The organism is Janthinobacterium sp. LPB2021202312-11-4 (assembly GCF_037049705.1).
Lineage (GTDB): Bacteria > Pseudomonadota > Gammaproteobacteria > Pseudomonadales > Pseudomonadaceae > Aquipseudomonas.
In genome coordinates, this window is the sequence record NZ_JBAGKV010000002.1 from 230,687 (window position 1) to 288,357 (window position 57,671).

Consider the following 57,671-nt stretch of genomic DNA (forward strand, 5'->3'; position numbering starts at 1 on the left):
GATCACCAGATGGCCGGTATCGGCAAACGCCAGTGCGTGTTCCATGGTCTCGCGGTCGCGAATCTCGCCGATCAGCACCACATCCGGCGCCTGGCGCAGGGTGTTTTTCAGGGCGGCATGAAAACTGCGGGTATCGACGCCAACCTCTCGCTGGTTGATGATCGACTTTTTGTGGCGGTGGATGTATTCCACCGGGTCTTCGATAGTGATGATGTGACCGCTGCTATGGCGGTTGCGGTAATCGATCAGCGCCGCCAGGGACGTGGACTTGCCCGAATCGGTCGCGCCGACGAACAGCATCAGGCCTTGCTTGAGCATCACGGTGTCGAGCAGCACCGCCGGCAGGTTGAGGTCTTCGAAGCGCGGGATGTCGAGCTTGATGTTGCGCGCTACGATCGACACGTCGTTGCGCTGTTTGAAGACGTTGATCCGAAAGCGTCCGACTCCGGCCAGGGAGATGGCCAGGTTCATTTCCAGGTCTCGATCGAACTCCAGCCGCTGTTCGGCGTCCATGATGGAGTTGGCGATGGCCGCCACTTCCCCCGGTTTAAACCGCTGATCGGACAGCGGTTTGAGCACGCCGTCGAAGCGGGCGCTCGGCGGTGCACCGGTAGCGAGGTAAAGATCGGAGCCATCCTGACTCGCCAGTTGCCGCAACAACACATCAATTTCCATGGCAAAAAGCACCCGCGAAGCATTCAATGAACAGATATGGCCCCAAGCAGTGACGTATCGGGCCATCCAGCGTCTACGCCTGGCAAGGATAGTAGACGCAGCCACACCGACTGACATGCAGGACATCTTGATGAACGCATCACCGACCGGCAGCGATGCCCAGGCCCTGATCGCTCGACTGGACTGGAGCCGTAGCCCTTTGGGCGCCGCCAGCACCTGGCCGCAGAGCCTGCGCACGGCGGTGGACATCGTGATTCATTCGCCCATGCCCATGCTCTTGCTCTGGGGCCCACAGCTCACGCAGATCTACAACGACGGCTTTGCCCTGCTGGCGGGCAACAAGCATCCGCAGGCTTTCGGACAGCCCACGCACCAGATCTGGCCAGAATTAAAAGACTTTACCGACCCGATCTACAGCGCCGTCCTACAAGGCCAGGTACGGACCTACACCGAACAGCGTTTTACCTTACAGCGAGACGGGCGGGATTCTGACTTCTGGCTGGATTTGACCTACAGCCCGATCCGCGATGAGAACACAGAGGTCGCCGGGATTCTGGTCACGGCCATCGAAACCAACGAACGCCGCCGCATCGCCCTCGAACTCGAACAGCGCTCGGCCGCCAGCCTCAAGGCCCAGCACGAAACCGAACAACGCCTGCAACTGGCGCTGGCCGCCACCGACGCGGTCGGCACCTGGGACTGGGACATTGGCGAAGACCGTTTCATCGCCGACGCCCATTTCGCGCAGCTGCACGGCGTCGACCCGGCCATGGCCAGCCAGTTGCCCATCAGCCAATACCTGCAAGGCGTACACCCCGAAGACCGGGGCATGGTGGCCCGCAGCATCAAGCATTGCATCACCCACGGCACCGAGTACGCCGAGGAATACCGTTTGCTGCAACCCGACGGCGAGCTGCGCTGGGTGTTTGCCCGGGGGCGCTGCTACAAGGATCACCATGGCCGGCCAATGCGCTTCCTCGGCGCCGCCCTGGACCTGACCGAACGCAAACACACCGAACAGGCGCTGCGACAAAGTCAGACCGAGCTGCAACTGATCATCAACGCGATGCCGATCCTGATCAGCTACGTGGACCGTGAAGAACGCTTTCGCCTGAACAATGCCGCTTACCTCGACTGGTATGGCCTGACACCCCAAGAGCTGTTCGGCAAAACCATCCATGAAGTGCTCGGCGACGAGGCCTATGCACTGCGTGCCGAATACATCGCCGATGCGCTGGCGGGCAAGCCCTGCTGTTTCAGCATCAACACCCCGCACCGCGACGGCAGCACCCGGCATGCGCTGATGAACTACCTGCCGCGCCACGGTCCGGACGGCTCGGTCAACGGTTTCTACATCTTCGTGATCGATGAAACCGAGCGTAAACAGACCGAAGAAGCCCTGCGCAACCTCAATGAAACCCTTGAAGAGCGCGTGATCGCCCGCACCCAGCAACTGGCCGAGGCCAATCAGCGCCTGCAAAACGAGATGTTCGAGCGCGAGCGCGCCGAAGATGCGTTGCGCCACGCGCAGAAGATGGAAGCGGTCGGCCAGCTCACCGGCGGCATCGCCCACGACTTCAACAACATGTTGACGGGGATCATCGGCAGTCTCGACCTGATGCAACGCTACATTGCCGATGGACGCACCACCGAAATCGGCCGGTTCACCGAAGCGGCGGTGTCCTCGGCCAACCGCGCAGCGGCCCTGACCCACCGTTTGCTGGCGTTCTCCAGGCGTCAGTCGCTGGACCGCAAACCGCTGAATGCCAATGAACTGATCCAGTCCCTGGAAGACTTGCTCAGCCGGACCAAGGGCGATCACATCGAACTCAAGTTGCAATTGGCCGACGAGGTGTGGCCGGTCAGCACCGACGTCAGCCAATTGGAAAACGCCCTGCTCAACCTGGTGATCAACGCCCGGGACGCGATGCCCGATGGCGGCCGGTTGCTGATCGAAACCGCCAACGTCTACCTCGACGGCAGCGACATCACCACCCTGGAATCGGTCAAGGCCGGGGACTACCTGATGATTGCCGTCAGCGACAACGGCGCCGGCATGACGCCGTCGGTGCTGGCCAAGGCGTTCGATCCGTTTTTCACCACCAAACCCATTGGCCAGGGCACGGGGCTGGGTTTGTCGATGATCTACGGTTTTGCCCAGCAGTCGGGCGGTCACGTCAGCCTCGACAGCGTTCCGGATCAGGGCACTTGCGTGCGCCTGTACTTGCCGCGCCTGCACCTCGGCGCGCCGCAAGACACGCTGCCCCAGGGCAACGGCGAAGCGCCGTCGGCAATTGCCGGCGAAACCGTAGTGCTGGTCGAGGACGATCCGGCGGTGCGCATGCTGGTGCTCGATTTGCTCAATGAGCTGGGCTATCACGCCCATGAAGCCGAAGACGCGAGGTCGGCCCTGCCCTTGCTCGAATCCGATCTACGCGTGGATTTGCTGGTGACCGATGTCGGGCTGCCGGGGATGAATGGACGGCAACTGGCGGAAATCGCCCGGCAGCACCGCCCGAACCTCAAAGTGCTGTTCATGACCGGTTACGCCGAGAAAGCCGCCGAACGCCAAGGCTTTCTTGAGGAAGGCATGGACATGGTGGCCAAACCGTTTTCCATCGACCTGCTGGCCAACAAGATTCGCACGATGATCGGCCAACCCGAGTGAGTTAAGGCATAATCCCGCGCCCCGCTGTCACCACCGTTGCAAGGTACCTGCCCCATGAAAGCTCAAGCCCGCCATATTCTGGTGAAAACCTCGGAAGAAGCCGAGCAGCTCAAACAACGCATCGCCAAGGGCGAAGCCTTCGATGTGCTGGCCAAAAAGTACTCCACCTGCCCGTCCGGCAAGCGCGGCGGCGATTTGGGTGAAGTACGGCCGGGGCAAATGGTTGGAGTAATTGATGCAGTGATCTTCAAGAAGCCCCTGCGGGTGGTGCATGGGCCGATCAAGAGCAAATTTGGCTATCACCTGGTGCAGGTGTTTTATCGGGATTGAACAACCCGTAGGAGCTGCCAAAGGCTGCGATCTTTTGATCTTGATCTTAAAAAATCAACAACAAGATCAAAAGATCGCAGCCTTCGGCAGCTCCTACGGGGGGATTGTGTTTCAGGTTTTAGGGATCAGGGCTCCAGGGACCTGGATGACTTGGCTTGCCAATCGATGGCCCGCCTCTGCCGCCTCTACCGGGCTCCCGCCCTTGAGCCGACTGGCCAGGTACGCCGCACTGAACGAATCCCCCGCTGCCGTGGTGTCCACCACCCGCTCGACCTTCTGCGCCGGCACTTCGAACGATTCTGCGTCACAGCGAATCAAGCACGCCTCGGCCCCGCGCTTGAGCACCACTTCCGGCGTGCCGATTTGCGCGTAGGCGTCAAACACCGCGTCGCACCCGGAAAAATGAAACAACGCCTGCTCGTCATCGACGGTCAGCAGCGCCAGGTCAACGTAGGGCAAGACGCTGCGATACGCCGCCCGGGCCTCTTCCACAGAGGCCCACAGACGTGGCCGGTAGTTGTTGTCGAAGACGATTCGCGCATCCCGCTGCCGGGCTTCGATCAACGTTTCGAGCAACTTTTCCCGACCTTGCTCGCCGAGCACGGCCAGGGTGATGCCGCTGAAATACAGCACGTCGTAATCCGGCAGCGCCGCCAGGATCGGCGCGGCGGCCGGGGTGGTGAAGCAACTGCGCACGGCGGCTTCGTTACGCCAATAGAGGAAACGGCGCTCGCCCGCCGCGTCGGTCTGGATGCAATACAAACCCGGCAAGCGCCCGGGCAAACGCTGGACCATGCCCAGGCCGATGTGCTCCGACGCCCAGCTCTGGCACATGGCATCGCTGAAACTGTCGTCGCCCAACGCGGTGACGTAATCCACCGTGCCGCCCTCGCCCAGTTCCCGGGACAGGTAGACCGCCGTGTTCAGGGTGTCGCCGCCGAAACTTTGTTGCAGGCTGCCATCGGCACGCTGCTGCAACTCGATCATGCATTCGCCGATCAGGGCGATGCGCGGGGTGTGGGGGCCCAGGGTGTTGATGGTGTTCATTATTGTGGGGTCTCTGGGGGTGCGATGTTGTTGGGGAGGATGCCTTCGCGGGCAAGCCTTGCGCCTACAAGAGCGACGCGGCCCCTGTAGGAGCAAGGCTTGCCCGCGAAGGCCACACCTCGGTCTAGAGGCTTAGAAACAGGTGTCCATGGTTTCAATCACCTGCAACCGCTCATCCACCAGACATCCCGTGCGCCATTTATCAAAGGTCAGGCACGGGTGCGAAGTGCCGAACGAAATAATGTCCCCCACCCGCAATTCAACCCCCGGTGCCACGGTCATGAACGCATGTTGGTCCATCACCGCCGTCACCTTGCAGGCACTCACATCGTCGCCCACCGCTGGCAGTACGCCGGCCTTGTAACGCAGCAACGGCACCGGCAAACCGGCGTCGTAGGCCACGTCGCGTTTACCCAGGGCGATCACCGCAAAACCCGGTTCCGGCAACGACTGCACGTGGGCCCAGACTTCCAGCGCCGGGCGCAGGCCTTCATGCAAATCACTGCGACGGTCGAGCACGCAGCATTGCGCCTCTTTATAGATGCCATGGTCGTGGGCCACATAACTGCCGGGGCGCAGCACACTGAGGAAACGTCCGCCGGCGTTCTGCGCTTCGAAGGATTCGGCGATCAAGTCGTACCAGGCCGAACCCGAGGCCGTGATGATCGGCTTGGCAATCGCGAACGCCCCGCTGTCCTGCAACTGCACTGCCAGGCTCACCAGCGACGCCGCAAAGGCCCGAATGCCACTGACGGCATGATCGCCGTGGATCACCCCTTCGTAGCCTTCGATGCCGGTCAGGGCCAATGCCGGTTGCGCGGCGATGGCCTTGGCCAGTTCGATCACTTCCAGCTCGGAACGGCAACCGCAACGCCCGCCGACCACGCCGTACTCGATCATCACGTTCAAGCGCACGCCGCGAGAGGCAAAGTATTCGCCCAGGTCCGTGACGTTGTCCGGGTGATCGACCATGCAATGGAAGTCGAAGGTCGGGTCCGCCAGCAAATCCGCGATCAGCGCCATGTTCGGCGTGCCGACCAGTTGGTTGGCCATCAACACTCGACGCACGCCATGGGCATAGGCCGCACGGGTCTGGGTGGCGCTGGCCAGGGTGATGCCCCAGGCACCGGCGTCCAGTTGGCGGCGAAACAGCGCCGGGGTCATGCTGGTTTTGCCGTGGGGCGCCAGTTCCGCGCCGCTGTTGCTGACAAACGCCTGCATCCAGCGGATGTTGTGTTCCAGCGCTTCACGGTGCAACACCAGCGCCGGCAGGCTGACGTCACGCACCAGATGCGCGCAGATGGGTGCAAAGCCTTTCTCGACGGCGGCAGTGGATTCGGCAGAAGACATGGTCGAACTCCTTACATTCGCGGCCGCAGGCAGCCGCTGTTATTCGTTGATACGCCGGGCCAGGTTGTTGGCGCTGTCGATCAGCACCCGGCGATAGTCGTTGTAATTGTTCTTGGCATCGGCCCGTGGGGCGACGATGCACAGGGTCGCAATGGCCACGCCGTTGGGGTCTTTGACCGGGGCGGCGAAGCAATGGGTAAACGTGTCGGCGACGCTATCGAACGAGAAAAAACCGTCGATACCGGCCTGGCGGATTTCCTGGAGAAACTGTTCCAGTGGCAAGCGTTCGCCGTTGGGCAGGATGAAGTCGTCGTGGTCGATCAGGGCGACGATTTCGTCATCGCTCAGGTGGGCCAACAGCAGTCGCCCGGATGCGGTCCAGGGAATCGGGGCGTTCTCTCCGATGTCCGAGGAAATGCGGAAATGCCGCTCGCCCTCCTTCATCAGCGCCACGGTGTATTTGCGCCCGTTGAGCAGGCACATCTGCGCGGTTTCCCGGGTCTGGCTGACGATTTCCTGCAAGGCGTGATCGGCCTCGCGGGTCAGGTCGAAATGGCGCAAATGCGCCTGCCCGAGGAAGTACAACTGACGGCCCAGGTAGACGTGACCGTCCTTGCCCACGGGCTCGAGGATGCGCCGCTCCAGCAGCGAGGCCACCAGTTCATAGACCGTGGATTTCGGGCTGCCGATGCCACTGGCGATTTCGTTCGGGCGCAGGGGCTGGCCGATTTCCTTGAGGAAATCGAGGATATCGAACGCCCGGTCCAGACCGCGAGCCCGGCGCTTGATGGTGTCTTCGGTCATGTCAGTGGTTCCCATACAATTTGCCCCGTAGGAGCTGCCGCAGGCTGCGATCTTTTGATCTTGCCCTTGGCGGCATCTCAAAAACGCCAAAAGATCGCAGCCTTCGGCAGCTCCTACAAGGGCCAACAGGGTTCAGGCCTTTTTCTTGTACGCGATGCAGTCAATCTCTACCTTGCAATCGACCATCATGTGCGCCTGCACGCAGGCCCGGGCCGGGGCGTGTTCGGGTTTGAAGTACTCGGAGAAAACCTTGTTGAAACTCGTGAAATCCCGTGGGTCCTCCAGCCACACGCCCGCACGCACCACATCCTCCAGGCCATAACCGGCCTCTTCGAGAATCGCGATCAGGTTCTTCATGGTCTGGTGGGTCTGCTCGACGATGCCGCCAGTAATGATCTCGCCGTCCAGCGCCGGCACTTGCCCGGAAACGTGCAGCCAGCCATCGGCTTCAACGGCGCGGGCGAAAGGACGAGGCTGACCGCCAGCGGCGGTGCTGCCGGTGCCGTAACGAGTAATGCTCATGAGTGTTTCTCCTGACTTGAAAATTAAAAACGCGTGTTCTTGAGAAATTCCGCAAGACGCGGTGATTTCGGGTGTTCGAACAATTCTTTCGGCGGCCCCTGCTCTTCGATCCGGCCCTGGTTCATGAACACGATTTTGTCCGAGACTTCGAAGGCAAAGCGCATTTCGTGGGTCACCAGCAACATGGTCATGCCTTCATCGGCCAGGCCCTTGATCACGTTCAGCACTTCGCCGACCAGTTCCGGGTCGAGGGCCGAGGTGACTTCGTCGAACAGCATCAGGCTCGGGTTCATCGCAATCGCCCGGGCAATCGCCACCCGCTGTTGCTGACCGCCGGACAATTGGCCGGGGTAGTGATCGCGACGCTCGTACAGGCCGACCCGCTCCAGCCATTTCTCGGCCAGGGCCACGGCTTCGTCCTTGTGCAGCTTCTTGACCTTGAGCAAACCGAGGGTGACGTTCTGCAACGCCGTGAGGTGCGGGAACAGGTTGAACTGCTGGAACGCCATGCCGGTCATGGCGCGATGGCGGGCGATGACTTTTTCCGCGTGGCGCACACGCTTGCCGTTGACCTCGTCATAGCCGATGGATTCGCCGTCGAGCAAGATCTGCCCGCCCTGGAATTCTTCGAGCATGTTCACGCAGCGCAGCAGCGTGGTTTTGCCCGAGCCGCTGGAACCGATCAGCGTGACCACGTTGCCGCGCTGCATGGTCAGGTCGACGCCCTTGAGCACTTCGAGCTTGCCGTATTGTTTGTGCAGGCCGCGAATATCCAGCAGGGCCTGGCCGTTGGGTGCAGTAGAAGTCTGAGTCATGGCAAAGCCACCCGCTTTTCAATGTGCCGGCCGAGTAATTCGATGGCGTAGTTGATGACGAAAAAGAGGAAACCGGCGAACAGGTAGAACTCCAGGGTCATGAAGGTCCGGGCGATGATTTGTTGCGTGCTGAGCAGCAACTCGGCCACGCCGATCACCGACAACAGGGTCGAGGCCTTGACGATTTCGGTGGACGAGTTGACCCAGGTCGGCAGGATCTGCCGCAACGCCTGGGGCAACAACACGTAGCCCAGGGATTGATAAAACGTCAGGCCAATCGCCTTGCTCGCTTCCATCTGCCCGCGTGGCAATGCCTGCAACGCACCGCGCACGATCTCGGCGACGTGGGAGCCGCAAAACAGCGTAAGCCCCAGGGCTCCGGCCTGAAACGCGCTGATCTGCCAACCCAGCGCCGGCGCCATATAGAAGCAGGCCAGCACCAGCACAAACACCGGCGTGCCACGGATCAGGTCAACGTAGAACCGGAACGGCGCGCGCATCCAGACGTTGCCATAGGTCAGCACCAGCCCGGCGACGATGCCGATCAAGGTACCGAGCAAAATCGCCAGGGCCGAGCACTGGACCGTGGTCAGAAAGCCTTGCCACAAGACTTCCCGCGCCACCCATAACTCATGCAACCAACTCGGGGATTCGTACATGGGAGGCTCCTATCGGCGGATCGCCAGACGCTCTTCGAGGTAACGCAGCATCATGGCAATGAGGTAACAAGCCGCAACATAGAGCGCTGTGGTGACCATCCAGGTTTCAATCACCCGGTAGCTCTCGACATTGATCTTGCGCGCGTAATAGGTCAGCTCCGGCACCGCGATGGCGGCCGCCAGTGAGGTGTCCTTGAACAGCGAAATGAAGTTGTTCGACAGCGCCGGCAGCACGTTGCGCAGCATCACCGGCACCGTGACGTAGGCCTTCACCTGCCACTCGCCGAGTCCAATCGCCAAACCGGCTTCGCGCTGCCCCTTGGGAATGCTCAACAGCCCGCCGCGGAACACTTCAGTCAGGTACGCCCCGGCATACAGCGACAGGGTGACGATGAACGAAGGGATCTTGTCCAGGCGAATGCCCAGGCTCGGCAGCGCAAAGTAGATCAACAGAATCAACACCAGAATCGGCGTGTTACGGATCACCGTCACGTACACCGATGCCAGCACCCGCAATGCGCGGTGCTTTGAAAGCAAAGCAAACGCCATCATCAGGCCAATCACGCACCCGATGGCGATCGACACCAGCGCCAGCTCCAGGCCCAGTCCGAGCCCCGCCAGCAAACTGGGAAAATCGCGCCACACGGCGGCAAAGTTCAACTGATAGTTCATGGTCAGCGGTACCTTGAACGGGGCGCTGTCACAGCCGCCCCGCTCATCATTCAAGAAAATGGAAACGTCGCGAGCGAAGAAAAGACAAGGCGAAAACAGGCGAGAAAGCGGAGTTGGCTTTAGCCAATGAGCATTTCGAGTCTGTTTTCAACGCAGTATTTTCGAGCGCAGCAGTTTTCATTTGAATTCGACGGGGAAGCCGATGGCCGGGGTAGGCAGATCAACACCGAACCATTGCTTGAAGGATGCCGCGTAGGTTGGGAACTCGACGCCGGTCATGGCTTCATGCAACACGGTGTTGACGAAGTTCAGCCAGTCCTGGTCGCCGCGTTTGACCGCACAGGCGTAGGTTTGCGGGCTCCAGGCATAGGTCGGGGTGCGATAGCGGCCAGGGTTTTGCACCATCAGGTATTTGACCGAGGACTGGTCAGTGGCAGCGGTGTCGGCACGCCCGGAGTTCACGGCCTGGTACATCAAATCGACGCTGTCGTATTGATCGACCTTGGCTTTAGGCAGCGCCTGATGCACCAGTTCTTCGGCGTACACGTTTTGCAGCACGGCCACGGTCACGCTGTCGCCAGCGGCTTTGAGGTCTTCGATTTCCTTGTACTTGCTGTTGGCCGGCAACAACAGGCCGACACCTTCGCGGTAATACGGCAGGGTGAACGCCACTTGCTGGGCACGGCTGGCGGTGACAGTGATGAACTGACAACTGATATCGACCTTGTCCGTCAGCAGGTTCGGAATCCGCGCATCGGACGACTGCACCACGTACTCAACCTTGCTCGGGTCGTTGAACAAACCCTTGGCGATCATGTGCCCGATATCAATATCAAAACCCTGCAACTTGCCATCCGCTCCCTGGAAATGCCACGGCGCGTTGGTACTGCCTGTACCCACGATCAATTTCCCACGGGCCAGCACGCTATCGAGCTTGCTGTCCGCCGCCTGGGCAACACCCACGGCAGCGGCCGAAGCCGCGAGAATCAAAACACACGCTTTGAACAAGGAAGGTCGGCGATGCATGGCAAGCACTCCAGATGATGTGTATTCCGCTATACCGGAAATAGGTATGTAACAACGGAATAGACAGCAGAAAGTGTGCCACAGGATGGGGAGGTGATGTTGGAGAGATTGAAAAGTGTTTTGAATCAGAGGGATGCGTGATGGCAGGGAAAAACGTTACCAAACGCACAGTCAAAGGAGCGCTACCGGAGGCCACAGTGCGCGGGTACTTGCACCACATTCGAAGCATGCCGATTCAAAATGTGGCACGACGTTTTTTGTAGGAGCTGCCGAAGGCTGCGATCTTTTCTGCTCAGATCGCTTGAATCTCAAGTTCAAGATCAAAAGATCGCAGCCTGCGGCAGCTCCTACAGTCGACTTGCGTCCTACCTGTAATTTCTGACAGTAGACCTCGCCCTTGGCGCTCCTTTAACGTCAGCAAGCCTTCGAAGCTCGTTGTGAAAAGGAGATTGCCATGACCTCGACGAACACCTGCGTAGCACTGGCGCCGACCTACCGCAAAGCCCTGAAAACCTGGCGCCCGGTGATCTTGTACTTCGGCAATCAGCATTGTCCGGCCTGTGAAGAGGCCGGGCCGATTTTTCGGGCGATTGCCGAGGCATATCGGCATCGGGCGGACATTTATATGTTGAACACCACAGAGTCGCCCCGGCATCCGGACGTTACCGGGACGCCGACGGTGTTGTTTTACAAGGACGGGAAGTTGCTGAAAAAGCTCAAGGGGATCGCCTCTCAGCAAACACTGGAAACGGACTTCGCGGAGCACATCGGCAAGGTAAAGCCTCGGTATGAGGCTCGAAAACCGAGGCATGATCTGGCGTGGTTGCGACGGACGTTGCGTGGTTTGTGTACGGTGACGCGGGCGAGGTCCTTGGTCGGGGCTTGAGATGTGTGTTGTCGGGTAGATTGCTATCGCGAGCAAGCCCGCTCCCACAGGGGTTTTGCGGTGTTCACGAAATTTGTGTTCAGCAACGCCCCTTTGTGGGAGCGGGCGTGCTCGCGAAGGGGCCCTGAAATCCACCACAAATCACTAGCCAATACGCTTAAGCAACACCCGCATGACCCGCCGCTCCTCAACCGCCATCACCGTCATTGTCCAGCCGTCCTGTTCATGACGGTCGCCAATGATCGGCAACCGATCCAGCACACTCATCACCAGCCCCGCCAGGGTCTGGTAATCCTCGGTGGGGTCGGCGCTGAAACCGGTCAACTGGCGCACCCGCGTCAGGTTCAACGCGCCGCTGACCATAAACCCGCCCTGCTCTTCAACCATATCCGGACCTTCGATTTCGCTGGCATCCGGTAGTTCGCCAGCAATCGATTCGAGAATGTCGGTCATGGTCAGCACGCCGACGAAGTCGCCGAATTCATTGACCACAAACGCAATGTGGGTCGAGGCTTTGCGCATCTGCTCCAGGGCATTGAGGATCGAGTAGCTGTCGAGCAAGTTGATGGTCGTGCGCGCCAGTTCTTCGAGGTCGGGTTCGTTGCCGGCCAAGTAATCCTTCAACAGCTCTTTTTTGTGCACGAAACCCAACGGCTCATCCACCGCGCCGTCACGGATCAACGGCAGCCGTGAGTAGGACGAATGCATCAGGCGTGTGCGAATCGTCTCGGCGTCGTCTGCCAAATCGATGTGATCGACGTCAGCCCTTACCGTCATCAGTGTACGAATCGGCCGTTCGGCCAGTTGCAGCACGCCACTGATCATCACCCGTTCACGGCGGTCGAACAGCACTTCACTGGGTGCTTCGCCGTTGTCCAGCAGGTCGGCAATCTCCTCACCCACCTCTTCCACCGCCAACCGACGACCACCGAGCAAACGCATCACCGCATGGGCCGTACGCTCGCGCATCGGTCGCAGGCCTTGCAGGGAGCGCTTGCGTCGGGCACGGGCGATCTGGTTGAACACTTCGATCAGGATCGAGAAACCGATGGCCGCGTACAGATAACCCTTGGGAATGTGGAAGCCCAGGCCCTCGGCGGTCAGGGCGAAACCGATCATCATCAAAAAGCCCAGGCACAGCATGATCACCGTCGGGTGTTCGTTGACGAAGCGGGTCAGCGGCTTGCTGGCGACGATCATCAGGCCGATGGAAATGATCACCGCGATCATCATCACCGCCAGCTCATCGACCATGCCCACGGCGGTAATCACCGCATCCAGGGAAAACACCGCGTCGAGCACCACGATCTGCGCCACGATCGGCCAGAACATCGCATAAACAGCATTGCTCGCGCGCTGACCGACGTGGCCTTCAAGGCGTTCGTGCAATTCCATGGTGGCCTTGAATAACAGGAACACACCGCCGAACAGCATGATCAGGTCGCGTCCCGAGAAGCTCTTGTCGAACACCTCGAACAGCGGCTGGGTCAGGGTCACCAGCCAGGAAATACTCGCCAGCAAGCCCAGACGCATGATCAACGCCAGGGACAAACCGATGATCCGGGCGCGGTCACGCTGATGGGGCGGCAATTTGTCCGCGAGGATCGCGATAAACACCAGGTTGTCGATGCCCAGCACCAGCTCCAGCACGATCAACGTCAACAAGCCCAGCCACGCGGTGGGGTCAGCTATCCATTCCATAAAAATGTCTCGATCTCTTCAGCGAATTCAGAATGCCGGGCACGGCAAAGTGCGGCGCGAGGGCCGTGGGGCTGCGATAAAAGGGAGAGACTGAAATCGGAAAACCGGGTGTATGGCGTGCGTCAGGGTTGCACGAATGCGCGAAATGAAGGGCTGACTGGGAGGCTCCGAGAGGGTGTTCATGCAGGTCCTGAATGGAAAAAAGGACTTGGAGCGTACAGGCGGACTCGACATTTCCCACAGCGGGAAATCGTTACAAAATCTGTAAAGATCAAAAGATCGCAGCCTTCGGCAGCTCCTACAGGGGATCGCGTTTTTCTGTAGGAGCTGCCGAAGGCTGCGATCTTTCGCTTTTAACGAGCCACCTTCACTTGCTCGATATACCGCGCAACCGCCGCCGACTTCTCAAACCGCCGATAAATCATCGACAACCACGAACTCGCCTCGCAGCCCTCGATCACCCGGTACACCACCCCCGGCAGCCCGACATGCCCGACCACCGATTCGGGTACCACCGCCACGCCCTGCCCCAGCGACACCAAGGCAATCACCGCCACTAGCCCGCCCGGCTGAGCGCCCAAGGTCGGCGAGAACCCACCCTGGGCCGCCACCTGCAAGGTGCCACTGATTTGCTCCGGCAGGATGAAGGTTTCGTTTTGCAAATGCGCCGGGCTGATCTGCGGCAACCGGCTCAGCCAGGACTCAGCGGACACCGCCAGTACAAAACCTTCCCCATCGAGGCGAATCGCTTCCAGACCTTCGGGCAGGGTCATCGGTGATCGGATGTAGCCGATGTCGAAACGACCGTCGAGCACCATCGCCGGCAAACCGGCCATGGGGCTTTCCCGCACATTCAGGCTCACCTCCGGGCACGCGTGGCTGAAGCCCTGGACCTGCTTTTGCAACAGCCCCGAATACACCGCCGACGCCACGTAACCCAATTCGATATGACCGATATCACCGCGCCCGGCCCGCTGGGCGTTGCGCTGGGCGAATTCGAATTGGCGCACCGTGGCTTCGGCCTCGATCACCAGCGCGGCGCCGGCTTCGGTCAGGCTGACTTCACGTTGCTGGCGCAGGAACAACCGGGTACCCAGTTCGGCTTCCATGTCCTGGATCTGCCGGCTCAAGGTTGGTGGCGCAATGCCCAGTTGTTCAGCGGCACGGGTGAAATTGCGCTGCCGGGCAACGGCCAGAAAGTAGCGGAAATGGCGTATATCCATCGTGTGTTAGCTCAAAGGTAATGAAGTGACGATGGGCGCCTAACAGTAGCAACGGCAACCACGGATAAGCTGGGACGATTCACAGTAAAGAGGCCCGATCATGTCCGTCAAACCCAACGTTAGCAAACGCCTTACGCTACTCACCGCCTCCGGGGTCTGTTCGCTGATTGTCCTCGACACCAACATCGTCGCCGTCACCCTGCCAACCATCGCCCGGGACTTGGGGGCCAATTTTGCCGATATCGAATGGGTGGTCAGCGCCTACATGCTGGCCTTCGCCGCGCTGTTGCTGCCGGCGGGCAGCATCGCCGACCGCTTTGGCCGACAGAAAACCCTGCTCTGGGGCCTGGGGATTTTCATCCTCGCCTCCCTCGGTTGCGGGGCGGCGCCGAACGCGTTGTTTCTCGACATCGCGCGGGCGATTAAAGGCGTCGGCGCGGCGTTGCTGCTGACCTCGGCGCTGGCGTCCATCGGCCACACTTTTCACGACGAAGCGGAACGGGCCAAGGCCTGGGCGTTCTGGGGCGGGTGCATGGGGGGGGCGATGACGGCTGCACCCACCCTGGGCGGATTGATCACCGAGTACATCGGCTGGCGCTGGATTTTTTACCTCAACCTGCCGGTGGGGGCGCTGTTGATGGCGATGGTCTGGCGCAACGTGCCGGAATCCCGCGACACCCAGTCCGCCCGGCTCGATCCCTGGGGCAGCCTGGCATTCAGCGCCAGTTTGCTGTGCCTGATCTGGGGCCTGATTGAAGCCAACCGCATCGGCTGGAGCAACCCGTTGACCTACGCCCGACTGGTCGGCGGCGCTGTGCTGCTGGGACTGTTCGTCGTGATCGAACGGATGCAGCAACGGCCGATGGTCGACCTGCAACTGTTCAGGCATCCGCGCTTTATCGGCGCGCTGCTGGGGATGTTCGCCTACGCCGGTTGCGCTCAGGTGATGATGACGTTGCTGCCGTTCTATCTGCAAAACGGCCTGGGCTTTTCGGCCATCGCCTCCGGGCTGGGGATGTTGCCGTTTGCCCTGACGATGCTGATCTGCCCGCGCATTGGTGCGCGGCTGGCGAATCGTTTTGCACCGGCAACCTTGATGGCGGCCGGGCTGACCCTGGTGGGCAGCGGCAATCTGCTCAGCGCCTGGGCGGTCAATTGCGGCGGCTACCTGCCCTTCGCCTTGGCGATTGCCGTGACCGGTGCAGGGGCCGGACTGCTGAATGGCGACACCCAGAAAAACATCATGGCCTGCGTGCCCAGAGACCGCGCCGGCATGGCCTCGGGCATGAGCACCACCATGCGCTTCAGCGCGATCATGCTGGCCATTGGCGTGTACGGCGCGTTGCTGGCCAGTCATACCGAGGTGTTGTTGCGTAACAGCCTGTCGGGGCAATGGCTGGATCAGACCCGGGGCATCGCCTCGCGGGTGGTGGCCGGGGACATGACGGTGGCATTGAGTTTGCTGCCGGAAACGGCGCGCAGCGTGGTCGAACCGTTGGCGCGGCAGGCGTTCGTCGGTGGCTTCAGTTTGTTGCTGCTGGTCGCGGGGTTATTGGCGCTGCTGGGGGCCTTAGTGGTGGGCACGTTAATGCGTAATCCGATCCCAAGCCCGACAAATCAGTTATCGGGAACCGTTACCCAGTAGCCAGTCGTCCAAAAAAAGATAACGGATTGCACACAAGCACCGTAGGAGCTGCCGAAGGCTGCGATCTCTTGACCTTGCCTTTAAAAATCAAAATCAAAAGATCGCAGCCTTCGGCAGCTCCTACGGGAGTGAGGTCGGCTTGAAAAACGCGGCAGATTCGGGGACATCGCTATCGCGAGCAGGCTCGCGCCCACTAAGGATCTGCGGCGATCAGCGCGACTGCTTGAACGACGCCAGCACCCGCTCGGCATTCGCATCACAGCCCATGCCTTCGGGCTTTGCCTGGATGTCGTCGATCACCGCCAGCAATTTCGCCTTGCTTTGCGCCAGGTGCCGTTGCATTTCCTCGATCTGTTCGACTTTACGGGTCAGGCCCGCCAGCAATTCATCGTGCTTGAACTCACCCGTCGCCGCGTCCGGCATCAATTGTTTCAACTCTTCCAGGCTGAACCCGGCCTGTTGGGCGCACTGGATCAGGTACAGCGTCTGCAACACCTGCTCGGGGTAATGCCGGTAGCCATTGGCCCGGCGTTCGACTTTCTGGATCAGCCCCTGAGCCTCGTAAAACCGAATACGCGACGGGTTGAACCCACTTAACTCCGCCAACTCACCAATCTTCATCTACGCCTCATTTGCCTGCTTGACATTAAAGTTAACTTTAAGCTTAGCCTCCGCTCTTCACTGATGAGGAGTCAAGCATGTCGCCCTTCCAAGCGTTGAATTTGCCCAACGGCCAGACCATCGGCAATCGCATCGCCAAAGCCGCGATGGAGGAAAACCTCGCCGACCGGCAGCAAGCCCCGTCGGATGCCCTGCTGCGTTTGTACCAGGCCTGGGCCGAGGGCGAAGCCGGGTTGTTACTGACGGGCAATGTGATGATCGACCGCCGCGCCATGACCGGCCCCGGCGGCGTAGTGCTGGAAGACGAGCGACACCTCGAACGTTTCCGCCAGTGGGCAACCATCGGCAGGGCTGGCGGCGCGCAGTTCTGGATGCAGCTTAACCATCCGGGCCGGCAGACCATGGCCAATCTCGGCCAGCAAGCCTGGGCGCCGTCGGCGGTGGCGCTGGACCTGGGCGGGTTCTCGAAAATGTTCGCCGAGCCTAAACCGATGTCTGAAAGCGATATCCAGGAAGTGATCCAGCGCTTCGCCACCAGCGCGGCCCTCGCGGAAAAGGCCGGGTTTACCGGCGTGCAGATTCACGCGGCCCACGGTTACCTGCTCAGCCAGTTTTTGTCGCCGCTGACCAATCGCCGCACCGATCAATGGGGTGGCCCACTGGAAAATCGAGCGCGCTTGCTGCTGGCGGTGGTCAGTGCGGTGCGCAAACAGGTGTCGCCGCAATTCTGTGTCGCGGTAAAGCTCAACTCGGCGGACTTCCAGCGCGGCGGCTTCGATGCCGACGACGCCAGACAAGTGATCCAGTGGCTCAACGAGCAGCCGATCGATTTGCTGGAATTGTCCGGTGGCAGCTACGAAGCGCCGGCCATGCAAGGCGAAGCCCGGGACGGCCGCACCCTCGCCCGTGAGGCGTACTTTCTGGAAATGGCCGGTGAACTGGCCCACGTGGCGCACATGCCGGTGATGGTGACCGGCGGCATTCGCCGTTTGGCCATCGTCGAACAGGTGCTCGACAGCGGCATCGCCATGGCCGGGATCGGCACCGCCATGGCGATTGAACCGCAGTTGGTCAAGCAATGGCGCGAAGGCAAAAACAGCCATCCGCAACTGCCGCCGATCCGCTGGAAGCGCAAACCCCTGGCGGCGCTGGCAACCATGGCGGTGGTGAAATTCCAGTTGCATCGCTTGAGTCGCGGGCTCAATCCCCAGCCGCAGGTTTCGGCGTTATGGGCGTTGATTCGCGATCAGTTGTACCTCTCCCGCCGCACCCGGCAATACAGACAGGCCATGGGCAAGTAATCACAAATCGATGGGGGCCCCTGAGTACAACTCATCGATCACTGGGGCACCCCATGGCGAAAATCACCCTTGAACAGGCCAAGAGCTTCAGCTGTCCATGCTCAAAGCAGTGATGCGCGGACGTGGAAATGGGTTGATGCTGAAAAGATCGCAGCCTTCGGCAGCTCCTACGGGGTTTTGCGTACACCTGTAGGAGCTGCCGAAGGCTGCGATCTTTTATCGACCGGAAAACCGCAGCCGTGAAAGCTGCCGCAGATCCCCTTCCACATAATAATCATTGGTCCAGCTGTCATCCGCCGCCAACGGCTGAACCTGTTTGAGCGCCAGTTTCTTCGCGAAATAGCGAAACCGGTAATGCTCATAAAACCGCAGCAACTCCAACCCATAACGATCCGCCAGATCAGTGTCACCGCGAATAATCAGGTAATTCTCATCATTGCCATTACTCGCCGACACGCTGAGGTTGTGGCTGCCGCTGATGATGGTCGGCGCGTCCGTGGTGAAGTCGGTGACGATAGCTTTGGTGTGCACCAGCAGGTTGCCCTTCTGGCCTTTCATGTTTTCCTTGAGCCAGCCTTCCAGCCCGGTGTTGAGCAACGCGGTGGCGGCGAATTCGGCGGTGCGGTCGGCGTGGAAACCGGTGATGCTGCTGGCGGTGTTTTGCAGGCCGTAGCGCAAGATGTCGTCGTGGGGTTCGCCGAGCAAAGCGTTGAGGATCTCATCGGGCAACGCGAACGCGGTGACGAACAGCACGTCCTTTTTTGCTCCGTTGATGATTTCGACAAATGCCTTCAAATCACCTTGGCCAGAACGCGGCGAAAACCCGGCGAACAGCTGCTGCGTCGGGTTCATGGGGTTGTTTTGGGTCAGCCAGGTTCGTGTCGCGCCGACATCCGCCGGGTTCGCCCACACCTCTTCAAAAGTTTGCAGGTAACTGGCGCCGACCCGCGCATCGTCCAGCACATGCACCACGTTGGCCTGGCGGTAAACACCGTTGGGCGTGAAGTTGGTACTGCCGCAGAGCACCGCTTGCGGCTGATGCAAGCCCGCCCCATCAAGTTTGCTCAGGACAATGAACTTGTCGTGGAAGATGCTGTGGGTGACACGCCCGCGTTTGTTCGCCGCCGGGATTTTCTCGAGGCTGGCTTCGTTCATCGTGGTGTCGGGATCATCCGGCTGCGCGTGGTACAGCACCCGCACCTTGACCCCACGGGCGAACGCGGCGTTTACCTCATCAATGATCGACTGCAACTGGTACTCGTAGATCGCAATATCCAGCGCCCATTGATCATCCACCGCGCGCTGGATAAACCCCAGCAGCCGTCCGAGCAAACCGTTTTCCAGCCACTGTTGCGCCGCGATGGGCCAGGCTTCGATAGGCAGGTTCTTGTTGGCGCTGATTTGCGCATCAAGGTCGGGAAACTTGCGCTGGAACGCCTGGCTCGCCGCCACTGCGCGGTTGAAGATCACGCTCTGATTCTTTGGTAAACCATCGTCGGAGGTGATCGTCAGCTCCAGGAATTCGCCCAGTTGCGGCGCGTCGGGCGTGCCGTAGGCCAGGTGGACGCGGTACTGCATCGTCGTCCCCGGGTTGACCGCGTAATCGGCCCAACGGAATTTCTGCAACGGTGCGATATCGCTGGGGGTGGCGTGGTATTGGGGGAAGGTGTGGACCTTGCCGGGGAAGGTCAGGCTGTTGAACAGGAACAGCCAGGGCTTGGTGCCTGACTGTTTCTCGATGGCAAACCCCAGCAAGCCTTTGCGCCGGGGTTCGGCCAGGTCCATGGCCAGTAATACGCCGTTGGTACCGGCGTAGGCTTTGATGCGGAAATCATCCTGATGGTTGGCGACTAGAACGCGCATGGTTCACTCCTGTGAAGATCAAAAGATCGCCGCCTTCGGCAGCTCCTACGGGGTAAGCGTAAACAACAATCCATGTAGGAGCTGCCGAAGGCTGCGATCTTTTCGGCCCCTACAGATCGTCAATATGGCGATACTCAGCGTGCAGCTCGCTAGCCAATACCTTAGCCCGCCCCAACCGAATCGGCCCGCGCTCGATATCAATCAGCAGCCCCGGACACGCCAGCACCGGCAACCCCGGCCATTCTTTCAAACGCCCATCGGTCACCAACAACAAACGCTGCTGTTCTGCCGGAAAGCGCTTTTGCCGAGCGCTCAGCCATTGCCCCGCCTCACCGAGCGCCGCAAGCAACGGCGTGCCACCGCCCGCCCCCAACCCGCCGAGCCAGTCACGCAAACCGCTGGAAGCCTTGAGACCTTGGACCTGCCACTTCGGCGTATTGCCGCTGGCGGTCAATAACGCCAGCCGTGCCCGCTGCCGGTAAGCGTCATCGAACAGTTGCGCCAACAGGCCCTTGGCATCGCTCAACGCCTGATGACGGCGGGTCGAAGCCGAAGCGTCGACGATCACCAGCCACAGCTCATGGGCCGAACGGGTGCGCAAATGAAACAGCAGATCTTCATGCCGACGCGGGCGACCATTGAGCAGCGTGCCGGGCCAGTTGATCGAGCCTTGCGGGGCGGCTCGACGTTTGCCTTGGCGACCATGCTCCAGGCGTCCGGCGCGGGGTTTGGCATTCGCCCCCGCGTCAGATCGAGGGCGAATGCCTAGGGCTTTTTTGGCCAGCTCGGCACCTCACGTCGGGCACCTACCGGCAGCGCCTGGGCGGGCATTTCACCCCATTGGCCCTGGCCTTCGCCGGGGTTGGCGGGTTGGGTCGAGGGCGGCTGAGTGTGTTGCGGCGCCGGTGGCGACTGCTCGCGACGGCGATGGCGCAAGGCAAACTCGGCGACCGCGTCGATATCTTCCTCGGCAATTGCACCTGCCCCGCGCCAGGCAGCGTGAGCACGGGCAGCGCGCAGCCAGACCAGGTCGGCGCGCAAACCATCGACACCGGCGGCAAAGCAGCGCTCGGTGATCTGCGCCAGCGCGGCGTCGTCGAGGGGAATGTTCGCCAATGCGCTGCGGGCCTGCTGGCAGCGTTCGCGCAGGGCGTGCTGCTGGCTTTCCCACTCCGCGCAGAAACCTTGAGGGTCGCTGTCAAAGTCCAGCCGACGACGGATGATCTGACCCCGTTGCATCGGCTCGGTGTGCCCACTGAGCGCAACGTTCAGGCCGAAGCGATCGAGCAGTTGCGGCCGTAGCTCTCCCTCTTCCGGGTTCATGGTGCCGATCAGCACAAACTTCGCCGAATGCCGATGGGAAATGCCGTCGCGCTCGATCAGGTTGGTGCCGCTGGCGGCCACGTCGAGCAGCAGGTCCACGAGGTGATCGGGCAGCAGGTTGACTTCATCGACATAGAGCACGCCGCCGTCAGCCTTGGCCAATACACCGGGGGAAAATTGTGCGCGCCCCTCGCTCAGGGCGGCGTCGAGGTCAAGGGTGCCGACCAGACGTTCTTCGGTGGCGCCCAGGGGCAAGGTGACGAATTGACCGCTGGCGAGCAGATCGGCCAGGCCACGGGCCAGAGTCGATTTGGCCATGCCGCGCGGGCCTTCGATCAGCACGCCGCCGATTTTCGGGTCGATGGCGGTCAGGTACAGGGCGAGTTTCAAGTCATCGGCACCGACCACGGCGGAGAGCGGGAAATGCGGGGTGTCGGTCATTATTAAGTCTCGGTCATGGTCGGTGATCCATCAGCAGCAACTTCATTCCCTGTGGGGTTATGTGCACTAGCCGTCTTCTTCTATATCGAGCAACAAATTCTCCAGCGCCTCGCGGTACTCGCCCGGCTCCTGCCACATCCCGCGCTGTTGCGCTTCCAGCATCCGCTCGGTCATGTCCCGCAATGCATGGGGATTGTGCTCGCGGACAAAGTCCCGGGTCGCCGGGTCGAGCAAGTACGCATCTGCCAACAACGCGTACTGGTGATCGTCGATCAACCGGGTGGTCGCATCAAAGGCAAACAGGTTATCGACCGTCGCCGCCAGTTCAAACGCGCCTTTGTAACCGTGGCGCTTCACGCCGTCGATCCACTTCGGATTCGCTGCCCGGGAACGAATCACCCGGTTCAACTCTTCCTTCAAGGTGCGGATTTTCGGCAAGTCCGGCTGGCTGTGATCGCCGTGGTAACTGGCCGCCGCTTCGCCGCTGAGGGTTTCCACGGCGGCAAGCATACCGCCCTGGAATTGGTAGTAGTCGTTGGAATCGAGCAAGTCGTGCTCGCGGTTGTCCTGATTCTGCAACACCGCTTGCACCTGGCTCAGACGCTGGGCGAACTGCTCGCGGGCGGCGGTGCCTTCGTCAGCGCCGCCATAGGCGTAACCGCCCCAGTTCAGGTACACCTCGGCCAGGTCCTCACGGCTTTGCCACAAGCGACCGTCGATAGCGCCCTGCACGCCGGCGCCATAGGCACCGGGCTTGGCCCCGAAAATCCGCCAACCGGCCTGACGCCGGGCGGCTTCTTCGTCCAGACCACTTGCCTGCAAGGCTTCACGCTCGGCCCGGACCTTGGCCGCCAGTGGATTGAGATCGTCCGGTTCATCGAGTTCGGCAACCGCTTGCACGGCAGCATCGAACAGGCGAATCAGGTTGGCGAAAGCGTCGCGAAAGAATCCGGACACGCGCAAGGTCACATCGACCCGTGGACGGTCCAGCAAACTGATCGGCAGAATCTCGAAATCATCGACCCGCTGACTGCCCGTGGCCCACACCGGGCGCACGCCCATCAACGCCATGGCCTGGGCGATGTCGTCGCCGCCGGTGCGCATGGTCGCCGTGCCCCAGACCGACAGGCCGAGCTGACGCAAGTGGTCGCCGTGGTCCTGCAAGTGACGCTCAAGAATCAGGGTGGCGGACTGGAAGCCGATACGCCACGCCGTGGTGGTCGGCAGGTTGCGCACGTCCACGGAATAGAAATTACGGCCGGTGGGCAACACGTCGAGCCGCCCGCGACTCGGCGCGCCACTCGGGCCCGCCGGCACAAAACGACCACTGAGAGCGTCGAGCAAGCCGCGCATCTCTGCGGGGCCGCAGGCGTCCAGGCGTGGCACGACCACTTCGCACAAGTTGTCGAGAATGGCACTCACGTCGGACCAACCCGCCTCCTGTAGGAGCGGGCTGTTGTGGTGAGGTGCGTTCAACGTCTGCTCGATCAATTGCGCGGCGAACAATTCCAGACGTTCACGGGTATCCCCCGCCGTGCGCCAGGCTTCATCGCTGATCGATTGCAACTCAACGGGACGCGGCCCGGTCCATGGGTCGGCCAACGCACAATCCAGCGGATCAAAGCCCAGTTCAAACGCCTTGGCCAATGCCCGCAGCACGCTCGATTGCGCGCCGCGTCCATCACCTCGGGGAATGCGCAACAACGCCAGCAAGGTATCGATGCGCAAACGCCCGGTCGGCGATTCGCCAAAGATGTGCAGGCCATCGCGGATCTGCGATTCCTTCAAATCACACAGGTAGGTGTCCAGACGCGGCAGCCAGATCGCCGCATCCGCCTCGCTGTCGAGTTTTTCGTCCAGTTGCAGCTCGCGGTCGATGTGGGTCTCGCGCACCAGTTGCAGGATGTCGCGCTGCAACTCTCGGGCGCGACGCGGATCGAGCAGTTGCGCTTCGTAGTATTCGTCCGCCAGTAGCTCAAGGTTACGCAGCGGACCGTAGGTTTCAGCGCGGGTCAGCGGCGGCATCAGGTGATCGATGATCACCGCTTGGGTGCGGCGCTTGGCTTGGGCGCCCTCGCCCGGGTCATTGACGATAAACGGATAGATGTTCGGCAGCGGCCCGAGCAGCGCGTCCGGCCAGCAGTTTTCCGAGAGCCCGACACCCTTGCCCGGCAGCCATTCGAGGTTGCCGTGCTTGCCGACGTGAATCACGCCATGGGCGCCGTAGGTGTTGCGCAGCCAGAAATAGAACGCCAGGTAGCCGTGGGGCGGCACCAGGTCCGGATCGTGATACACCGCGCTCGGATCGACCTGATAACCCCGGGCCGGCTGAATGCCGACGAAGGTCAGGCCGAAACGCAGGCCGGCGATCATCATCCGTCCGCCCCGGAACATCGGATCGTTTTGCGGTGGGCCCCAACGTTCCAGCACCGCTTGGCGGTTGGCCTCGGGCAAGGCGTCGAACATCAAAAAGTAGTCGTCCAGCCCCAGACTTTGCATGCACGGGCGCTGGTCGAGGGTGTCGAGGTCATTGCTGACGCCGCCGAGCAACTGCTGGATCAATGCGGTGCCGCTGTCCGGCAATTCGGCCGGCAGCGGATAGCCTTCCTTATACAAAGCACGCAGGATATTCAGCGCCGCCGCTGGCGTATCGAGGCCGACGCCGTTGCCGATGCGACCATCGCGCGTCGGGTAGTTGGCCAGGATCAACGCAATGCGCTTTTCGCCGTTTGGCAGCCGCGCCAGCTCGATCCAGCGCCGCGCCAGTTCGGCGACGAAGTCCATGCGTTCCGGTTGCGGGCGGTAGCAGACCACATCGGACTGACTGCGCTCGCTGCGCCAGGCCAGGTCCTTGAAACTGATCGGGCGGCTGATGATGCGTCCGTCGAGTTCCGGCAGCGCGATGTGCATCGCTAGGTCACGCGGGCCGAGGCCTTGTTCGCTGGCACGCCAGCCGGGCTCGTTGTCCTGGGCACAAATCGCTTGAATGACCGGGATGTTGCGGCGAAACGGTCGCAAATGCGGGGCTTCGGGGCTGGATTGTGCGAAACCGGTGGTATTCAAAATCACCGCCGCTTCCACTTCATCCAGCAGGTCCTCGACCACCGTCAGGCAACCGGGCTCTTTCAAACTGGCCACGGCCATCGGCAACGGATTCAACCCCGCCGCCTGCAAGCGCTGGCAGAAAACATCGATAAAACCGGTGTTCGCCGCTTGCAAATGCGAGCGGTAAAACAGCACCGCCGCCACCGGTTGATCGGCCTGCCAGTCGGCTTGCCAATCGCGCAGTTCAGCGGGGCTTTTGTGCGGGTGATAGATAGCGGTGCGCGGCAGGGTTTGCGGCTCGCCCCAGGCGTAATCGCGACCCAGCCAACGAGTGGCCAGGCAACGGAAAAAATCCAGGGCATTGCCCATGCCGCCCTGACGCAGAAATTGCCAGAGGCGGTCGCGGTCTTCTGCGCCGACGGTACTCAAGTCGCTGAGTTCCGGGTCCGGGCGGTCATCGCCGGGCACCAGAATCAGTTGCACGCCGCGCTCGGACAGCTCGACCAAGCGCTCGACGCCGTAGCGCCAATAGCCGATGCCGCCGTGCAGGGAAATCAGAATCACCTTGGCGTGGCGCAGCACTTCATCCACGTACAAATCCACCGAGGCGTGGTTTTGCACCTGCATCGGATTCGCCAGACGCACGCTCGGGTAATCGTCGGGCAATTGCTGCGCCGCTTCGGCGAGCAGCGCCAGGCTGGAGTCGCCGCTGCACAGGATCACCAGTTCGGCAGGGGTTTGTCCAAGGTCGGCGATGTTGTCATCCGACACGAAACCGCCGGGCTGGGTCCTGAGCAGGTGCATGGCTTAGACGCTGAGCGCGGCGCGCAATTGCGCTTCGAGTTGAACGGCGTCGAGTTCCTGGCCGATCAGCACCAGACGCGTAGTACGCGCTTCATCGGCGCCCCACTGACGGTCGAAATGCTTGTCGAAACGCGTGCCCACGCCCTGGATCAACAGGCGCATCGGTTTGTTCGGGATCGCGGCGAAACCTTTGACGCGCAGGATGCCGTGCTTGACCACCAGTTGGGTCAGCGCGTCCATCAGCAGGCTTTCGTCGGCTTGGGGCAGCTCAATCGAGATGGAGTCGAAAGCGTCGTGGTCGTGATCGTCTTCACCTTCGTGGTGATGATCGTGATGACTGTGGCGGCTGTCGATGTGTTCTTCGGAACCGGCGCCGAGGCCGATCAGCACGTCCAGTGGCACGCGACCGCTGCTGGCTTCGATGATTTTCACCGCTGGCGGCAACTCTTCGGCGACTTCCAGGCGTACGCGGGCCAGGTCTTCAGGACTGATCAGGTCGGCCTTGTTGAGGATGACCAGGTCGGCGCTGGCCAGTTGGTCGGCGAACAATTCGTGCAGGGGCGATTCGTGGTCCAGGTTCGGGTCAAGTTTGCGCTGGGCATCCACTTGATCCGGGAACGCGGCGAAAGTGCCGGCGGCCACGGCCGGGCTGTCGACCACGGTGATTACCGCGTCAACGGTGCAGGCGCTGCGGATTTCCGGCCACTGGAAGGCTTGCACCAGTGGTTTAGGCAGGGCCAGGCCCGACGTTTCGATCAGGATGTGGTCGAGGTCGCCGCGACGGGCGACCAGTTCGCGCATCACCGGGAAGAATTCTTCCTGAACCGTGCAACACAGGCAGCCGTTGGCCAGTTCATACACGCGGCCGTTGGCTTCTTCTTCGGTGCAGCCGATGGAGCACTGCTTGAGGATTTCGCCGTCGATGCCCAGCTCGCCGAACTCGTTGACGATCACCGCGATGCGGCGACCCTGGGCGTTGTCGAGCATGTGGCGCAGCAACGTGGTTTTGCCCGAGCCGAGGAAGCCGGTAACGATGGTGACGGGGAGTTTGGCCAGTGTTTTCATCGGATGCCCTTTGGCAAGGTGGCGGGCATACGGGACGACAACCGCGGCGATGAATGCGCGGAAGATTTCGCCACCGGATCACCCCGCCCGGTTGTAGTGAGAATTCGTTTCGAGGCAGGTCTCCTGGCTTTCAGTGCGCCGGCCTTGAGGGGCTGGCATTCGCTGCGCCTTCCCGCGAACCCGTTGCCAGGGTTTGCAGTGGCGTGGCAGCGAACATCACCGTTCACAGTTGCGGGGGCAGCCGCGGCATCGACCGCGTTCCCTTCTTAGCTTCGGCAAGCGCCGAAGAACCTCGAAAGCGCAAGGCTACGCATGGTGCGGGGGCGGGTCAATCATTGCGCGGTTCGCGTCCCCCCGTAGGAGCTGCCGAAGGCTGCGATCTTTTGAGCTTGCTTTTTAAGATCAAGATCAAAAGATCGCAGCCTTCGGCAGCTCCTACATAGAGCCATCAACCTTCGGCCCTATTGAGAACCCTTGCCAATTGACTCCCCCGCCCCGCCCATGGTCTCCTACACGCCTTGTTACGGGTGCCCTTCACAGGGTGAAACGGGAAACCGGTGAATCATGTGCTTTACTCTAAAGTCATGTCAGTCCGGTGCTGCCCCCGCAACGGTAAGCGAGCGAAGAATCAGATCCACTGTGCCAGCAGTTCGGCATGGGAAGGTGATTCTTGCAGGTCCGGCGCAAGCCTCGACCCCTCGCGAGCCCGGAGACCGGCCCGCAACACAAAGTGACCAGTACGATCACTGAATAACAAACCCGCGGTGGGCGGGCGCTGTTTGAACCTCTGCGCGCTCGCTCGCAGGGGTTTTCATGCGCTCAATTCACCCGCTGACAGACCAGAGGGAAGCGCCATGTCGATCATCAGCAGCACCGACCACAGCAGCACCGCCAGCACCACCACTACCCTGAGCCAACGCCTGACCGCCGCCGTTTGCGCGTCGATCCTGGGCGCGTGCCTGGTGTATTTCGCCGGTTTCTCGCACATCGAAGCGGTGCACAACGCTGCGCACGATACCCGTCACAGCTCCGCGTTTCCGTGCCATTGAGACCTGACGACATGATCAAGCGTATTGCGCAAACCGCAGGTTTCACCGGGCTGCTGGCCGCCCTGCTACTGACCCTGCTGCAAAGTTTCTGGGTCGCCCCGCTGATTCTTCAGGCGGAAACCTACGAAAAATCCGAACCGGCGGTGGTGGTTGCTCACGAGCACACCGAAGGCGCGATGGCTGCACATACCCACGACGCCGAGGCCTGGGAGCCGGAAGACGGCTGGCAGCGCGTGCTGTCCACCACCGGCGGCAACCTGGTGGTCGCAGTCGGCTTTGCGTTGATGCTCGCAGGCCTCTACACCTTGCGCGCACCGACCAAAACCGCTCAAGGCCTGCTCTGGGGTCTGGCCGGTTATGCGACGTTCGTGCTGGCACCGACCCTTGGCCTGCCGCCGGAACTGCCGGGCACCGCTGCCGCCGATCTGGCCCAACGGCAGATCTGGTGGATCGGCACCGCCGCCTCTACAGCTGTCGGCATCGCGCTGATCGTGTTCAGCCGTCACTGGTTGATGAAGATTCTGGGCGTGGCAATTCTGGCAGTACCCCACGTGATTGGCGCGCCGCAACCGGAAGTCCACTCGATGCTGGCCCCGGAAGCACTGGAATCTCAGTTCAAAATCGCTTCGCAGTTGACCAACATAGTGTTCTGGCTGGCCCTGGGCCTGATCAGTGCCTGGTTGTTCCGCCGCAAAAGCGATGGTCAATACCACGCATGACCGATAACAGCACAGCGCCGACGTTAGTGGTCGGCCTGGGCTGCCAGCGCGGCTGCCCCGCCAGCACGCTGCGGGCGTTGCTCGATCAGGCATTACAGGCGCATCAAATCGAATTGCGGTCGATCACGGCGCTGGCCAGCATCGACCTGAAACGTGATGAACCTGGCCTGATCGAGTTGGCCGCTCAACTGGGGCTGGAGGTGATGTACTTCACCAGCGACGAATTGGCCGGTTATCAACCGCAACTCAGCCATCGCTCCGACATTGCGTTCGAACGGACCGGTTGCTACGGCGTGGCGGAAAGTGCCGCCCTGGCACTGGCCGAACAACTGGCCCAGGCACCGGCAAAATTGCTGATTTCCCGACAAAAATACGCTCAGGCCACCCTCGCATTGGCCAGCGGCGCCTGAAATCCCCGATAATCCCCGCCTTCGATCATGAGCAATCTTCATCTGAAGCCTTGCCAAGCCCTTTTTTCACAGACTTTTTTCACAGGAACAGATGATGACCGTCTACTTCATTGGCGCAGGTCCCGGCGACCCGGAACTGATCACCGTCAAGGGCCAGCGGCTGATTCGCAGTTGCCCGGTGATCATCTACGCCGGTTCGCTGGTCCCCGCAGCAGTGCTGGAAGGCCACCAGGCTGAAACGGTGGTCAACAGTGCCGAATTGCACCTGGAACAGATCATCGAACTGATCAAGACTGCCCACGCCAAAGGCCAGGATGTGGCTCGCGTGCATTCGGGTGATCCGAGCTTGTATGGCGCGATTGGCGAGCAGATTCGTTACCTGCGCGAACTCGATATCCCGTTTGAAATCATCCCCGGCGTCACGGCGACCGCTGCCTGCGCGGCACTGCTGGGGGCTGAGCTGACGTTGCCGGACATTTCACAAAGCGTGATTCTGACCCGCTACGCCGACAAGACTGCGATGCCGGCCGGTGAAGAGCTCGGCAGTCTGGCGCAGCACGGGGCGACCATGGCGATTCATTTGGGGGTTAATCATCTGGAGAAGATCCTGGCCGAATTGCTGCCGCATTACGGCGCGGATTGCCCGATTGCAGTGATTCACCGGGCGACCTGGCCGGATCAGGATTGGGTGGTGGGAACGTTGGAAGATATCGCGGCGAAGGTTGAGGCCAAAGGGTTTCGGCGTACGGCGTTGATATTGGTGGGTCGGGTATTGGACAGTGACCACTTTAGTGAGTCGTCGCTGTATCGTGCGGGGCATGCGCATCTCTACAGACCCTAAGATCAAAAGATCGCAGCCTTCGGCAGCTCCTACAGGGAATATGATCTCCCGTAGGAGCTGCCGAAGGCTGCGATCTTTTAGCTTCACCCATAAAAAAACGGCGCTCACGGGGCGCCGTTTTTTATGTTTGCAGCGAACACCTTACTCAGTAGTAGGCGTTTTCTTTCTGCGTGTGGTCGGTCACGTCGCGCACACCCTTGAGCTCGGGAACGCGCTCGAGCAAGGTGCGCTCGATGCCTTCGCGCAAGGTGACGTCCGCCTGGCCGCAGCCCTGGCAACCGCCGCCGAACTTCAGCACCGCAATGCCGTCATCGACCACATCGATCAGGCTGACCTGACCGCCGTGGCTGGCGAGCCCCGGGTTGATTTCGGTTTGCAGGTAGTAGTTGATGCGCTCGTTGACCGGGCTGTCGGCGTTGACCATCGGGACTTTGGCGTTTGGCGCCTTGATGGTCAGTTGGCCGCCCATGCGGTCGGTGGCGTAGTCGACTACCGCATCGTCCAGGAAGGCTTCGCTGAACGAGTCGATGTACGCGGTGAAGCTTTTGAGCCCCAGCGCGGTGTCTTCAGGTTTTTCTTCGCCCGGCTTGCAGTAGGCAATGCAGGTTTCGGCGTACTGGGTGCCAGGCTGGGTGATGAAGACGCGGATGCCGATGCCTGGGGTGTTCTGCTTGGAGAGCAGATCAGCCAGATAATCGTGGGCGGCGTCAGTAATGGTAATAGCGGTCATGGAAACTCCTCGCAGGCTTGGGCGGAGTTTACGCCAATCATCGCGCGGCACAAAGTCCTAGTATTTATGTCGGGAAAGCGCAGCCAGCGGTTGAGCAACCGTTTCGCCGTCAATCCAGGCTTTAAGCCACCGATAGCTGCGTTTTTCCACCCATTCGTAACTGACCCAGGAACCCAGGCCGATAGTCGCCACGCACACCGCAAACATCACGTAGGGATTCACACCATAACGCTGTGCGACAAATCCGCCGGCCGACAGCACCAAAACGTGCATCAGGTACACCGAGTAGGAACAATTCCCGAGCAACGCAAACACCCGGTTGTTCTCGACATAGCGTTCCAGCGAGATGCACGCGATGACCAATACGGCGCTCGGCAAGCCCCACGCCAGCAATCGAGGCTGTGGCGACCATTGATAAATGGCCAGTAACGCCCCGCCAATCCCAAGCAGCGGCAACCACAACCCAGGCTTGATCCAGCCTTTGCGGTAGATCATGCCGATGGCGATCCCCAGCAAAAACTCATAAACGATGCCTGAACGGTAGAACTCGCTGACCCAGCCATAACCGGTCCAGGCCTGGCACACCGCGAACAATAGCGCCGCGACGATCAACAACCGCACCTGCAAGCGGAACAGCAGCGCCCAGGCAAACAGCAGGTAAAACAGCATTTCGTAGTTCAGCGTCCAGCCGACATTGAGGGTCGGATAAATCCCATAGCCGCCAGGGTTCTGCGTAGGAATAAACAGCAGCGACAGCAGGAAATGCGACCAGTCGACCGTCTGATCCGGCAACAGCGGTTGCGCGAACAGCACCAGCAGCGCCATCAGCACGGTGTATAGCCAATACGCCGGGACGATCCGGCACAGCCGATACAGCAGAAACCGCGCGGGCGGCAGCGATTTGCCTTCGGTGGAGAGGAAGATCACCAAACCGCTGATGACAAAAAAGATGTCGACACCCACCGCACCTTTGTCGACAAACGCCTGCCCCACAGGCCCGCGGGCCTTGAAGTCGAAAAAAATCTGCATGAAGTGATGGCAGACCACCGCCCACGCGGCGAGTGCGCGCAGGGCTTGTACTGAAATCAACATGGATGAGCCCCTCTGTTCAAATCACCTCATACCCCTTGTAGGAGCGAAGCTTGTTCGCGAAAGCGGTCTGACCGTCGACATCAATGTTGAATGTGACGGCCTCTTCGCGAGCAAGCTTCGCTCCTACAGGGGATTGGCGGCGCATACAGGTGGGACACTCACGGATCTGCAAAAGTCGATCAAAGATTCTCGTAGCGGTTCATGTCCAGCACACCCTCTTCCACCGGGTCGGTTTCGTGGACGTAGGTACTCAGGTCGTGAAAGTAGAACCAGAATTGCGGATGGCTACGCCGAATCCCCCAGCGCTCGACGATTTTCTCGAAGCGGTTGGCATTTTTGGCGTTTTCCATCGCATCGACGAACTCCGGCACTTGCTCGGCTGGAATGTTGAACATGAAGTTCGGATAGCTGCTGAGCACACCCGGATAAATGGTCAAGGTGTCGAGCCCCGGCTGGTAACGCAAGGACTCACCCAACAGGAACGCGACGTTGCTGTGGGCACGGTTGCGCAGCAGGCTGTAAATCTCGCGTTTGCCGTTCGCGGCTTCGATGCGCAGCATCGTCGCTTCCGGCAACTGATCGATCACCTTCAAACCCGCCGCCGGTCTTGAGGTCAGGCGACTCAAGGCCTGCTCGGCGTTCTGCAACGCCGGGTCAATGTTCGGCCGCGAGCAATACGCGCCGTCGCAGCGGTTGATGGGGTCAGGCTTGGCGTTGAGGTCGCCGTAACGAGTCAGCAATTGCCGGGCGAAATCCCGTTTCGGGTCTTTTTCGTCGAGTTTCAGCGCAGTGGGTTTATCGTTGTCGATGGCCTCGTAATCCAGCCACATCTTGAACTTGCCACTGCTTTGGTACCAATCGTCCAGGTAGTCAACCCGGGAATCGGCCGGCATCAGACGCAGGAAACTCTGTTCCGCGCCGTTGCGGATCAGATCGAAGTACAGCCGCGTCTGGGCCTGGTGGGAGACGTTGCCAAACACATCGAAGTTGACCGCCAACTGGTAATACGTGCGTTCCAGCAACGGGAAGTCGAACAACCAGATGGTTTGCGGCACGTCGCCGATCAGGCCTTTGTTTACGGAGGCGCTGTCGAAATGCCGGAAAATCGTCAGCAAGGCGTTGTCATTCCCCGCCCACAGCGTCGACCAACTCGGTGCCGGCGCGTCGGCGTAGCTGTCCCGGCGCAGGGCTTCGTAGTCGTTACGCTTGTTGCGGTAGTCGTGCCACAGGCTCAGGACGCTGCCGACATCGTCGTTCTGCCCCGGCATCGCCAGCAGCGGCGTGGCTTGGCCGCGATAGTTCGGGTCGGTGATGTACAGGTCGTGCTCCGGGGCCTGGAACAGCGCCCAGAAGTTGTCGCGAATGACGTCCGTGGCGATCTGCCCACGGCACACCGGGCCGCGAATAAAGGTGCGTACGAAGTATTCGGCGTTATCGAGCATGAACTGATAACGCGCCTGGGCCGGGATCGCCTCGAACGTGGTGAATGGATTTGCCCGGCGCTCCGGCCCGTAACCCGGCAAGGCGTTGACCTGCCAGTTACCGCTGAAAAACAGGCTTTTGACCCGGGACAGCTTCGCCGCGCTCAGGGGATAGGTGATGTGGGTCTTTTGAACGATCACCCCTTGCACCGGCCACAACCGGTAATAAATTTGCGTACCCGGGTCGTCGTTTGGCCGGCGGGTGTTGATCAAATCGATGGGCTGGCCGGTCGGTGTGCGCGAACGTACCCACTGGAAGAAATGCCCCGGCTCGCCGTCCTTGAAGTAGATGTGCGCCAGGAACCAGTGTTCGAACAGCCAGCGGCCGACAAGACTGCCGCGTGAACCGTTGGTGTTGAGCAGGTTTTCCCACTGCACCACTTGCAGCGCTTCGGTGGCGCTGGGCACCAGGCCTTGCTGGTCAATCGGCGCACCGGACGCGAGCCAGCGTTGCAACGTCTGGTATTGCTGATCGGTCAGGCCGGTGACGGCCAACGGCATGCCTTCTTTCGGGTGGGTGCCGGCATAACCGTCGAACTCCGCCGGCATGGCGCACATGTTTTCCCGGTTCAGGCCCAGCACGATGTCTTCCGGCAATTTGGCGTTGGGCGTCAGCGGGGTTTTGTGGCCCAGCTCCAGCATCCGCGCCATCAACGCAGCCTGGCTGCCCTGGGCGTCGAGTACCGAATAGAAGTCCTTGTGCTGCCAGGCGAGTTTGCCGAAGGCGTCATAGAACAAGCGGGTCGGTGCCGCAGCCACACTGCGCTCGCCGTCGTAGACCGGGGATTTGGTCGCGCCACGGGCCGCGCCTTCGCCGCTGCCCAGGTTGAGCTGACAAGCGGCGTCGTAGCAGGCGTGGCAGGCCACGCACTTTTCGGTGAAGATCGGTTGGATGTCGCGGGTGTAGGAAATTTCGGGACTTTGCGCAACGGCGCCCCAGCTTGAAAGCAGCAATAAAATGCTGACGACGACGCGATACGACATGTCCCTGGTCCCGATCATGAAAAAACGTCGCGATTCTACCGGTCCAGACCTGCCGCCAACATGAACGATATTCATGCAAAACCTTGGCATGCTCTAAAAGCGCACAGGTTTGCTATTATCCCGGCCCTTCGTCATGGCCTTACCGAGTAGTCCCAATGTCCGATCGCAGCGTTCGCCTTCAAGCTCTCAAGCACGCCCTCAAAGAGCGCATCCTGATTCTCGATGGCGGCATGGGCACGATGATCCAGAGCTACAAGCTCGAAGAGCAGGATTACCGTGGCAAACGCTTCGCCGACTGGCCGAGCGATGTCAAAGGCAACAATGACCTGTTGGTGTTGACGCGCCCGGACGTGATCGGTTCGATCGAAAAAGCCTACCTGGATGCCGGCGCCGACATTCTGGAAACCAACACCTTCAACGCCACCCAGGTGTCCCTGGCCGACTACGGCATGCAGGGCCTGGCGTACGAGTTAAACGTAGAAGGCGCGCGCCTGGCCCGCAAGGTGGCCGACGCCAAGACCCTGGAAACCCCGGAGAAGCCGCGTTTCGTCGCCGGCGTGATCGGGCCGACCAGCCGCACCTGTTCGCTGTCGCCCGACGTGAACAACCCCGGCTACCGCAACGTGACCTTCGATGAACTGGTGGAAAACTACACTGAGGCCACCAAAGGCCTGATCGAAGGCGGCGCCGACCTGATCCTGATCGAAACCATTTTCGACACCCTGAACGCCAAAGCCGCGATCTTCGCCGTACAGGGCGTGTTCGAAGAGTTGGGCATCGAATTGCCGATCATGATTTCCGGCACCATCACCGACGCCTCCGGCCGCACCCTGTCGGGCCAGACCACCGAAGCGTTCTGGAACTCCGTGGCCCACGCCAAGCCGATTTCGGTCGGCCTGAACTGCGCCCTCGGCGCCAGCGAGTTGCGTCCGTACCTCGAAGAGCTGTCGAACAAGGCCAGCACCCACGTTTCCGCGCACCCGAACGCCGGCCTGCCGAACGAATTCGGCGAGTACGATGAACTGCCGGAGGAAACCGCCAAGGTCATCGAAGAATTCGCCCAAAGCGGTTTCCTCAACATCGTCGGCGGTTGCTGCGGCACCACGCCGGGCCACATCGAAGCCATCGCCAAAGCCGTGGCCGGTTACGCGCCGCGTGAAATCCCGGACATCCCGAAAGCCTGCCGTTTGTCGGGCCTGGAACCGTTCACCATTGATCGCAGCTCGTTGTTCGTCAACGTCGGCGAGCGGACCAACATCACCGGTTCCGCCAAGTTCGCGCGGCTGATTCGCGAGAACAACTACACCGAAGCCCTGGAAGTTGCCCTGCAACAGGTTGAAGCCGGCGCCCAGATCATCGACATCAACATGGACGAGGGGATGCTCGATTCGAAGAAGGCCATGGTGACCTTCCTCAATCTGATTGCCGGTGAACCGGACATCTCCCGCGTACCGATCATGATCGACTCCTCCAAGTGGGAAGTGATCGAAGCCGGCCTGAAGTGCATCCAGGGCAAGGGCATCGTCAACTCGATCAGCATGAAAGAAGGCGTCGAGCAGTTCATTCATCACGCCAAACTGTGCAAGCGCTACGGCGCCGCCGTGGTGGTGATGGCGTTTGACGAGGCCGGCCAGGCCGACACCGAAGCGCGCAAGAAAGAAATCTGCAAACGCTCCTACGACATTCTGGTCAACGAAGTGGGCTTCCCGCCGGAAGACATCATCTTCGACCCGAACATCTTCGCCGTGGCCACCGGCATCGAAGAACACAACAACTACGCCGTGGACTTCATCAACGCCTGTGCCTACATCCGCGACGAACTGCCGTATGCGCTGACCTCCGGCGGCGTGTCCAACGTGTCGTTCTCATTCCGGGGCAACAACCCGGTGCGCGAGGCGATCCACTCGGTGTTCCTGCTGTATGCGATCCGCAACGGCCTGACCATGGGCATCGTCAACGCCGGCCAACTGGAGATCTACGACCAGATCCCGGCCGAATTGCGTGACGCCGTGGAAGACGTAGTGCTCAACCGCACCCCGGAAGGCACCGACGCCCTCCTCGCCATCGCCGACAAATACAAGGGCGACGGCAGCGTCAAGGAAGCCGAGACCGAAGAGTGGCGCGGCTGGCCGGTCAACAAGCGTCTGGAACATGCGCTGGTCAAGGGCATTACCACGCACATCGTTGAAGACACTGAAGAATCCCGCCAGTCGTTCGCTCGCCCGATCGAAGTGATCGAAGGCCCGCTGATGTCCGGCATGAACATCGTTGGCGACCTGTTCGGCGCCGGCAAAATGTTCCTGCCGCAGGTGGTGAAATCCGCCCGCGTGATGAAGCAGGCCGTGGCCCACTTGATCCCGTTCATCGAGCTGGAAAAAGGCGACAAGCCGGAAGCCAAGGGCAAAATCCTGATGGCCACGGTCAAGGGTGACGTGCATGACATCGGCAAGAACATTGTTGGCGTGGTGCTCGGTTGCAACGGTTATGACATCGTCGACCTCGGCGTGATGGTCCCGGCGGAGAAGATCCTGCAGGTGGCCAAGGAACAGAAGTGCGACATCATCGGCTTGTCCGGGCTAATCACGCCGTCGCTGGATGAAATGGTCCACGTGGCCCGTGAGATGCAGCGCCAGGACTTCCATCTGCCACTGATGATCGGTGGCGCGACCACCTCCAAAGCGCACACGGCGGTGAAGATTGAGCCAAAGTACAGCAACGACGCGGTGATCTACGTCACCGACGCCTCCCGCGCCGTGGGCGTGGCGACGCAGTTGCTGTCCAAGGAGTTGAAGCCGGCGTTCATCGAGAAGACGCGCCTGGAATACATCGAAGTTCGCGAGCGCACCGCCAACCGCAGCGCCCGTACCGAACGTTTGAGCTACCCGGCGTCCATCGCCAAGAAGCCGCAGTTCGACTGGAGCACTTACGAGCCGGTCAAACCGACCTTCACCGGCTCTCGCGTGCTGGACAACATTGATTTGAAGGTGCTGGCCGAATACATCGACTGGACGCCGTTCTTTATCTCCTGGGACCTGGCCGGCAAGTTCCCGCGCATCCTCGAAGACGAAGTGGTCGGTGAGGCTGCCACCGCGCTGTACGCCGATGCCAAGGAAATGCTCGCCAAGCTGATCGACGAGAAACTGATCAGCGCCCGTGCGGTGTTCGGTTTCTGGCCGGCCAACCAGGTGCGCGAGGATGACATCGAAGTCTACGGCGATGACGGCAAGCCGTTGGCCAAGCTGCATCACCTGCGCCAGCAGATCATCAAGACCGACGGCAAGCCGAACTTCTCCCTGGCCGACTTCGTCGCGCCGAAGGACAGCGAAATCACCGACTATGTGGGTGGCTTCATCACCACCGCCGGGATCGGCGCCGAAGAGGTGGCCAAGGCCTATCAGGACGCTGGCGACGATTACAACTCGATCATGGTCAAAGCCCTGGCCGACCGTTTGGCCGAAGCTTGCGCCGAGTGGCTGCACCAACAGGTGCGTAAAGACTATTGGGGTTATGCCAAGGACGAGACGCTCGACAACGACGCGTTGATCAAAGAGCAATACACCGGCATCCGCCCTGCTCCCGGCTACCCGGCCTGCCCGGATCACACCGAGAAAGGCACGCTGTTCGCCCTGCTCGACCCTGAAGCCAGCGAAATGCAGGCCGGGCGTAGCGGCGTGTTCCTCACCGAACACTACGCGATGTTCCCGGCGGCAGCGGTCAGCGGCTGGTACTTCGCGCATCCGCAGGCGCAGTACTTTGCAGTGGGCAAGATCGATAAGGACCAGGTGCAGAGCTATACGTCGCGCAAAGGCCAAGAATTGAGCGTGACCGAGCGCTGGCTGGCGCCGAACCTGGGTTACGACAACTAAGTTCACAAGCAAGATCAAAAGATCGCAGCCTTCGGCAGCTCCTACACAGGTGTACACATGACCCTGTAGGAGCTGCCGGAGGCTGCGATCTTTTTTTGTGGCCGCCGCTTGAGCGACAGATTGTCTATGCTTGCCTCACACACCTAAGTGACGAGGGATTTATGGACGATCCAGTCGACAACAAGCCACCCACCTTCCTGCAGATGCTCCACAGCGTGGTCGCCGCCGCTTTCGGGGTGCAGAGCGGGAAGAATCGCGCCCGGGACTTTACCCATGGCAAGCCGAGTCATTTCGTGGTGATGGGGATTCTGTTCACGGCCGTCTTTGCGCTGACGCTGTTTGGCATCGTGAAATTGGTGCTGCTGCTGGCTGGAGTCTGAAACCCGACTCAGTGCATCAACGTTTGCAGGCTGAACGGGTAGCGATAAGTCGTCGGCCGGCCCTTGGCTGACAGGCGCCGGAAGTTCACGCCAAAATCTGGCGAATCCCCCATCGCCAACAATCGCCTGGCCTGGGCCTTGTCGATCAGTTGCAACAACCGAATCTGCCGGTCGCGGCCGCCGTACTGACTCACATCCACCCCTTGATCGTAATCATGCAACTCCACCAACGCCCATCCGCCGAGGGTGAAGTGCCCGCCCAGCAATACGCTGAGGCGCCCGTCAACCCTGGCGGTCAACGCGGCGGGCGAGGTATTGAAGGCGCTGAACAGCGCATCCTTGCCCGGCATGCCCCCCGTCTCCGAATACGCCTGCATGGCGCCAAACGCCATCTCGTCATTGGCCGACCACACCAGTGAAACCTTCGGGTAACGCCGAAACAGCAGTCGCGCCTGTTCGTAGGCGCGGTCACGGGTCCAGCCGCTGTAGACCAGTTGCCGCAAACGCACTTCCGGGTGTTCGGCCAAGGCGCGCAGCATGCCTTTTTCGCGCAATTGCGCCGACGGGGTGATCTTCAGGCCGGAAAACGCCAACAACTCGATGGGTTGACCTGCGGCCGCCGGGTGCAGGCGAATCAGTTCCTTGAGCATCAGGTAACCGGCCTCCTCGTCATTGGGCACCAGGCTGCCCAAGCGATCCGGCCGTTCACCCAACAGGCTCAACTGATTGTCGGTCAGCGAGGCGTTGACCATGAACAGCTTCACGCCACTGCCCTCGGCCAGGCGAAAAATCTGCGGGGCGACGTATTGTTCGTTGGCGAACACCAGGTAGTCCGGGCGATTCGGGCCTTGCAGCGCCGTGCGCGCCTGGGCAATCGTCAGCTCGGGCATTCGTTGGGAATAAAGGATCTGCAGGTCCATGCCCAGATCCTTGGCCGCCGCCTGCATGAACTGCGAGTAGCTGATCCAGAAAGCTTCCGTGCTGGCTCCAGGATTCAGGAACAGCACCGACGCCGCTTGGGCACACGATCCCAGGACCATACCCAGCGTCAGCAGCACACCACACAGAAACTTCAACATTAATCGTCCGAGCCCCGGAAATTCGCCGCGCATTATAGCCAGCGAACACCCGCAAAACGGGGGTTTATTCCGGTTTTCGTCCGACAATCGTCGGAACCGGGCCCGGACGGGGTCGCTATTGGTGGCTGACCCAGAACACGGCGGTTCCTACGACCAGGATAATCAGGAACAAAATCGCCCAGGCATCAACGGTACTGTCGCTTTTCCTTGCTTTGGTCGGGTTGCTCATTGCATCGCCTCTTGTCGGTTTTATCGGTGATTGCATAAGGACACGAGCACAGTAAAGACGACGATTGCCCGCACCGCGAATGTGGGTTTATCAATAACGGTTCTCGTTAGTCGTTTTGGTTCTTTACATATACTCAAACATCACTTTTGCGCATAACTGCAAACTGGTATCTTGCCCCGGCTCCGTAGGGAGTGCGCGGCCGTGCGCGCAGAATTGCCGAGGCAGTATCGGAGACTTCAGCAAGCGAAAAACGCAACTGGAACCGACCGGCCCAAGCCTGAGAACAGGACTTATATGTACGTATACGACGAGTACGATCAGCGGATCATCGAGGACCGCGTCAAGCAGTTCCGTGATCAGACCCGACGCTATCTGGCAGGCGAGCTGAGCGAAGAAGAATTCCGCCCCCTGCGCCTGCAAAATGGCCTTTACATCCAGCGTTTCGCGCCGATGTTGCGGGTCGCGGTGCCTTACGGCCAACTGACTTCGCGCCAGACGCGAATGATGGCCAAGATTGCCCGTGACTACGACAAGGGCTATGCCCACATCAGTACCCGGCAGAACGTGCAGTTCAACTGGCCGGCGCTGGAAGACATCCCGGACATCCTCGCTGAGCTGGCGACCGTGCAGATGCACGCGATCCAGACCAGCGGCAACTGCCTGCGCAACGTCACCACCGACCAGTTCGCCGGTGTCGCTGCCGACGAGTTGATCGACCCGCGTCCGTGGTGCGAAATCGTCCGTCAGTGGACGACGTTCCACCCGGAATTCGCCTACCTGCCGCGCAAGTTCAAGATCGCTATCAACGGTTCGACCTCCGACCGTGCCGCCATCGAAGTGCATGACATTGGCCTTGAGCCGGTGCACAACGCGGCGGGCGAGTTGGGTTTCCGCGTGCTGGTCGGTGGCGGCCTGGGCCGTACGCCGGTGGTTGGCGCGTTTATCAATGAGTTCCTGCCGTGGCAGGACCTGTTGAGCTACCTCGATGCCATCCTGCGGGTCTACAACCGCTACGGCCGTCGCGACAACAAGTACAAGGCGCGGATCAAGATCCTGGTCAAAGCCTTGACCCCTGAAGTGTTCGCGCAAAAAGTCGATGCGGAAATGGAACACCTTCGCGGTGGCCAGACCACGCTGACCGACGCCGAAGTGCATCGCGTCGCCAAACACTTCGTCGATCCGGACTACAAGTCCCTGGACAACCAGGCGCAAGCACTGGCCGACCTCGACAAAGAACACCCGGGTTTCGCCCGCTGGCGCACCCGCAACACCCTGGCGCACAAGAAGCCGGGTTATGTGGCCGTAACCTTGTCCCTGAAACCGACCGGTGTTGCACCGGGCGACATCACCGACAAGCAGCTCGACGCCGTGGCCGACCTGGCCGAGCGTTACAGCTTCGGTCAACTGCGCACCTCCCACGAACAGAACATCATCCTGGCCGACGTTGAACAGTCCCAACTGTTCGCCATGTGGGGCGAGTTGCGCGAGCAAGGTTTCGCCACGCCGAACATTGGCTTGTTGACCGACATCATCTGCTGCCCTGGCGGTGATTTCTGCTCCCTGGCCAACGCCAAGTCGATCCCGATCGCCGAATCGATCCAGCGTCGTTTCGACAACCTGGACTACCTGTTCGACATCGGCGAACTGGACCTGAACATCTCCGGTTGCATGAACGCCTGTGGTCACCACCACGTCGGCCACATCGGCATCCTCGGCGTGGACAAGAAAGGCGAAGAGTTCTACCAGGTGTCCCTGGGTGGCAGCGCCAGCCGTGACGCGAGCCTGGGCAAGATCCTCGGCCCGTCCTTTGCCCAGGAAGCCATGCCTGACGTGATCGAGAAGCTGATCAACGTGTACATCGAACAACGTCACGAAGATGAGCGTTTCATCGACACCTATCAGCGTATTGGCATCGACCTCTTCAAGGAACGCGTCTATGCAGCGAATCATTAAGAACAACGAGGTCGTCGACGAAACCTGGCACTTGCTGCCCAAGGATTTCAACATCGACGAGATCAGCAACTGTGACGACCTGATCGTGCCGCTGGCGCTGTGGCGCGAACACGGCCGTATGCTCAAGGCCCGCGATGGCGGCCTGGGCGTGTGGCTGGACGCCGATGAAGAAGCCGAGGAAATCGGTGAAGACGTGGACCAGTTCCAGGTGATCGCCCTGAACTTCCCGGCCTTCACCGATGGCCGCAACTACTCCAACGCCCGCCTGCTGCGTGACCGTTATGGTTTCAAAGGCGAGCTGCGGGCGATTGGCGATGTGCTGCGCGATCAGTTGTTCTACATGCACCGCTGCGGGTTCGACGCCTTTGCCATTCGCGCCGATAAAGATCCGTACGAAGCCCTTGAAGGTCTCAAGGACTTCTCGGTGACGTACCAGGCAGCCACCGACGAACCGTTGCCGCTGTTCCGTCGTCGCTGATCCGTCAGCGCGAAACACAAAACCTTGAGCCACGGCAGCGATGCCGGTGCTCAAGGTTTTTTTTCGCCGGTTTAAAGCACGTTGTTCTCGTTGTCGGCGGGCGCCGGTAACGCCAGGCCAGGGTTTCGTTGCAGGGCTTCGCCCGTCAGCCGTTTGATCAGCGCCGCACGCTCATTGGCGTAATTGTCGACAATGGCGCCCATCTGCTGCGTGAACTGCTCGCTGGTCAGGTGCACCCGATCGCCCAACAGTTCGAAGGACATCGCCGCGCGGAACACCGTTTCATCGAACGCCGTTCGATGAGCCCCCTTCAGGTACTGAGTCCAGAACTCCTGGCGCGTCATCCAGTCTGCCAAAGCCGTCGTCTGCTCCAGTTTCACTACTTCGGCGAACACCCAGTCGAGGGTTTGCGGAATCACCTCGACGTCCAGGCGAAAGTTCATGTCCCGTGGCTGCGCGGGCAGATTCAGGCGTTCGGCCAGCCCTACCCGATAGGCCAGGCTGATTTGCATGGCTTGATCGAGCGTGACCGGCCCGGTGCGCGAGCGGGAGATAACATTTTTCACGGCGAACCGTTCGACTTCCTGCAAGCGGTACAAACCGCGCAACAGCTGAGCCAACTGAGCCTCCTGGGTCCCGGCCGTCACCCTCGCAGCGTTCATGGCCCGATAGCACAACACCCGCACGTGTAAATCGCTGAACAACAGGGACGAACCATCGGCGCTGATCTGCCCGACATCAGCCATGCGAAACAACGTCCGGCGCAAGGCGCTGTCTTCGGCGGCGGCCTCCATCACGTCCCAGACCCGCTGACTCAGCGAGCGGTAGACCATGCGGAAATCCGCGGTGTAGCGCAGTTGGCTCAGCAACAGGAAAAACGGTCGGGAATCGGGGTAGGCGTACACCGAACTCCACAGGGTTCGTTTCTGCACAACGTCGATTTCCGTCGCGCCGGTCAACCAGGTCGAGCTCATGGCCGAATCCATCAACACGTCTTGAACCCCCTCCACGTACCCCAGCGCTATCAGTCCGAGGCTGATGTTGCTGGCTTGCTGAAACGCGAGGAGCCGTTTCCGGGTTTCAGACGTCAGTGGATTACCGCTGATGTTGGTCCCTTGGTTCAAGACGCCTGAGGCGGCAAAGACATCCTCCGGAATCACACTGATGCGGTTGTCACGCAGATCCAGCAGCTCCAGCCGCACCAGCCCGGTGGCGCCGCCAGGCCATTGGCTTATGCCGGTTCCGCGCAGTTCCAGACGCTGCAATTGCTGCATTTGCGACACGTCAGGCACCCGCGACAACGCCGGGTTGGCATTGAGGTTCAACTGCTTGAGCCGTGTCAGCCCGGCCAGTTCCGTGACCGAGGCGTCGGTCAGTTGAATCTGGTTTTCACTCAGGTTCAGCCGCTCCAGCCGTGACATCGCGCCAATGGCCTGTTGGAGTCGGGTCAAGCCGTTGCCGATCAACGACAGGTGCCGGAGGTATTTGAAGTTGTGCAGGAAGCTGTTCAGCCCGCTGCTGGCCCCGACCCGATCCATGAACAGCACCCCGACATGGCTGAAGTCACCCATGATCAACGGCAGGTCGCCCAATGGCAGTGGCGGCAGCGTCAACTCATACAGCCGGCCGTCGAGGGTCAGCGAGCTCGGCGTTTCCCGGCGCCAGCAGCGAGTGATTTCCTGGGCCGCGCGGGTCTTGGCCAGCGTCGAGACTTTGCGCCGAGGCCCGTCCCCGATCTGCGACCAGCTATCGCGCTTGATCCAGTTTTCCAGCACCTGCCTGATCGTGAGGTATTCAAGGCGCAGACTTTCCAGTTTTCTCAAGACCAGCACGTCAACCTGGCCCAGGCCGGCCAAAAACGTATCGATCTGCTCCCGCGAGTGAGTGGGATACAGCTCCTGGGCACGACGAATGAGCCCGGGAGATCGAGCCGACGAGGTCGTCGCGAATGTCGGCATCCCGCCCGACGCCTTGCCGAGCAAGGTGTCGGCCAGGCGCATGGGCGAAACGTAGCCCGGACGTGGCGGCCGCATGCCCAATGCCTGCTCGGCGGACGCCCGGCGGGCCAGCACCAGGGCGGTGATTTTCGCCCTCAGCGCCACGCCGTGGTCTTCCAGTTGAACCCCCAAAGCCGTTCGGCGTGCTTGCGACAAACCCTCCCAGAGCGCCTGGAAATAATTTGCCCGCGTGCGTCCCGGCAAATAGCTGACCACGTTGTAATGCTCGTCCAGCACGTCATATCGGTCAGGGTGCGCATTCATCAGGAGCTTTTGCGTCGAGTTTTCAGAGCCCAGGCTGGCGGACTCATCGGTATAAAACGACCATTCCAGCATTCGCACATAGAGGTCGCTTTTCCAGCCGGGCAAATGCTTGAGTGCGCTGAACACCAGGCGATCCGTGTCGATCCCGCCGGCTGCATCCAGATAAAGCCCTTCATAGGCCCGGTTGACCCGCACCACTTGCTGGAAGCGGCGCGCCTCTTCCGCCAGACGCAGCGGGACTTTTCCTGCGTCCAGTTCGTCCAGCTCACTGGCGTCGGCATAGCGGACCAACTCATCGAGCACGCTGATCGGCAGGTCGGAAAAACCATCGCGCAGCGGCGCGGTACGGCCCGAGCTCACCGGCGCGCCCCGTTGATAAATCCACTTGAACAGCGCCAGGCGTTTGCGATCGGCTTGCTCGGCCAGTTTCTCGATCAGCGCGTTTATCTGTTCGGCCGCGACTTTCGTTGGCGAATCCAACAGCCGCTCACGTTCAGTAGCGTTCAGACCTGCCAGCAGGTCGGGGTAAAACTGCCCTGTGCGGACCTTTTCCAGACTGAGCGTGATGGTTTTTTTCGTGCTCTCGACGTCCGGGGCCATGAAGCGGCTGAACGACTCACCGGCGCCGTCAACGACATTGATCGCGGTCTGGGCCGGCCAGGTCTTGAGCGTCGTCACCAGTCGCAACTGCAAATCGGCATCGGCCATTGGCGCTGACGGCTTCAGCTTCATTTGTTCAATGAAAGCGATGACCGTCTGATCGACCGCGAAACGTCGAACGGTGTCGATCAACATCGCCGGCGGGGGTATCCGATCAATCAGGACCCGGCGCATGACACGCTCATCGACGGCGCTGACCGAAAGAATCTGCAACGCCCGGGGATCGGGAATGTCACGTTCCGAGTAACCCAGCCGACGGAAGAGTGTCAGGCGATCCCATTCCCCGGGCAGCTCTGAATCATGGCGCCACGCCCCGACATCGTTGGTTTCGAGCCTCGGCGCGTAACCGTCCTTGATCCGGGTGCCCTCGATCTCCCATAACCCGGTATCGGCCTGCGGGCGAACCGCATAGAGGTCCTTGCCCAGCGCCAGGTACGCCTGGTCGTAGAACCAGCGCAAGCCGCGTTCGTCTGCCTTCACCCAGCCCGGCAGGCTGATGCTGCGGCGATAGGGCGCCAGGTCCGGTTTCCACAAGCGGGGCTTTTCGTCCGCCAGCCGCACCTGCCTCAAGTTCTGCACGAAGCTCGAGCCCCTGACAGTCTTGAAGGTGCCCTTGACGGCCCCTGCCCCCGCAGAAAGCGCCGCCATCACCAGGAAATTCTCCAACGTGTCGAACAGGTAGTCCGCCGCTTGCTCCTGCTCACCCGCCGACCAGCGTTCTATCCCGTGATAAACGCCCATCAATAGCTCGACAGCGGTCAACGCCATCAAGACCTCACCAACCACCGGGATAAACGAAATACTGAAGAACGCGATATCGAGGCCGATCGTCTTGTAGGTTTCAAGCCTGGCCAGACGGGTTTTCTCGTCCGCTTCTTCAGTGGGCACCACCAGCAATCGCGCATCGGCTATGACATGCTCGACACGTTGACGGTACAACTCGGCAAACAGGTCGGTAGACACGGAATGAACAGTCACCGGGACGGAGGCACGCTGGGAGCTTTGCAAAAACTGCGCGCCGGCTCGCAATCCTCGGCTCGCAAGTGCCGCGTGTAACCCGGCCCGATCGGCCAGCAAGACAAACCGCAGTAGCGCGGTTTCGAACGATTCCTGGCTGAGCCGCACGCCGAGGTCGTACTCCAGCGCACTCACCGAAACGTACTCTTTTAGCGGTTGCGTGGTATCGCCAGGCAAATACAACACACAGGGATTGCCGTTATACGCCCCGTCATTGACCGCCACGATCAGCATGGCGCCGTGGAGCTTGTGGCCGAGCAGCTCTATCTGCTTATAGGCGATGGTGTGCCGGTCCAGTTTGATCGACGACTTTTTCTCCACCACCTCGCCTAACATCCGAAACACCTTTTCACTGATGTGTTTCTTCATCAACGCCAAATGACGATCAACATCGAGGCAGCATTGAGAGTGGGCCATGCAGGCCTTACGTACACTGCCGGTATCTATGTAAGGTTCAAAGACACTATTGAGGTGCGTTTGATAATGCTTGCCCAAGTCCAGCGTGCGACACAGTTGTGCAAACTCATGGGGTTTAATCGCCAGGATTTTATTGGCCGTACCGTTAATGCGTTCCGGCTGATAAATAAGGGATTTATCATCGTAGTTTTCAATAAGGGTTTCATTGGCCTCGAAGTTCTCACACGCCGCGATTAACAAATCGCGATCAATCGGTAACACCAGTTTTTTACGCAACCCGAACAGACTGGACGTGGAGCGAATATGCTGGAAAACGACGCCCCGAATATCCAGAGGCTCACCCAGTTTTTCCGCCATGGCCTGGGACAACAGGGGCTCGCAGAATTGTTGTGGAGCTTTCAGGGCGATCATTGCCGTGAGGGCTTCGGCGCGAGACCGCTGGCTGGCGATGACACTGGCCCGTAGCGCGTCGCGGGCCTCGCTGCTGGCCTGGGCAAGCCATGAAGGAATCTCCACGCCTTTGAAAAACTCGTAGAAAACGCCTTGCTGTTCAGACGTCATTTCAATGGAAACTTGACCGCTTGTTATGGAAGCGGAAGACGGCGTTGAATTGGAAGACATGAATGAGAAACTCTTTTCACAATAAGAGCCTTCAGTCTAAGGACGGAACTTTCAATTAAAAGCCCCAATTCCTGATCAATACCACCCCCAACAAATCAACAATACAAACTCAAGCCATACATATATACCACCCAAAAACCTTCAACTATGCAGACATTAAAAAAGATCAATAAAAAACCCGATCACTTTAACGTGACCGGGTTACGTAGACGGCTTTACCAGAAGCGTTGTTGAATCAGGCGACTCCACCAGGTCAGCAATACCCGATCCACCGAACCACTGGCGGCCATGCCAATGCGCTCTTGCAGGCTTTTGCGTTCGGCGTAGTGCAAGTGGTAGAGCTCGGCGCCCTTGGCGCGTTCGGCCAGGTATTCGTCGCTGGTCTTGAGTTCGTCCACCAGGCGTTTGTCCAGCGCCGCCAAGCCCAACCAGACCTCACCGGTGGCCACTTCGTCGATGGCCAGTTGAGGGCGGTAGCGGGAAACGAAGTTCTTGAACAGTTCGTGGGTGATGTCCAGGTCTTCCTGGAATTTCTCCCGGCCCTTCTCGGTGTTTTCGCCAAACACGGTGAGCGTGCGTTTGTATTCGCCGGCGGTCAGCACTTCGAAATCGATATCGTGTTTTTTCAGCAGGCGGTTGACGTTGGGCAACTGCGCGACCACGCCGATGGAACCGAGAATGGCGAACGGTGCGCTGATAATCTTCTCGCCGATGCAAGCCATCATGTAGCCACCGCTGGCGGCAACCTTGTCGATACACACGGTCAGCGGCACGCCGGCCTGACGAATCCGCGCCAGTTGCGAGGACGCCAGCCCGTAGCTGTGAACCATGCCGCCGCCGCTTTCCAGACGCAGCACAACTTCATCCTTGGGCGTGGCGAGGGTCAGCAGCGCAGTGATCTCGTGGCGCAGGCTTTCGGTGGCCGAAGCCTTGATGTCACCGTCGAAATCCAGCACGAATACCCGGCCCTTGGCCTCGGGTTTCTTCTTCTGTTTTTTCTCGGTTTTAGCCTGGGATTTGCGCAAGGCCTTGAGCTGGTCCTTGTCGAGCAGGCTTTGCTCCAGGCGCTCGCGCAGCCCTTTGTAGAAATCATTGAGCTTGCTGACCTGCAATTGCCCGGCCGACTTGCGTCGACCTTTGCTGCGCAATGCCGCGAAACTCGCCAGGACCACCAGAATGGCGATCACCAGGGTCACGGTCTTGGCCAGGAAACTGGCGTACTCGGCAAAAAACTCCACACAGGACTCCTTCAATACAATGCGCCGCATAAAACGCGCGCGGGATGTCGCCAGCATACCCATGCCCCGCCTTTGGGGCCAGCCGTGAAACCTCTGGCAACAGGCCTGTAACGGGCATTTCAAACAAGCGTATGTTTTTTCATTGACAGCTCACTGCCATCCTCATAACCTCGCCAAACCTTCAACGTACCGGGATGACGCGGACGTGGGCAGCATCTACTTGATTCGACATGGCCAGGCCTCCTTTGGTGCAGACGACTATGACGTCCTGTCGCCGACCGGTGTTCGCCAGGCAGAAATCCTCGGCCAGCACCTCGCCGAGCTGGGTGTCAGCTTCGACCGCTGCCTGTCCGGGGACCTGCGCCGCCAGCAACATACCGCCAACAGTGCGCTGCAACAGTACGCCGCCGTGGGCCTGCCGGTGCCGCTGCTGGAGATCGATTGCGCCTTCAACGAATTCGATGCCGACGCGGTGATTCGCGCCCTGCTCCCGGCCATGCTGGATGACGAACCACAGGCGCTGGAAATCCTGCGTAACGCTGCGCAAAACCGCGCTGAATTCCAGCGCATCTTCGCCCTGATCATCGAGCGCTGGCTGGCCGGCACTTACGACACACCGGGGCTGGAAAGCTGGCTGGGGTTTGTCGAGCGTGTGCAAGCCGGGCTGAACCGTATTCTCGAACAAGCCGACAACACCCAGAAAATCGCCGTGTTCACCTCCGGCGGCACCATCACCGCCCTGCTCCACCTCATTACGCAAATGCCTGCCCGACAGGCCTTTGAGCTCAACTGGCAAATCGTCAACACCTCGCTCAACCAACTGAAATTTCGTGGTCGCGAGGTGGCCCTGGCTTCCTTCAACAGTCATGCGCACCTGCAACTGCTGAAGGCCCCGGAACTCATCACGTTTCGCTGAGTCCGGATTATGTGACCCTTGCTGTAATCACCCAGCTCTTATTACCCAAGAAAGGATCGAACCATGACCTCCGTAGCTGATGCCGTACAAGCAATGAAAGCCAAGTTCAACCCAGCCGCTGCTGCCGGCCTGGATCTGGTGTTCGGTTTCCGCATCGACGACACCAAGAACTTCTCGCTGATCGTCAAAAACAGCACTTGCGAGCTGCAAGAAGGCGAAAACCCGGACGCCCAGGTCACTCTGGTGATGGACGGCGAAACCCTGGAAGGCATCGTTGACGGTTCGACCGACGGCATGCAGGCATTCATGGGCGGCAAACTGCGCGCTGAAGGCGACATGATGCTGGCGATGAAACTGTCCGAGCTGTTCCCTTCGTAAGATGACGGTTCCCCGCACGGGGAGCCTCTCTGGCTGCACACGAATCCCGTCTATATGGCGGGATTCGTCGTTTCTACGTAGGAGCTGCCGAAGGCTGCGATCTTTTGATCTTGCTTGTGATCTTCATCGGCACCGAAAAAGATCAAGATCAAAAGATCGCAGCCTTCGGCAGCTCCTACACAGGGGTGCGCTGCTCAGCGAGTGCCGGCGTCGTCCATTTCTTCGAAGACTTTGGTGTGCTCGTCAAACAGTGGGTCGTCGTAACCGACCTCTACGTCATCGCCGTCAAACTTGAGCACACCTTCATCGTCTAGCTGAAGGTTGATGACGAACCTGCGGTCGCTCACTTGCAGGTACAGCTCGTAAAGATCCGCCGGCTTATCCGGACTGATAAAAAGGCTGTACATGTAACGCACACGCCGGGTCAGCACCGGCCATGTCATCAAGAGCACCTGGGTATCCACGCCAGGGTGATTGCTCTTCAACGAATCAATGGCTGCCTGGACCAGGAATTCGTTGTACTTGGCCGTCAGGACGATGGGCTTGCTGCGCTTCATCCGATGGGTATTGAAGTGACCGAAGGCGTCTTCGGGCTCATACATCCCGCTGCGAAACCATTTCGTAGCATCGTACGAGGGTTCACTCTCTTCCGAGATACGAGTACTCATCATCAAGGTGTCCGGGAGCTTGCTGCCCTGACCGGCATACTGATAAATCCCGACCAGACCGAGGGCGATCAACGCCGCAATCAAGATACCTTTCGGGTTACTGACTTTAATCATTGTCTACATCCTTGTTTGGGCGGGCGGGGAATCTAACCGATCTGCCCGGCAGTTAAAACAGGCCGCCCCCGCATTTGCCGTCTATATTTCTTCTGGCCGCATGCGTCAGACATCGGCTGTTCAATCCGGCTTCTTTATGAAGGCTCACGCGGAGAACATTGCCATGAGCCCACCTGACGACCACGACGGATTCAATCGCCGCCGCGTACTGCAAGGCCTTTCGGCAGGCGCCGTCGGCGCCTGGGTCAGCCCACTTTTCGCAGGGAGTAAAACCATGCCCGACGCCCCGGCCGATCTGATTCTCTACAACGGACGCCTGCACACCGTCGATCGCAAGAAACCCCAGGCCAGCGCCGTGGCGATCAAGGACGGACGCTTCGTGGTGGTCGGCAGCGACGCCCAGGCCATGGCCCTGCAAGGTCCGGGCACGCAGATCATCGACCTGCACGGGCGCACGGTGATCCCCGGCCTCAACGACTCGCACTTGCACCTGATTCGCGGCGGCCTCAATTACAACCTGGAACTGCGTTGGGAAGGCGTCCCGTCGCTGGTCGATGCCTTGCGCATGCTCAAGGACCAGGCTGACCGCACGCCAACGCCGCAATGGGTGCGGGTGGTCGGTGGCTGGAACGAATTCCAGTTCGCCGAAAAACGCCTGCCGACCATTGATGAACTGAACAAAGCCGCACCGGACACGCCCGTGTTCGTCCTGCACCTCTACGACCGCGCCCTGCTCAACCGTGCCGCACTGAAAGTGGTCGGCTACACCCGCAACACACCGAATCCGCCAGGCGGCGAAATCCAGCGCGATGCCAATGGCGACCCCACCGGCATGCTGATCGCGCGGCCGAACGCGATGATTCTGTACTCGACGCTCTCTAAGGGGCCGAAGCTGCCGCTGGAGCATCAAGTCAACTCGACCCGCCAATTCATGCGCGAACTCAATCGCCTCGGTGTTACCAGTGCCATCGACGCCGGCGGCGGTTATCAGAATTACCCGGACGACTACCAAGTCATCCAGCAACTGGCCGACGACAAGCAACTCACCGTGCGCATCGCCTACAACCTGTTCACCCAGAAGCCGAAAGAAGAGCTGACCGACTTCAAGAACTGGACGTCCAGCGTGACCCTGCATCAGGGCGACGATTACCTGCGGCACAACGGCGCCGGCGAGATGCTGGTGTTTTCGGCGGCGGATTTCGAGGACTTTCTCGAACCACGCCCGGACCTGCCGCACACCATGGAAGACGAACTGGAACCGGTGGTGCGCCACTTGGTGGAACAGCGCTGGCCGTTTCGCCTGCACGCGACCTACAACGAATCCATCAGCCGCATGCTCGACGTGTTCGAGAAGGTCAATCGCGACATTCCGTTCGACGGCTTGCCGTGGTTTTTCGACCACGCCGAAACCATCACCCCGCAGAACATCGAACGGGTCAAAGCCCTGGGCGGCGGCATTGCGATTCAGGATCGCATGGCGTTCCAGGGTGAGTATTTCGTCGAGCGTTACGGCGCCAAAGCCGCTGAACACACGCCACCGATTGCCCGGATGTTGGCCGAAGGCATCCCGGTCGGTGCCGGCACCGATGCCACCCGAGTGTCGAGCTACAACCCCTGGACCTCGCTGTTTTGGCTGGTCAGTGGCCGCACCGTCGGCGGCCTCGAACTGTACCCGCAAGGCTTGAGCCGCGACACGGCACTGGAATTGTTCACCCACGGCAGCGCCTGGTTTTCCTCCGAGCAGGGGCAAAAAGGCCAGATCAAGGCCGGGCAACTGGCGGACTTGATCGCGCTGTCGGCGGACTACTTCCACATCGAGGACGAAGCGATCAAGTGGATCGAGTCGGTGCTGACCATTGTCGATGGCAAGATCGTCTACGGCAGTGTCGAATTCGACAAACTCTCACCGCCGCCAATCCCGGTGGTGCCCGAGTGGTCGCCAGTGGCCAAGGTGCCCGGGCACTGGAAACCCCTGGCGCCGCTGACCGCGCAGGTTCACCAGTGCGTGGGCGCGTGTGCGGTGCATGCCCATAGTCACGAACGGGCGCGGTTGTCGTCGGCGCCGGTCAGTGATTTCCAAGGGTTCTGGGGCGCGTTCGGCTGCTCCTGTTTCGCGTTTTAGAATCAAAAAAAACGCAGCGTTCCGCAGCGCCTGCATGATCTCTGTAGGCGCTGCGATCTTTTGATCTCAAGCCCCTACAAACGAACGCACCAGTAGATGCGTTGACCCCGGTCAGGTCCCCGCCCCCGCGCACTCACTACCATCGCGCTTCCATCGAAAGCCAGGGACGGCTCATTGGGAGCCGTGGCTGAACATTCTCAAGGAAGAGTCAATCATGCGTTCATTGAAGATCATTGTGCTGGCATCCGCGTTTAACGGCCTGACCCAACGGGCCTGGCTGGCGTTGCGCCAGGCCGGTCACAACCCGAGCGTGGTGTTGTTCACCGACCAAGACGCAGTGTGCGAACAGATCGAACAGTCCGGCGCCGACCTGGTGATCTGCCCGTTCCTCAAGGACCGGGTGCCACAGCAGCTATGGAGTAACCCGCTGCGCCCGGTAGTAATCATCCATCCGGGCATCGTCGGTGACCGTGGCGCCAGTGCCCTGGATTGGGCGATCACCCATGAGCTGGAGCGCTGGGGCGTGACCGCGTTGCAAGCCGTGGAAGAAATGGACGCCGGGCCGGTCTGGGCCACCTGCGAGTTCAACCTGCCCCAGGGCCTGCGCAAATCCGAGTTGTACAACGGACGGGTCAGCGATGCAGCGATGCTGTGCATCCGCGAAGTCGTGGAAAAATTCATCGCCGGTTTCGTGCCGGTGCCGCTGACGGACACCCGGCACCCGGTGTTGGGGCGTTTGCAGCCGAACATGAAGCAGGCGGACCGCACGTTCAGTTGGCACGACTGCTCGCGTTTCATCAAACGCTGCATCGACGCCGCCGACGGCCAGCCCGGTGTGTTGGCCAGCCTGGCCGGTGGTCAGTACTACCTGTATGACGCACATCTGGACTCACGCCGCGGTACACCGGGACAGATTCTGGCGGTGCACGACGACGCGGTGCTGGTGGCGACCGGGGATTTCAGCCTGTGGATCGGCTCGTTGCGCTGCAAGCCGCTGGCCGGCGAAGAAACCTTCAAGCGCCCGGCCCGGCATGTGCTCGCTCGGCAACTCAACGAAGTACCCACCCTGGACTGGTCAATCGCGGCCAACCCTTTCAGCATCGAAGCCTATCAACCGATCAGCTACCGCGAATCCGGGCAAGTCGGCGAACTGACCTTTGAGTTCTACAACGGCGCGATGAGCACCGAACAGTGCGAGCGGCTGGTGGAGGCGTTGCGCTGGGCCAAGGCCCGGGAGACCCAGGTGCTGCTGATCAAGGGCGGGCGCGGCAGTTTTTCCAATGGCGTGCACTTGAACGTGATTCAAGCCGCCGAGGTCCCGGGGCTGGAAGCCTGGGCGAATATCCAGGCGATTGATGACGTCTGCCAGGAACTGCTGACGGCCCGGCAACTGGTGATCAGCGGCCTCACCGGCAGTGCCGGGGCCGGCGGTGTGATGCTGGCGCTGGCCGCCGATATCGTGTTCGCCCGCGCCGAAATTGTGCTCAACCCGCACTACAAAACCATGGGCCTGTACGGCTCCGAATACTGGACCTACAGCCTGCCCCGCGCCGTGGGTCAGGCGATGGCGCAAAAGCTGACCGAAGATTGTCTGCCCGTGAGCGCGACCCAGGCGTTGCAACTGGGCATGGTTCAGGAGATTGGCCCGCGCTGCCCTGATGAATTCGGTTTGTGGTTGCTGCAACGGGCCCATGGCGCGTTGAGCGATCCGGCGTATGCCGCCGTGCGTGAACGCAAGGGCCGCTGCGATAGGCAACTGATGCAGCATTGCCGCAATGCGGAGCTGGAAGAGATGCATCTGGACATGGTGCAGAACCGTAAACAGTTCGCCGAGAAGTGCCGTAATTTTGTGTTCAAGCGCAAGGCGTGTGGCACGCCGGCGCGGTTGGTGGCGGAATGGGCGGTGGTTCCGGAAGTTGAGTTGGCGGGTTGATCCGTTAAAAGATCGCAGCCTGCGGCAGCGCCTACAGATGAACGCAATCCCCCGTAGGAGCTGCCGCAGGCTGCGATCTTCTGATCTTGATCTAAGGCTGTAAAAGCAACGCCACTACAGCGGTCCAGCCAGTCTGATGGCTGGCCCCCAACCCACGCCCGGTCTCGCCATGAAAATACTCATGGAACAGCACCAGATCGCGACTCGCCGGGTCGGCCTGCAACTGCGCATAGCCGGCCATCGACGGCCGATTGCCCTCTTCATCCCTCAAAAACAGCTTGGTCAAACGCTGACTCAAGCTGTCCGCCACGTCTTCCAGCGACGCCAGAAACCCCGAACCCGTCGGGTATTCCACCGAAAAATTCTGATCGTAGTAGCGGTGAAACTCGCGCAAGGACTCGATCAGCATGTAGTTGATCGGCATCCACACCGGCCCGCGCCAGTTGGAGTTGCCGCCGTACAGCCGCGATTCGGATTCCGCCGGTTCGTAACGGGCGCACAAACTGTCGCCATTGATGCGGATGCCAAAAGGCTGCCCGGCGAACGCCTTGGACAATGAACGAATGCCAAACGGCGAGAGAAACTCGCCCTCATCCAGCATGCGCTTGAGCAAGTCCTTGGTTCGCTCACCCCGCAGCAGCGCCAGCAACATGCGATTGCCTTCTCCCGGCTCGGTCCAGCGTGAAACCAGGCTGGCCAGGTCCGGGCGATGGCGCATGAAACCGAGCAAACGCTCACGCAAACCGGGTAAGCCTTCGTGTTCGTGTTGTTCCAGCACCTGCACGGCAAACAGCGGCATCAGTCCGACGATCGAGCGCAAGCGCAGCGGCTCGTTCACCCCGTCGGGACGGTGCAACACGTCGTAGAAAAACTGATCCTGCTCGTCCCACAGGCCTTCGGCGTCAGAGTCGATTTTATTGATCGCCCCAGCGATGTAGAGGAAGTGTTCGAAGAACTTCACCGCGATGTCGACGTACACGCTGTTGCGCTTGGCCAGCTCCAAAGCGATGCGCATCAAGTCCAGTGCATAGGCGGCGACCCACGCCGTACCATCGGCCTGATCGAGTTGATAGCCGGGCGGCAACAGCGCAGAACGGTCAAACAACGCGATGTTGTCCAGCCCGAGAAACCCGCCCTGGAACAGGTTGCGGCCCTCGGCGTCCTTGCGGTTGACCCACCAGGAAAAATTCAGCAGCAGCTTGTGGAAAATCCGTTCGAGAAAGTCCATATCGCCGACACCGGTCAGCGCCTTGTCCTGCTGATACACGCGCCAGCAGGCCCAGGCGTGCACCGGAGGATTGGCATCGTCGAACCGCCATTCGTAAGCCGGCAACTGGCCGTTGGGGTGCATGAAGCGGTCTTTGACCAGCAGCAATAATTGATGCTTGGCGAACCCCGGATCGATCAGCGCGAAGGCCACCGCTTGAAAGCCCAGGTCCCACGAGGCGTACCACGGGTATTCCCAAGTGTCGGGCATCGAGACGATGTCGAAATTCGACAGGTGCCGCCAATGGGTATTACGAATGTGCGCCCGTTCGGGTGGCGGCGCGGGTTGCGCGGGATCACCGTCGAGCCATTGATTGACGTCGAAATAGTAGAGCTGTTTCGACCAGAGCAACCCGGCCAACGCCTGGCGCTGCACATTTCGCGCATCGGCGTCGGCGATGCCGCGTTGCAGCGCGGCGTAGAAACCATCGGCTTCGGCCCGGCGGAGTTCGAACAAGGTCCGGGCGTTGACCTGCGGCGAACCGGCCGGGGCAAAGCGCAGGAACACGCTGCGGGTTTGGCCGGCGTCGAAGGTCAGGATGAAATGCGCCGCGACTTTGGTTCCGCGTTCAAGACTCACGGCATCAGCGGCGGCATCGACAATAAAATCATTGATCCCGTCCTTGAACGGACCTTGCGCCGGCACGCCGTCGAGCTTGGGAAAGTTGCTTTGGTTTTCGCAGAACAACCAGGCGCAATCGGCCTCGCCCCAGGCCGTCGCTTGGCGGTCGGTCAATTGCGGATGCCGCGCCAGCACCTGATGACCGTCGAGTACAAGGCTCGGCTTTTGCCCGTCGGCGACCCAGCTCCAGGTGTTGCGTGCCCACAGTTGCGGCAACACCTGCAAACGCGCGGGTTGATCGGCACGGTTGTGCACGGTGACGCGCATAAAGATGTCGTCGGGCGTGTGCTTGGCGTATTCCACGGTGACGTCGAAATAGCGCTCATCCTCAAACACGCCGGTGTCGAGGATTTCGTACTCGGTATCGGCCAGGCCCCGGCGGGCGTTTTCCGCCACCAGATCGGCGTAGGGAAATTCGGCCTGGGGGTATTTGTAGAGCATGCGCATGTAGGCATGGCTCGGTACGCCATCGACGAAAAAATACAGTTCCTTGACGTCTTCGCCGTGGTTGCCTTCGCTGTTGTTCAGGCCGAACAGACGCTCCTTGAGAATCGGGTCGCGTTCATTCCACAAGCCCAGTCCCAGGCACCAGTGCTGGGCCTTGTCGCTGAACCCGGCGAGGCCATCCTCGCCCCAGCGATAGGCGCGGCTGCGGGCGTGCTCGTGAGGGAAATAACGCCAGGCGTCGCCATCAGCGCTGTAGTCCTCGCGAACCGTGCCCCACTGGCGCTCACTCAGGTAAGGCCCCCACTCGCGCCAGTCCTGGGCCTCGCTGCCGGCGAGGCGCTGGCCTTCGGGGGTGGCAAGGAGAGTGGCTGCGGGTTTTGCCGGCATGGGGTGGTCCGTTGGAGGCGGGAGACGCTTGCAGTGTAGTGCGCAGGTCGCAGTGGGAATGTGAAAACTCTGACACCTGACGCTTGAACGCTGAGGTCCCTTGTGGGAGCGGGCTTGCTCGCGAACGCGGTGTATCAGTCGAATCAATGTTGAATGACACACCGCCTTCGCGAGCAAGCCCGCTCCCACAGGGGGCAAACGGTATCAGTGGGCCGCAGAGGCTCTTACAATGCGTGCACCTCCTCCTTCGGCCAGCCCATGGACATCGACCTCGCCCGCACCTTCCTGGAAATCGTCCGCTACGGCAGCCTCGCCGCCGCTGCGCAAAAGCTCCACGTGACCCAGACCGCGATCACCGCCCGGGTACAGAAACTCGAAAGCCAATTGGGCAGCACCCTGTTCGTGCGCAACCGCGCCGGGGCCCGTCTGACGCCCAACGGTGAGGCCTTTGTGGTGTACGCCAATCAACTGGTGCAAACCTGGGAAGCCGCCCGCCGCGATCTGCCGTTGCCCGAAGGCTACCGCGACGTGTTGCACATCGGCGGCGAAGTCAGCCTGTGCAATCCGTTGATGCTCAGTTGGGCCGCCGAATTGCGCGAGAAGATTCCCAGCCACGCCCTGCGCATGGAAATCCGCGATGGTGAAAACCTGCTGCGCCAACTTGAACTCGGCGTACTCGACGCCGCGCTGGTCTACCAGCCCGAATACTGGCCGCGCCTGCAAGTGGAACAGGTACTGGAAGAAAAGCTGATCCTTGTGCGTCTGGCCGGCCAACCCGAGCCGTATGTGTACATTGACTGGGGCCCGGATTTCCGTCGCCAACACGA

At 60.5% G+C, this 57,671-nt stretch carries 44 protein-coding genes and 2 riboswitches (2 of these 46 running past the window's edge); of the genes, 19 read left to right on the forward strand and 25 right to left on the reverse strand.

All coding sequences use genetic code 11. The annotated features are described in order from the left end of the window. Positions 1-675 carry the 5' portion of a PilT/PilU family type 4a pilus ATPase gene (locus V5E99_RS03080; protein WP_499800844.1) on the reverse strand. Its footprint begins 435 nt before the window's first position, so only the first 675 of its 1,110 coding nucleotides appear in the window; its start codon is at positions 673-675; its stop codon lies beyond the left edge, outside the window. 130 nt (positions 676-805) lie between these two features. Between V5E99_RS03080 and V5E99_RS03085 the strand changes: the two genes are divergently transcribed. Continuing rightward, positions 806-3,343 carry a PAS domain-containing hybrid sensor histidine kinase/response regulator gene (locus V5E99_RS03085; RefSeq protein WP_499800846.1) on the forward strand — a complete coding sequence of 846 codons (2,538 nt, stop codon included), beginning with the start codon at positions 806-808 and terminating at the stop codon, positions 3,341-3,343. Between the two features lie 54 nt (positions 3,344-3,397). Continuing rightward, positions 3,398-3,673, forward strand: coding sequence for a peptidylprolyl isomerase (locus V5E99_RS03090; RefSeq protein WP_007898282.1), 276 nt, complete (start codon positions 3,398-3,400; stop codon positions 3,671-3,673). A 111-nt stretch (positions 3,674-3,784) separates the two neighbouring features. Here the strand turns inward: V5E99_RS03090 and V5E99_RS03095 are convergent, their stop codons facing one another. The 8 genes from V5E99_RS03095 to V5E99_RS03130 form a co-directional block, all read right to left on the reverse strand. Then, a complete protein-coding gene (locus V5E99_RS03095; RefSeq protein ID WP_499800848.1) occupies positions 3,785-4,720 on the reverse strand; it encodes a sugar kinase in 936 nt (311 codons plus the stop codon). 132 nt (positions 4,721-4,852) lie between these two features. Next, positions 4,853-6,070, reverse strand: coding sequence for an amino acid deaminase (locus V5E99_RS03100; RefSeq protein ID WP_499800850.1), 1,218 nt, complete (start codon positions 6,068-6,070; stop codon positions 4,853-4,855). A 39-nt stretch (positions 6,071-6,109) separates the two neighbouring features. After that, on the reverse strand, positions 6,110-6,889 hold the full coding sequence (locus V5E99_RS03105) for an IclR family transcriptional regulator (RefSeq protein WP_499800852.1): 780 nt from the start codon (positions 6,887-6,889) through the stop codon (positions 6,110-6,112). Positions 6,890-7,006: 117 nt separating this feature from the next. Beyond that, entirely contained in the window at positions 7,007-7,390 is a 384-nt protein-coding gene (locus V5E99_RS03110; protein ID WP_499801095.1) for a RidA family protein, read from the reverse strand. Positions 7,391-7,419: 29 nt separating this feature from the next. Then, positions 7,420-8,211: an amino acid ABC transporter ATP-binding protein gene (locus tag V5E99_RS03115; RefSeq protein ID WP_054615006.1), complete on the reverse strand. Its 792-nt coding sequence runs from the start codon at positions 8,209-8,211 to the stop codon at positions 7,420-7,422. Further along, on the reverse strand, positions 8,208-8,870 hold the full coding sequence (locus V5E99_RS03120) for an amino acid ABC transporter permease (protein ID WP_499800853.1): 663 nt from the start codon (positions 8,868-8,870) through the stop codon (positions 8,208-8,210). The genes V5E99_RS03115 and V5E99_RS03120 overlap by 4 nt, the downstream gene beginning before the upstream one ends. A gap of 9 nt (positions 8,871-8,879) precedes the next feature. Beyond that, the gene (locus tag V5E99_RS03125) at positions 8,880-9,542 is read right to left on the reverse strand and encodes an amino acid ABC transporter permease (RefSeq protein ID WP_499800854.1); all 663 of its coding nucleotides are present in this window, start codon (positions 9,540-9,542) and stop codon (positions 8,880-8,882) included. Between the two features lie 177 nt (positions 9,543-9,719). Then, positions 9,720-10,568 carry a transporter substrate-binding protein gene (locus tag V5E99_RS03130; RefSeq protein ID WP_499800855.1) on the reverse strand — a complete coding sequence of 283 codons (849 nt, stop codon included), beginning with the start codon at positions 10,566-10,568 and terminating at the stop codon, positions 9,720-9,722. Between the two features lie 454 nt (positions 10,569-11,022). On the opposite strand from V5E99_RS03130, the gene V5E99_RS03135 reads away from it, so the two are divergent. Beyond that, entirely contained in the window at positions 11,023-11,454 is a 432-nt protein-coding gene (locus tag V5E99_RS03135) for a thioredoxin family protein (RefSeq protein ID WP_499800856.1), read from the forward strand. Between the two features lie 144 nt (positions 11,455-11,598). Here V5E99_RS03135 and V5E99_RS03140 read toward each other — a convergent pair whose 3' ends face one another. Then, positions 11,599-13,155 carry a TerC family protein gene (locus tag V5E99_RS03140; RefSeq protein ID WP_499800857.1) on the reverse strand — a complete coding sequence of 519 codons (1,557 nt, stop codon included), beginning with the start codon at positions 13,153-13,155 and terminating at the stop codon, positions 11,599-11,601. Between the two features lie 353 nt (positions 13,156-13,508). Continuing rightward, positions 13,509-14,378 (reverse strand): LysR family transcriptional regulator, encoded by an 870-nt coding sequence (locus tag V5E99_RS03145; RefSeq protein ID WP_499800859.1) that lies wholly within the window; start codon positions 14,376-14,378, stop codon positions 13,509-13,511. Between the two features lie 100 nt (positions 14,379-14,478). Between V5E99_RS03145 and V5E99_RS03150 the strand changes: the two genes are divergently transcribed. After that, positions 14,479-16,023, forward strand: coding sequence for an MFS transporter (locus tag V5E99_RS03150; RefSeq protein ID WP_499800860.1), 1,545 nt, complete (start codon positions 14,479-14,481; stop codon positions 16,021-16,023). Positions 16,024-16,233: 210 nt separating this feature from the next. Here V5E99_RS03150 and V5E99_RS03155 read toward each other — a convergent pair whose 3' ends face one another. Next, entirely contained in the window at positions 16,234-16,644 is a 411-nt protein-coding gene (locus V5E99_RS03155; protein ID WP_499800861.1) for a MerR family transcriptional regulator, read from the reverse strand. Positions 16,645-16,721: 77 nt separating this feature from the next. On the opposite strand from V5E99_RS03155, the gene V5E99_RS03160 reads away from it, so the two are divergent. Then, a complete protein-coding gene (locus tag V5E99_RS03160) occupies positions 16,722-17,945 on the forward strand; it encodes an NADH:flavin oxidoreductase/NADH oxidase family protein (protein ID WP_499800863.1) in 1,224 nt (407 codons plus the stop codon). 216 nt (positions 17,946-18,161) lie between these two features. Here the strand turns inward: V5E99_RS03160 and V5E99_RS03165 are convergent, their stop codons facing one another. After that, complete coding sequence (locus V5E99_RS03165; protein WP_499800865.1) at positions 18,162-19,808, reverse strand: phospholipase D-like domain-containing protein; 1,647 nt, start codon at positions 19,806-19,808, stop codon at positions 18,162-18,164. Positions 19,809-19,917: 109 nt separating this feature from the next. Beyond that, complete coding sequence (locus V5E99_RS03170) at positions 19,918-20,409, reverse strand: VWA domain-containing protein (protein WP_499800867.1); 492 nt, start codon at positions 20,407-20,409, stop codon at positions 19,918-19,920. On the opposite strand from V5E99_RS03170, the gene V5E99_RS03175 reads away from it, so the two are divergent. Further along, positions 20,410-20,577, forward strand: a complete 168-nt coding sequence (locus tag V5E99_RS03175; RefSeq protein ID WP_499800869.1) for a hypothetical protein — start codon at positions 20,410-20,412, stop codon at positions 20,575-20,577. Here the strand turns inward: V5E99_RS03175 and V5E99_RS03180 are convergent. From V5E99_RS03180 to cobW, 3 genes are all read right to left on the reverse strand, one after another. Further along, positions 20,574-21,572 (reverse strand): magnesium chelatase ATPase subunit I, encoded by a 999-nt coding sequence (locus V5E99_RS03180; protein ID WP_499800870.1) that lies wholly within the window; start codon positions 21,570-21,572, stop codon positions 20,574-20,576. The genes V5E99_RS03175 and V5E99_RS03180 overlap by 4 nt on opposite strands. Before the next feature lie 66 nt (positions 21,573-21,638). Further along, entirely contained in the window at positions 21,639-25,421 is a 3,783-nt protein-coding gene (cobN, locus tag V5E99_RS03185) for a cobaltochelatase subunit CobN (RefSeq protein WP_499800871.1), read from the reverse strand. 3 nt (positions 25,422-25,424) lie between these two features. Next, a complete protein-coding gene (cobW, locus tag V5E99_RS03190) occupies positions 25,425-26,486 on the reverse strand; it encodes a cobalamin biosynthesis protein CobW (RefSeq protein WP_499800872.1) in 1,062 nt (353 codons plus the stop codon). 96 nt (positions 26,487-26,582) lie between these two features. Beyond that, a riboswitch (cobalamin riboswitch) is annotated at positions 26,583-26,796 on the reverse strand. A 198-nt stretch (positions 26,797-26,994) separates the two neighbouring features. Further along, positions 26,995-27,222, forward strand: a riboswitch (cobalamin riboswitch). A 118-nt stretch (positions 27,223-27,340) separates the two neighbouring features. Here cobW and V5E99_RS03195 point away from each other — a divergent pair. From V5E99_RS03195 to cobM, 4 genes are all read left to right on the forward strand, one after another. After that, the gene (locus V5E99_RS03195; protein WP_123509533.1) at positions 27,341-27,535 is read left to right on the forward strand and encodes a CbtB domain-containing protein; all 195 of its coding nucleotides are present in this window, start codon (positions 27,341-27,343) and stop codon (positions 27,533-27,535) included. Positions 27,536-27,546: 11 nt separating this feature from the next. Next, positions 27,547-28,254 carry a CbtA family protein gene (locus tag V5E99_RS03200; protein ID WP_499800874.1) on the forward strand — a complete coding sequence of 236 codons (708 nt, stop codon included), beginning with the start codon at positions 27,547-27,549 and terminating at the stop codon, positions 28,252-28,254. Next, the gene (locus V5E99_RS03205) at positions 28,251-28,664 is read left to right on the forward strand and encodes a cobalamin biosynthesis protein (RefSeq protein WP_499800875.1); all 414 of its coding nucleotides are present in this window, start codon (positions 28,251-28,253) and stop codon (positions 28,662-28,664) included. Before V5E99_RS03200 ends, V5E99_RS03205 begins: the two co-directional genes overlap by 4 nt. Before the next feature lie 94 nt (positions 28,665-28,758). Continuing rightward, a complete protein-coding gene (gene cobM, locus V5E99_RS03210; RefSeq protein ID WP_499800876.1) occupies positions 28,759-29,505 on the forward strand; it encodes a precorrin-4 C(11)-methyltransferase in 747 nt (248 codons plus the stop codon). A gap of 145 nt (positions 29,506-29,650) precedes the next feature. On the opposite strand, the gene nfuA is transcribed toward cobM, so the two are convergent. From nfuA to V5E99_RS03225, 3 genes are all read right to left on the reverse strand, one after another. Then, positions 29,651-30,235 carry a Fe-S biogenesis protein NfuA gene (nfuA, locus tag V5E99_RS03215; RefSeq protein ID WP_017339169.1) on the reverse strand — a complete coding sequence of 195 codons (585 nt, stop codon included), beginning with the start codon at positions 30,233-30,235 and terminating at the stop codon, positions 29,651-29,653. Between the two features lie 57 nt (positions 30,236-30,292). Then, positions 30,293-31,327: an acyltransferase family protein gene (locus V5E99_RS03220; protein WP_499800877.1), complete on the reverse strand. Its 1,035-nt coding sequence runs from the start codon at positions 31,325-31,327 to the stop codon at positions 30,293-30,295. A 179-nt stretch (positions 31,328-31,506) separates the two neighbouring features. Then, entirely contained in the window at positions 31,507-33,792 is a 2,286-nt protein-coding gene (locus V5E99_RS03225; protein WP_499800878.1) for a fatty acid cis/trans isomerase, read from the reverse strand. A gap of 155 nt (positions 33,793-33,947) precedes the next feature. Between V5E99_RS03225 and metH the strand changes: the two genes are divergently transcribed. After that, positions 33,948-37,658, forward strand: coding sequence for a methionine synthase (metH, locus tag V5E99_RS03230; protein ID WP_499800879.1), 3,711 nt, complete (start codon positions 33,948-33,950; stop codon positions 37,656-37,658). Between the two features lie 161 nt (positions 37,659-37,819). Further along, positions 37,820-38,038 carry a DUF2970 domain-containing protein gene (locus tag V5E99_RS03235; RefSeq protein ID WP_499800881.1) on the forward strand — a complete coding sequence of 73 codons (219 nt, stop codon included), beginning with the start codon at positions 37,820-37,822 and terminating at the stop codon, positions 38,036-38,038. An 8-nt stretch (positions 38,039-38,046) separates the two neighbouring features. Here V5E99_RS03235 and V5E99_RS03240 read toward each other — a convergent pair whose 3' ends face one another. Next, positions 38,047-39,117, reverse strand: coding sequence for an ABC transporter substrate-binding protein (locus V5E99_RS03240; protein ID WP_499800882.1), 1,071 nt, complete (start codon positions 39,115-39,117; stop codon positions 38,047-38,049). 523 nt (positions 39,118-39,640) lie between these two features. Between V5E99_RS03240 and V5E99_RS03245 the strand changes: the two genes are divergently transcribed. Both V5E99_RS03245 and V5E99_RS03250 read left to right on the forward strand, forming a co-directional pair. Continuing rightward, positions 39,641-41,299, forward strand: a complete 1,659-nt coding sequence (locus tag V5E99_RS03245; RefSeq protein ID WP_499800883.1) for a nitrite/sulfite reductase — start codon at positions 39,641-39,643, stop codon at positions 41,297-41,299. Then, a complete protein-coding gene (locus V5E99_RS03250; RefSeq protein ID WP_499800884.1) occupies positions 41,283-41,777 on the forward strand; it encodes a DUF934 domain-containing protein in 495 nt (164 codons plus the stop codon). The genes V5E99_RS03245 and V5E99_RS03250 overlap by 17 nt, the downstream gene beginning before the upstream one ends. 71 nt (positions 41,778-41,848) lie before the next feature. On the opposite strand, the gene V5E99_RS03255 is transcribed toward V5E99_RS03250, so the two are convergent. Further along, entirely contained in the window at positions 41,849-46,693 is a 4,845-nt protein-coding gene (locus V5E99_RS03255) for an NEL-type E3 ubiquitin ligase domain-containing protein (protein WP_499800885.1), read from the reverse strand. Positions 46,694-46,968: 275 nt separating this feature from the next. Then, on the reverse strand, positions 46,969-47,991 hold the full coding sequence (sohB, locus tag V5E99_RS03260; RefSeq protein WP_499800887.1) for a protease SohB: 1,023 nt from the start codon (positions 47,989-47,991) through the stop codon (positions 46,969-46,971). 205 nt (positions 47,992-48,196) lie between these two features. Here sohB and V5E99_RS03265 point away from each other — a divergent pair, with 205 nt between their 5' ends. Together V5E99_RS03265 and V5E99_RS03270 are read left to right on the forward strand one after the other, a co-directional pair. Continuing rightward, positions 48,197-48,907, forward strand: a complete 711-nt coding sequence (locus V5E99_RS03265; protein ID WP_499800888.1) for a histidine phosphatase family protein — start codon at positions 48,197-48,199, stop codon at positions 48,905-48,907. Positions 48,908-48,970: 63 nt separating this feature from the next. Further along, on the forward strand, positions 48,971-49,285 hold the full coding sequence (locus V5E99_RS03270; RefSeq protein WP_007976511.1) for an SCP2 sterol-binding domain-containing protein: 315 nt from the start codon (positions 48,971-48,973) through the stop codon (positions 49,283-49,285). Positions 49,286-49,479: 194 nt separating this feature from the next. Here V5E99_RS03270 and V5E99_RS03275 read toward each other — a convergent pair whose 3' ends face one another. Then, on the reverse strand, positions 49,480-50,067 hold the full coding sequence (locus V5E99_RS03275) for a hypothetical protein (RefSeq protein WP_499800890.1): 588 nt from the start codon (positions 50,065-50,067) through the stop codon (positions 49,480-49,482). Positions 50,068-50,341: 274 nt separating this feature from the next. Here V5E99_RS03275 and V5E99_RS03280 point away from each other — a divergent pair, with 274 nt between their 5' ends. Next, a complete protein-coding gene (locus V5E99_RS03280) occupies positions 50,342-52,189 on the forward strand; it encodes an amidohydrolase (RefSeq protein WP_499801097.1) in 1,848 nt (615 codons plus the stop codon). Between the two features lie 214 nt (positions 52,190-52,403). Further along, positions 52,404-54,122, forward strand: coding sequence for a hydrogenase maturation protein (locus tag V5E99_RS03285; RefSeq protein WP_499800891.1), 1,719 nt, complete (start codon positions 52,404-52,406; stop codon positions 54,120-54,122). 91 nt (positions 54,123-54,213) lie between these two features. On the opposite strand, the gene V5E99_RS03290 is transcribed toward V5E99_RS03285, so the two are convergent. Continuing rightward, on the reverse strand, positions 54,214-56,844 hold the full coding sequence (locus V5E99_RS03290) for an MGH1-like glycoside hydrolase domain-containing protein (RefSeq protein WP_499800892.1): 2,631 nt from the start codon (positions 56,842-56,844) through the stop codon (positions 54,214-54,216). Between the two features lie 258 nt (positions 56,845-57,102). On the opposite strand from V5E99_RS03290, the gene V5E99_RS03295 reads away from it, so the two are divergent. Next, positions 57,103-57,671, forward strand: the 5' portion of a protein-coding gene (locus V5E99_RS03295; RefSeq protein ID WP_499800893.1) for a LysR family transcriptional regulator. It continues 295 nt past the right edge of the window; the window shows 569 of its 864 coding nt (coding positions 1-569); it begins with the start codon at positions 57,103-57,105; its stop codon lies off the right edge, out of view.

What these genes read in the sequence shown, in the direction of transcription:
- V5E99_RS03150 (WP_499800860.1), top strand. Translation starts at nt 14,479, where the DNA reads ATGTCCGTCAAACCCAACGTTAGCAAACGCCTTACGCTACTCACCGCC.
- cobW (WP_499800872.1), bottom strand. Translation starts at nt 26,486, where the DNA reads ATGAAAACACTGGCCAAACTCCCCGTCACCATCGTTACCGGCTTCCTC.
- metH (WP_499800879.1), top strand. Translation starts at nt 33,948, where the DNA reads ATGTCCGATCGCAGCGTTCGCCTTCAAGCTCTCAAGCACGCCCTCAAA.
- V5E99_RS03245 (WP_499800883.1), top strand. Translation starts at nt 39,641, where the DNA reads ATGTACGTATACGACGAGTACGATCAGCGGATCATCGAGGACCGCGTC.
- V5E99_RS03125 (WP_499800854.1), bottom strand. Translation starts at nt 9,542, where the DNA reads ATGAACTATCAGTTGAACTTTGCCGCCGTGTGGCGCGATTTTCCCAGT.
- V5E99_RS03140 (WP_499800857.1), bottom strand. Translation starts at nt 13,155, where the DNA reads ATGGAATGGATAGCTGACCCCACCGCGTGGCTGGGCTTGTTGACGTTG.
- V5E99_RS03100 (WP_499800850.1), bottom strand. Translation starts at nt 6,070, where the DNA reads ATGTCTTCTGCCGAATCCACTGCCGCCGTCGAGAAAGGCTTTGCACCC.
- V5E99_RS03165 (WP_499800865.1), bottom strand. Translation starts at nt 19,808, where the DNA reads ATGCGCGTTCTAGTCGCCAACCATCAGGATGATTTCCGCATCAAAGCC.
- V5E99_RS03090 (WP_007898282.1), top strand. Translation starts at nt 3,398, where the DNA reads ATGAAAGCTCAAGCCCGCCATATTCTGGTGAAAACCTCGGAAGAAGCC.
- V5E99_RS03280 (WP_499801097.1), top strand. Translation starts at nt 50,342, where the DNA reads ATGCCCGACGCCCCGGCCGATCTGATTCTCTACAACGGACGCCTGCAC.
- cobM (WP_499800876.1), top strand. Translation starts at nt 28,759, where the DNA reads ATGACCGTCTACTTCATTGGCGCAGGTCCCGGCGACCCGGAACTGATC.
- V5E99_RS03220 (WP_499800877.1), bottom strand. Translation starts at nt 31,327, where the DNA reads ATGTTGATTTCAGTACAAGCCCTGCGCGCACTCGCCGCGTGGGCGGTG.
- V5E99_RS03175 (WP_499800869.1), top strand. Translation starts at nt 20,410, where the DNA reads ATGAAACAGCAGATCTTCATGCCGACGCGGGCGACCATTGAGCAGCGT.
- V5E99_RS03145 (WP_499800859.1), bottom strand. Translation starts at nt 14,378, where the DNA reads ATGGATATACGCCATTTCCGCTACTTTCTGGCCGTTGCCCGGCAGCGC.
- V5E99_RS03085 (WP_499800846.1), top strand. Translation starts at nt 806, where the DNA reads ATGAACGCATCACCGACCGGCAGCGATGCCCAGGCCCTGATCGCTCGA.
- V5E99_RS03290 (WP_499800892.1), bottom strand. Translation starts at nt 56,844, where the DNA reads ATGCCGGCAAAACCCGCAGCCACTCTCCTTGCCACCCCCGAAGGCCAG.
- cobN (WP_499800871.1), bottom strand. Translation starts at nt 25,421, where the DNA reads ATGCACCTGCTCAGGACCCAGCCCGGCGGTTTCGTGTCGGATGACAAC.
- V5E99_RS03250 (WP_499800884.1), top strand. Translation starts at nt 41,283, where the DNA reads ATGCAGCGAATCATTAAGAACAACGAGGTCGTCGACGAAACCTGGCAC.
- V5E99_RS03240 (WP_499800882.1), bottom strand. Translation starts at nt 39,117, where the DNA reads ATGTTGAAGTTTCTGTGTGGTGTGCTGCTGACGCTGGGTATGGTCCTG.
- V5E99_RS03200 (WP_499800874.1), top strand. Translation starts at nt 27,547, where the DNA reads ATGATCAAGCGTATTGCGCAAACCGCAGGTTTCACCGGGCTGCTGGCC.
- V5E99_RS03130 (WP_499800855.1), bottom strand. Translation starts at nt 10,568, where the DNA reads ATGCATCGCCGACCTTCCTTGTTCAAAGCGTGTGTTTTGATTCTCGCG.
- V5E99_RS03105 (WP_499800852.1), bottom strand. Translation starts at nt 6,889, where the DNA reads ATGGGAACCACTGACATGACCGAAGACACCATCAAGCGCCGGGCTCGC.
- V5E99_RS03180 (WP_499800870.1), bottom strand. Translation starts at nt 21,572, where the DNA reads ATGACCGACACCCCGCATTTCCCGCTCTCCGCCGTGGTCGGTGCCGAT.
- nfuA (WP_017339169.1), bottom strand. Translation starts at nt 30,235, where the DNA reads ATGACCGCTATTACCATTACTGACGCCGCCCACGATTATCTGGCTGAT.
- V5E99_RS03155 (WP_499800861.1), bottom strand. Translation starts at nt 16,644, where the DNA reads ATGAAGATTGGTGAGTTGGCGGAGTTAAGTGGGTTCAACCCGTCGCGT.
- V5E99_RS03195 (WP_123509533.1), top strand. Translation starts at nt 27,341, where the DNA reads ATGTCGATCATCAGCAGCACCGACCACAGCAGCACCGCCAGCACCACC.
- V5E99_RS03115 (WP_054615006.1), bottom strand. Translation starts at nt 8,211, where the DNA reads ATGACTCAGACTTCTACTGCACCCAACGGCCAGGCCCTGCTGGATATT.
- V5E99_RS03285 (WP_499800891.1), top strand. Translation starts at nt 52,404, where the DNA reads ATGCGTTCATTGAAGATCATTGTGCTGGCATCCGCGTTTAACGGCCTG.
- V5E99_RS03120 (WP_499800853.1), bottom strand. Translation starts at nt 8,870, where the DNA reads ATGTACGAATCCCCGAGTTGGTTGCATGAGTTATGGGTGGCGCGGGAA.
- V5E99_RS03135 (WP_499800856.1), top strand. Translation starts at nt 11,023, where the DNA reads ATGACCTCGACGAACACCTGCGTAGCACTGGCGCCGACCTACCGCAAA.
- V5E99_RS03205 (WP_499800875.1), top strand. Translation starts at nt 28,251, where the DNA reads ATGACCGATAACAGCACAGCGCCGACGTTAGTGGTCGGCCTGGGCTGC.
- V5E99_RS03255 (WP_499800885.1), bottom strand. Translation starts at nt 46,693, where the DNA reads ATGACGTCTGAACAGCAAGGCGTTTTCTACGAGTTTTTCAAAGGCGTG.
- V5E99_RS03160 (WP_499800863.1), top strand. Translation starts at nt 16,722, where the DNA reads ATGTCGCCCTTCCAAGCGTTGAATTTGCCCAACGGCCAGACCATCGGC.
- V5E99_RS03095 (WP_499800848.1), bottom strand. Translation starts at nt 4,720, where the DNA reads ATGAACACCATCAACACCCTGGGCCCCCACACCCCGCGCATCGCCCTG.
- V5E99_RS03275 (WP_499800890.1), bottom strand. Translation starts at nt 50,067, where the DNA reads ATGATTAAAGTCAGTAACCCGAAAGGTATCTTGATTGCGGCGTTGATC.
- V5E99_RS03235 (WP_499800881.1), top strand. Translation starts at nt 37,820, where the DNA reads ATGGACGATCCAGTCGACAACAAGCCACCCACCTTCCTGCAGATGCTC.
- V5E99_RS03270 (WP_007976511.1), top strand. Translation starts at nt 48,971, where the DNA reads ATGACCTCCGTAGCTGATGCCGTACAAGCAATGAAAGCCAAGTTCAAC.
- V5E99_RS03225 (WP_499800878.1), bottom strand. Translation starts at nt 33,792, where the DNA reads ATGTCGTATCGCGTCGTCGTCAGCATTTTATTGCTGCTTTCAAGCTGG.